The organism is Flaviaesturariibacter aridisoli (assembly GCF_004343705.1).
Taxonomy (GTDB): Bacteria; Bacteroidota; Bacteroidia; order Chitinophagales; family Chitinophagaceae; genus Flavisolibacter; species Flavisolibacter aridisoli.
Window position 1 is genome coordinate 1 of the sequence record NZ_SKFH01000016.1, and the last position, 56151, is coordinate 56151.

Consider the following 56151-nt stretch of genomic DNA (forward strand, 5'->3'; position numbering starts at 1 on the left):
AGCAGATCTTTTACAAGAGGCGCCGTCCGCACGCGTGCGGGCGCTTCCTTTTACACAAAAGCCGGCTGCGCCGGCCCGTGGCTGTGCCATTGTTTCAGGGCGGGCGTTAGCGTAACTTCCTCATATGCTTATCGTAACCGACGCGGAGTTGACAGGGTATGTGCAGAAAAAGGAGCTCGTGACGCTGTTCCGCAGTTTCGACGAGCCCGACCTGTATGTAAGCGGGTACCTGCTCGTCTTCTCCACCGACCTGCTGCTGCTGCAACGGGAAGATGAGTTTCTCCTCAACGGCTATTCGGTCCTGCGGCGCCGCGACCTGGAGGGCATCCGCTGCGGTCCCTACGAAAAAACGCTGCACAAGATCCTGCGCGCAGAAGGGGTGCTGGAAGGAACCTTCGGCATCGAGCCGCCGCTCCCGCCCGACAGCTGGCCCGACCTTTTCCGCGCACTGAAGCGCCGCGATCTGCACGTCATCGTTGAATGCGAGGAAGAAGAAGAGCCCGGTTTTTTTATCGGGCCTGTGGAGCTGGTGAGCCTCCACAGCGTGGGGGTGCAGACCTACGATCCGGATGGACAGCTCGCGGGGCAATGGAGCATCATCCCCTTCGAAAACATCACGAAGGTGACCTTCGGCGACCGCTACACGACGGTGTTCCGGAAGTACCTGAAGCCGCCGCGTAAGAAAAAATCCTGATCTTCCGTTTTCCACACATTCCCAACGCTATGAACCCTACCGAACGCATCGAAATTCCGCACAGCAAAGGAAAGCTTGTAAAACTGTTGCTGCTATCGTTGGCCTTTGTGGCCGCGGGCGCCTGGCTGCTGCTGTCCCGCCCCGAAAGCGACCGCTCCATTTTCAACGACCCGGCAGCCCGCTCCGTCGCCGGGGGCCTGTCGATCCTCTTTTTCGGGTGGAGCGGTTTCTTCTTCGCGCGGAAGCTGTCCGACAAGCGGCCGGCCTTTATCATCGACCGCAACGGCATCGAAGACAACAGCAGCGCCTTTCCCAACGGCTTCGTGCCCTGGACCGACATCGCGGGCTATTCCACGGTGCGGGTGATGAACCAGCAGTTCCTGATCATCAGCGTACATAACCCCGAACAATACCTGGCGCGGCAAACGAGTTTTTTGGGGAAGCAGGGCGCCCGCCAAAACTACAAGCGCTATGGCTCCCCGCTGGCGCTGTCGTCCAACGCGCTTCCGTACAACCTGCACGAGCTGGAAAGCTTATTGCGGTTGAAGCGCGCGGAATACACCAATAACCGGGTAACCGGTTAATTTATTCCGGTGCGTTTCCTTTGACCCACTCCAGCAGCTCGTCGTGGATGACGCTGTTGGTGGCCACGATGCCGGGCTGGTAGCAATCGAAGGGATCGCCGTTGAGGCGGGTAACGCGGCCGCCGGCTTCTTCCACGATGATCCATCCGGCGGCGCTGTCCCAGGCCTGGAGCTTGTGCTCGTAGAAGCCGTCGAAGCGGCCGGCGGCTACCCAGCACAGGTCGATGGCGGCCGAGCCGAGGCGGCGCACGGGGATGCCGCGGCGGATAAAGCGCTCGAACACCTGCAGCGGCCCGTTGGGCTCGTCGAGGTAGGTGTAAGGAAAGCCGGTGACCATGCAGGCGTTGATCACCTTGTCTTTTTTAGAAACGTGGATCGGCTTGCCGTTGAGGGTGGCGCCCTTGCCGCGCTCGGCTAGGTACAATTCGTCCATGAACGGGTTGTACACCCCGCCGAGCACCATTTTGCCTTCGTGCTCGAGGCCAATGGAAATGGCGCAGATGGGAATGTGGTGGGCGAAGTTGACAGTACCGTCGATGGGGTCGATGATCCACTTCCAGGGCGACGATTGCTCGTTGGCGCCCGACTCTTCGCTGAGGATGGCGTGGTCGGGGTGGGCGGCGCGGATGACATCCATAATCGCCTTCTCCGAGGCATGGTCCACCTCGGTCACGAGGTTGTTGATCCCCTCCTTGTTGCTCACTTCAAAGGCACGGTCGGAAAAGCTGCGGATGGCAGCGGCGCCTGCATCGATCGCCGCACGTAGGGTGGTCATTGACATGGGGCAAAGATAGGTTTAGGGGGTTTAGGGTTTAGAGGGGTTTAGGAGGTTTAGGAGGTTTAGGGGGCTGGCGCCAGCGACGCCTGCCGGGCGGCGTTGAGAGAAAGTTTCGTAGAAGAGCAGAAGCGTTTTGAACCGCGAAGAAGAGAATAAGCTGTTACGCGAAGGGCTACGAAAATGTCCCGCAAGCGGGACATGTTTATTGAAACAAAAACTTAGCGGAATAACTTCTTTCCTTTTTTTCTTCGCGGTTCCGACCCTTATTGCCCTTCGCCTCCTTAACCTGCTGCACTTACGAATAACATTCCGTTCACGTTTCCCGGACTAACTTGCCCTCATCGTGAACCTCCGGCTACTGCTCCTGTTTTCTTTTACCCTTTTGGGCGCCCTGGGCGCCTCGGCCCAGTATACGCTGAAGGGCACGGTCTACGATTCTTCCCGCAATTATGCGCTTTCCGCCGTCATCGTATCCAGCACCGCCGGCAACAGCGTGGTCACGGGTGCCGAAGGCGCGTACAGCCTGCCGGTGTCGGACAAAGATTCGGTGTGGTTTACCTTCCTCGGCAAGCCCACGCTGAAGTATGCCGTCAAAACGATCCCCGATCTCAGCCAGTTCGACATCGCCCTGCGCGTGCCGGCCACGGGCAGCCGCTACAAGGTGCTGAAAGAAGTGGTGGTGTATGGCCGCAACTACCGCATCGACTCGGCGCGCAACCGCCAGGAATATGCGCGGGCCTTCGACTTCCAGCGGCCCAACCTGGGCACCATGACCTCCGTGGGCGCCGGGGGCGCGGGCATCGACGTCAACGAGCTCATCCGCCTTTTCCAGTTCCGCAAAAACAAAAGCTCCGCCCGCTTCCAGGCCCGCCTGCTGGCCGAAGAGGAGCAGAAATATATCGACAACCGCTTCAGCAAGCCCCTCATCCGCCGCCTCACCGGCCTCACCGGCCCCGACCTCGACGCCTTCCAGGAGCGCTTCCGCCCCTCGGTGGAATTCACCCGCGGCGCCTCCGACTACGACTTCCAGACCTATATCAAACTCTGTTACGATGCCTGGATGGGAAAAACACCCGCGCCACCGGAGCAGCAATGAGTGACCGGTTAACCGGGTAATTAATTAACCGGTCAATCGATTAACCGGTTACCTGATTGATTATCTTTCTCCCATGAGTGACCATCTGCAACACGAGCTGAAAAAGGAATTCCAGCTGGAGCGCATGATCCTGTTCAGCGACGCGGTTTTTGCCATCGCCATCACCCTGCTGGCCATCGAGCTGAAGGTGCCGAAGTTTGACCGGCACGCCGTCACCGACGCGCAGCTGCGGCACCAGTTAGGGGAGATGATCCCCGAATTCATCGGCTTCCTTGTTTCCTTCATCATCATCGGCGTGTATTGGACCGTGCACCACCGGATCTTCAGCTTCGTGGTCAACTACGACCGGCGCCTGCTCTGGATGAACCTGTATTTCCTGCTCGGCGTGGTGCTGATGCCTTTCAGCTCGGGCTTCTACAGCGAATATGTACTCAGTGGCGTCAGCACGCCGGTGATCGTTTACTGCGCCAATATCATCCTGCTGGGCGGCATGAACCTCGCCATCTGGCTGTACGTCAAAAACCCCAAGCGCGGCCTGGCCGAAGGCATCGACGCTACCGAAGGCCGGTACTTTATCTTCCGTGCCCTCACGCCGCCGCTGATGTTTGTGCTGATGGCTATCGTGTATGCCAATGCCCCGCGCACGGCTTTCTGGATCCCGATGTGCATCCCGATCGTGCTGCGCGTAGCCAAACCGCTGTTCCTTAAGAAGCGCTGATGTCGGATGCCTGATGTCTCATATGAAAAGGATTGCTACGCGATCCTTTTTTGCTTTGCGGACGACATTGAAAAACAAATCAAACATCCGAGATCCGACATCAGACATTTCTCTAAATTGCCTTCATGGAACCAGACCAACTTACCCTCGGCATCGGCACGCGCCTGCAGCATACGCAGTTCGGGCCCGGCGTCGTTACCGGCGTGCGCTTCGCCAGCTACCTCATCACGTTCATCTACCACGGCACCAAGGAGATCGACAAGAACGACAGCGCCCTCGAAGAGATCATTCCCGACAACGTATCGCCGGAGATCGAAACGCACAGCGACGTGGAGCGTTCCCTCGTGAAGATCCTGCGCCTCTGGGGCGGCATCACCGAGCCCGCTCCGCTTGGCGACCGCTGGCAAAAGGGAATGCTGCTGCTGCAGCCCGCCGACAAATCACTCAAGGCCAAGGAAGTGCCCATCGAAGACTTCTTTCACAAGATCGTGATGCTCCGCGACCGCCTGCGCGTGCTCGAGCAGCAGATCAACGCGCACAAGGTGCTCACCGACGAAGACAAGGTGAACCTGCAGCAATACATCACCCGCATCTACGGGTCGCTCACCACGTTCAACGTCCTCTTCCGCGATAGGGATCATTGGTTTGTGGGAGAGAAAGGAAAAGAATAAAGAAGGCAGCGCAAATGATTACATGAGTACATGAGGTAAGAGGGGAAGGCCCATTTCCTTCCCCATGTAATCTTCCCTCAATACGCCAGCAGGCGCTCTACGTATTCCCCCAGTCTCGACTTCGCCATAAAATTCTTTTCCAGTTCCATATTGAAGGGCACCGGCGTATCCAGCGAAGCGCAGCGCAGCACGGGGCCGTCGAGCCATTCGAAGCAGTTTTCCGCGATCCAGGCCGCGAGCTCGCCGCCGATGCCCCCAATGAGCGTGTCTTCGTGCAGCAGCAGCACCTTACCGGTTTTGCGCACCGCCGCGCGGATGGCGTCGTAGTCGAGCGGAAGCAGCGTGCGCAGGTCGAGTATCTCGATGGCGTACTCGGGGTGCGCGGCGGCGTAGTCTTCGGCCCAGTGCACGCCGGCGCCGTAGGTGATGATGCTGATGTCGTCGCCGGTGCGTACGGTGCGGGCTTTCCCGATGGGCGTTTCGTAATAGCCCTCGGGCACGGCGCCGCTCACACTGCGGTAAAGGCCCTTGTGCTCAAAGTAGATCACGGGGTTGGGGTCGTTGAAGGCCGCGATGAGCAGGCCTTTGGCGTCTTCGGGCGAGGAAGGATAAACGACTTTCAGCCCCGGTGTTTTTACAAACCAGGCTTCGTTGCTCTGGCTGTGGAACGGGCCGGCGCCCACGCCGCCGCCGGTAGGCATGCGGATCACTACGTCGGCATTCTGGCCCCAGCGGTAGTGGATCTTGGCGAGGTTGTTCACGATCTGGTTGAAGCCTACGGTGGCGAAGTCGGCAAACTGCATTTCCATCATCGCCTTGAACCCTTCGAGCGAAAGGCCGAGGGCCGCACCTACGATGGCGCTTTCGCAGAGCGGCGTGTTGCGCACGCGCTCCTTGCCGAACGTTTCCACAAACCCCTCGGTGATCTTGAAGGCGCCGCCGTATTCGGCGATGTCCTGTCCCATCAGCACGAGGTTGCTGTGGCGCTCCATGGATTGGTGGAGGCCTTCCTTCAAAGCATCAATAAACCGAAGCTCGCGTCCCCCTTCCCCCCGCGATGGGGCCAGGGAATGGGCCGGGTGGGGCGCATACACGTCGTTCACTTCCTTTTTCGTATCCACCACGATCGGTGCCGAGTCGAAGCCGATCTTCAGCTCGCTTTCGATCTTCAGCTTGTATTCGTTCCGTATTTCTTCAATGCTGCTGTAATCGAGAATACCTTCTTCGTGCAGCCAGCGTTCGTAGTTGGTGATGGGGTCTTTCTCCGCCCATTCGTCGAAGAGCTCCTTGGGTACGTATTTCGTTCCCGAGGCTTCTTCGTGGCCCCGCATGCGGAAGGTCATGCACTCTACGAGGAAGGGCTTCTGCTCGCGGAGGCAATAGTCGCGCACCCCCTTGATGGTGTCGTAGACCGTAAGAATGTTATTGCCGTCGATCACCACGCTTTCCATACCGTAGCCTTTGGCGCGGTCGGAAAGCTGGGCGCAGCGGTACTGCTCGCGCACGGGAGTAGAAAGGCCGTAGCCGTTGTTTTCGATAATGAAAATGACCGGCAGGTCCCACACGGCGGCGGTGTTGAGGGCCTCGTGAAAGTCGCCTTCGGAGGTGCCGCCGTCGCCGGTAAAGGCGAGTGACACTTTTTGTTCCTTCCGAAGCTTGTGCGCCAGGGCCACGCCGTCGGCGATGGCGAGCTGGGGGCCAAGGTGGGAGATCATGCCGCAGATATGGTGCTCGCGGGTGCCGAAGTGAAAGGAGCGCTCGCGGCCGAGCGAATAGCCGTCCTGTGCGCCCTGCCATTGCTTGAAGAGGCGGCTCAGCGGCATATTGCGGGTGGTGAACACACCGAGGTTGCGGTGCAGGGGCATCACCCACTCGTCGGGCTGCAGCGCCATGGTGGCGCCAACGGCGATGGCCTCCTGCCCGATGCCGCTGAACCACTTCGAAATGCGGCCCTGCCGCAGCAGCACGAGCATCTTCTCCTCGATGAGGCGCGGCCAGAGCAGCTTCTTATAGATATCGGTCAGCTGGCCGGCATCGAGGCCGCGGCGTTGAAACTCCATATAGCGCTATTTTGGGGCCCAAAAGTATCAATCCCCCTTCACAATACGGTCGATGAGCAGGGAAAGTGCCGCAACGGCGAAACCTACCGCCAACGGGCGGGCCCAGCCAATGATGTCGAAACCGGGAATGTAGCGGTCGCTGACCCTGATCAGCAGCACGTTGGCAGCGGTGAGTACAAGGATCAGCGTATACACCGTGACGGGGAAGCGCTTCGTCACCTGCCCGGGCTTGACGAAGCTGTCGAGCAGGGCGATCACAACGGCCGCCAGCAGCGTGCCCGCCGGGTCGCGAAGCTGGCTGCCGGGCATGTACCAGAAAAGAAAATAAGCCAGCGCCGCCGGTATGAAAAAACGAAGCAGAAAGTTCATGGGGGCGGAAGATAGAGATACCGAATGAATAATGTTTAATATTTAATGACTAATAGGTAAGGAAGGGAAAGCCCATTAAACATTCGCAATTATTGATTAAACATTATTCAATGCCCGCTCCAGGCGGGCTTCCAGGTCATCGTAGTGTGTATAACCACTGGCGAGCAGGTAAAACCTGAGGTCGTCTACCTGTAGTAATACGGCCGGGAAGCCGGTTACCTGCAGCTGTTGCACGAGCGAGAATTCGTACAGCGCCTGGTCGCGGTATTCTTCGGAAGAAAGCCTGGTATAGAAATCGTCTTCGCTGATGCCGTACTTCGGCAGCAGGTGGCGATAGGCCTCGGGGTCGGTGAGGTCGCGGCCCTCGAAGTTGAGCGCATACTGCAGGTCAGACGCGATCTCCACCTGCCGCTCCGGCGCGGCTTCCTTCAGGATGCATAGCGCAATGGCCGGCATCGTGGAGTCGGGAAACCAATCCGTGTCGTCGGGGTGAAACACGTGCCACAGGAAGTCTTCACCGAACCTGACGCCGGTAAGCTCCTCCACGCGCGTATACGCCGTCTGGATGTATTTTGCAATGGGCCCGAAATGCTGCGGCGTCTCCGGCCGGATCATGCCGCCCGACAGCACCTCAAAACGAAGCTTGTCCTTGTACTCTTCGGCCAGTCGCTTGATGACCGGCGAAAAGCCGTAGCACCAACCACACCAAGCATCGTAACAGTAATAAACGGCCCCCTGTCCCCCGAAGGGGGCACTCAGGTTTGATGCGTCTTCCTTGTTTTCCACGTTCATTTTACAATAACTCCAAAAATACAGATGGGTCGCTGCGCGAACCATTTGTCAACTTTAAGAATAGCCCAGATCAATTAAGCAACTTCGGCCTAAGTGTCCCCTTCGGGGGACAGGGGGCTAGTGTGCTTCCAGCCAGTTCGTTCCGCTGCCTACTTCGGCAATCACGGGGATGTCGTTCGGCAGCACCATCGCGCTTTGCATCGCTTCCAGGATCACCGGCTGCACGAGCTCGAGCTCTTCCCTGACGACGTCGAACACGAGTTCGTCGTGCACCTGCAGGATCATGCGGCTCCGGAAGCCGTGCTTTTTAAAGGCGTTGTGCACGTTCACCATCGCGAGCTTGATCATGTCGGCCGCGGTGCCCTGAATAGGCGAGTTGATGGCGTTGCGCTCGGCGAGCGCGCGCACGGTGAAGTTGGCGCTGTTGATGTCGCGGAGCCAGCGCTTGCGGCCCAGCACCGTCTGCACGTAGCCGTGCTCGCGGCAGAAGTTGATGGTGCCATCCATATACGCGGTGATGCCGGCAAACTCCTGGCGGTAGTTGTCGATGATCTCTTTTGCTTCGGCGCGGGGGATACGCAGGTTCTCGGCAAGGCCAAAGGCGCCTTGCCCGTAGATGATGCCGAAGTTGACACTCTTTGCTTTCGAGCGCTGCACCTTCGTCACTTCCTCTTCACCCACGTTATACACCTTGGCGGCCGTAGCGGTGTGTACGTCCTTACCCTGGCGGAAAGCGTCGCACATGGCGGGGTCGCCGGAGAGGGCGGCCACGATGCGCAGCTCGATCTGCGAGTAGTCGGCCGAAACGAGGATATGGTTTTCGTCGCGGGGAATGAAGGCCTTGCGGATCTCTTTGCCCCGCTCGGTGCGGATGGGAATGTTCTGGAGGTTGGGGTTGTTGCTCGACAGGCGGCCGGTGACGGCCACGGCCTGCGCGAAGTTGGTGTGGATGCGGCCCGTGCGCGGGTTGATCAGCTCGGGCAGCGCGTCTACATAAGTCGAGCGCAGCTTCGTGAATTCGCGGTAGGCGAGGATGTGGTCGCAGAGCGGGTGCTCTTTGGCCAGTTTGCTCAGCACGTCTTCGCCGGTGGCGTATTGGCCGGTCTTCGTCTTCTTCGCTTTGGGGTCGAGCTTCATCTGCTCAAACAGCACCTCGCCGAGCTGCTTGGGCGAACCCAGGTTGAAGCGCTGGCCGGCGAGCTCGTATACCTGCTCTTCATGGGTACGCGCTTCTTCTTCGAGCTGGCGCGAATAGGCGCGGAGAAAGTCCACGTCCACGCGCACGCCTTCGAACTCAATGTCGCGCAGCACCTTCACCAGCGGCATCTCCACGTCGTCGAACACGCGGCGCACGTCCGACGCGGTCATCTGCGGCTCAAACACGGGCTTGAACTGCAGCGTGATGTCGGCATCTTCCACCGCGTATTCCTTCACCTTCTGCAACTCCACGTCGCGCATGGTGCCCTGGTTCTTTCCTTTCTTGCCAATGAGCTCCTCGATGTGAATGGGTTCGTAGCCGAGGTACTTGGCGGCGAGCCAGTCCATGTTGCGCTTGCCGTCGGGCTCTATGAGGTAGTGGGCCAGCATCGTGTCGAAGAGGCGGCCTTCGATCTCGAAGCCATACCACTTCAGCATCAGCAGGTCGTACTTGGTGTTGTGGCCGACCCACAGCTTGTCGGGCCGCGCAAACACGGGCGCGAAGCGCTTCAGTATTTCTACAACTTCTTCTTTTTTCACGGGCAGCGGCACATACCAGCCTTTGCCGGTCTCCACGGAGAAGCTCATGCCCACCAGGTCGGCGGTGTTGGCGTCGATGCCGGTGGTTTCGGTGTCGAAGGAGATCTCGGGCGAGCGGTCGAGAGCGGCGAGCAGCTCGGTCCATTCGCCTTCACTTTCCACCAGCGTATAGTCGTGCGGCGTGTTGCCGATGTTCTTTCCGGGCGTTACCACGTTGTTGGACGGTTCTTCGCCGGGCACAGCGTCGAAGAGGCCGGGCTGCTGGCCGGCGGACTTGCGGGCGGGCGCGTCGGGCAGGTTGTCGCCGAGGAGGCGGTTGATGAAGGTGCGGAATTCGAGCTCCAGGAATACCTCGCGGAGGGCGTCTTTGTTCCATTCCTTGAGGCGGAAGTCTTCTTCGTGGAATTCCACGGGCACGTCGGTGATGATGGTGGCGAGGCGCTTGCTCATGAGGGCCTGCTCCTTGCCTTTGCGCACCTTTTCACCGATGGCGCCCTTGATGCTATCTGCGTTTTCGAGCACGTTTTCGAGGGTGCCGAATTCGGTGAGCAGCTTGCAGGCGGTCTTCTCGCCCACGCCGGCGATGCCGGGGATGTTGTCTACCGCGTCGCCCATGAGACCGAGCATGTCGATCACCTGGCTCACGTCTTTGATGCACCACTTGTTGCACACCTCTTCGGGGCCCATGATCTCCACTTCGCCGCCCTGGTAGCCGGGCTTGTAGATCTTCACCTTGTCGCTCACGAGCTGGCCGTAGTCTTTGTCGGGCGTCACCATGTACACTTCGTAGCCCAGTTTTTCGGCCTGCTTCGACAGGGTGCCGATCACGTCGTCGGCTTCGAAGCCTTCGCTTTCGAGGATGGGAATATTAAAGGCCCGCAGCATCCGCTTGATGTCGGGGATGGAAGCGGAGATGTCTTCGGGTGCTTCCTGGCGGTTGGCTTTATAATCGGCGAAGTCGGCCATGCGGCCGGCGGGCGCGCCGCCTTCGAAGCACACGGCCATGTGCGTGGGCTTCTGGTTGTTGATCAGATCGATGAGCGTATTGGTGAAGCCGAACTGGGCATTGGTATTTCTTCCTTTCGACGTCACGCGCGGGTTGCGGAGCAGCGCGTAATACGCCCGGAAAATGAGCGCCATGGCGTCGAGGAGGAATAATTTCTTTTCGGGAGATTCCATCGTACGAAGGTAGAGGCCGGGAAGGAAAAAAGGATGGCAGATTACATGAGTACATGATTAAATCACTACATGAGTGGATAGGTGGTTTTCGCTGATGAAAAAAACAGGAATGCGGGGGTAAAAGCCCATGGCCGGACAAAACAGGCGATTCATTTTCGCACAAAATAGAAGGTCAATGAATCAGAAGGTGGTAGATCTCGAAACGCGGCTCATTGCTTTTGCGGCACGGATGGTGATTGTCTCTGCAAACTTGCCCAAAACGGCAGCGGCAAAACACTTTTCCGACCAGTTGGTTCGCAGCGGCACGGCACCGGCGTTGCTGTACGGAGAAGCACAAGGTGCGGAAAGCCGTGCCGATTTTGTACATAAGATGAAAGTCGCGCTCAAAGAATTGAAGGAGACTTTTATCAACCTGAGGATTATCCGTGTGTGCCGATGGATACCGGAAGAGGAGCTGGCGGCAGATATCATCGAAAACAATGAGCTCATTTCCATTTTCGTCAGCAGTATCAAAACAGCGGTCGGCAAGCCCACAAATGCGTAGTCCCTCAACCTCATGTAATCATGTACTCATGTACTCATTTGATCTGCCCTTCCCGCGCGATCCTGCTGTTTCTTCCGACCGAGAGCTGAATAATGGTAAAAGGGCCAAAATCAAAACCCCGCCAAAGCGAGGTTCTGATTTACCTAAAAACGAATAAAAACATGAACCCTTACCGGGCAGAGAGGGAACCGGTTGCATCCGCCGGCGGCGCCTGCAGCGTTTGGGTCTTGTAGTACTCCTGCAGATCTTCGTCGCTATACGAGAAGTTCAGGTAAAGGGCTACGACAAGGGCCAGTAACAAAACAGCATTCAGCCAGCGGTTGGAAGTTTCGGTTCTCATAAGATTGGATTTGGATATTGGATGACACAAACCTAATCTCCTTCTAATGTCGCGGCAAGTTTGGAAAAGGCTTTTTTGAAAAATCGGGCGTTTCTGCGCAGGGGCGTATCGTAGATCTACGAACGCGCGATCGTAAGTCCCCGCTATCTTTGATTATGACCCGGACCTTCCGTACCCGCGCGGGCGCCTATGAAGAGATGCGCCGGCGCTTTTTCAGCCGTGTACTTCCCATTTTACTTATTGCCGGCGGCGTTGTGGGCGGCATCCAGCTTTGGGCGCGCCCGCCGCGCGATGGGCTTTGGGGGCTCGCCTTCCCGGTGCTGCTGTTCGGCGGCATCATCACCTTCGCCTGCTTGCGGGTGCTGGGGCGCTACCGGCGCTTCTTCCGCTCCTTCCGCCTGGAGGTTTCCGACCGCGAGCTCACCCGCCACGCGGAAGGCGCCGAACCACTGACGCTGCATGCGTACGATATCTCGTCCATCGAAGAAGATAAAAGCGGCGCCCTGGTCATCCGGGGCCGTGAGCCGCGGCATACGATCGTGGTGCCCGCGCAGGTGGAAGAGCGCGCCGAGCTGCTGGACCGGCTCAACAGCCTGCAGCCCGTCACCATCGGCGTGGTGGCCACGGCTTTTGAAAAAGGCCGGGCGCTGCGGGGCGTCCTCCGCCTGGTGGGCGTGGTGCTGGTATCGACGGTCCAGAACGACCTCCTTTTCGTGCCGGCTGTTGCCCTTACCCTTGTGCTGCTGGCCTGGGACAGCTACGATGTGCAGCGCATCGGCCGGCCCGCATCCCGCCGGGCGCCGCGGCTGGCGGCCAACGCTTTCTTTGCGTTGCTGGTGCTGTTCCTCGCCTGGAGCCACTGGTATCTTCGCTGACCGGCAACCCCGTTAGCGGCGAAGACGCCTAAAGCCGGCAACAACGTTTTTCCAACCTTAAACGGCTGCTATCTTCCTCCGCTTACTTCTTGGTACCTCGCTTGCCGTTGGGGCTACCGCGGCTTCCGCCCAACTCACCGACCGCGCCATCCACGACCTCAAGACCGGCCGCCGGCGCGATGATACGAGCTTCGTGTACACGCTGCCTTACGCCGCCGGCGCGCGCTACCTCTTTGTGCAGGGCGCCAACAGCAAGATGTGCCACCGGGCCGAGTTGTCGTATGATTTCAAAATGAAAAAGGGCAGCACCGTCTGCGCTGCGCGCGGCGGCGTGGTGGAAAGCGCCCGTGCCGACTCCGACAAAGGCGGCCTGCAGCCCGAAAACCTGGCCGACGGCAACTTCGTCATCGTGCGGCACGCCGACGGCGGTAAAGCCTGCTACTGGCACCTGCAGCAAGGCGGCGTGCTGGTGGCCGTGGGCGACAGCGTCCGCGCGGGGCAGCCCATCGGGCGCTCGGGCAATACGGGCTACACGGCCTTTCCGCACCTGCACTTCCAGGTATACGACGGGCAGGACCGCGAGATCCTCGTGCGCTTCGCCACCCGCAAGGGCGTGCGCTACCTTCGCCCCGGGCGCTCGTACCGAAGCGTGGCGCGCTGATTGCCCCGGCGTACCTTTAGCCAACGAAAGTTCCCGATGCCCCTCGTATCCTGTCACCATCGCCCCGACCGCTCCTTTTATTGGAAAGGCAAGCCCTTCCCGGTCTGTGCCCGCTGCACGGGGCTTTACCCTGGTCTGGCGGCGTTCCCGCTGTTCCTTTTTGGAGTGCTGCAGCTGCCGTCGCTGGCAGCCGCGGCGCTGCTGCTGCCGATGCTGATCGACGCGGGTACGCAGGCCGGCGGCTGGCGCGAAAGCCGCAACTGGCTCCGCTTCGTTACGGGCCTCGCCGCCGGCGTGGGTGCGGCCGCCCTGGCGGTTAACGGAGCGGGGTTCCTCGACCGAGTTCTTTTCTAAACCAATCGTTCCAACGCATGTTTGCAAGACGCCTGTTGCCGCTCCTGGCCCTTCTGCAACTTTCCACCGTGGCCGTTGGCCAAGCCACCCACCGCCTCCGCGACCGCAGGACCGGCGCGCCCGTGCCCTGGGCAACGATCAAAGTGCTGAACCGCCCGCAGGGTGCCGTGGCGAACGGGGAAGGGTTTTTCGAACTTACCCTCAATGGGGGCGATACCGCCCTGATCAGCAGCGTGGGCTATGCGCCAAAGCACTTGACGCAGCTCCCCGACGTGATCGACCTGGAGCCCGTGGCCAGGCCGCTCGATACGGTGCGGGTGCGGCAGACCGTACCCGTCCGCACGTTGCTCCTCGGAAACGGCGTGCCTTTCCTGGATATCAAATTGAGTTGCTCCATTTCCGGGAATTCTCCTGCAGGTATCTGTTTTCCCTGGGGAGTGGGGAACGATGAGGGAAAAGCGGAGTTTGCCGAGCGCATGGAGCTGCCCGACAGCACCCGCGCCTACCGGCTGCTGCGGCTGTGGCTGCCTACGCGCAAGACCGACTGCTATGGAAAGCTGCTCGTGCACCTCTATGCCGAAGACCCCCTCACGGGTGGCCCCGGCGAGGAACTCTGGGTAAAGCTCATCGAGGTAGACGCAGCCTCGGTGCGGCGCAACCGGCTAAAGATCCTCGTGGACCTGACGGCCGAAGCAGTACAGCTGCCGCCGGGACAGGCGTTTTTCGTCAGCACCGGCTGGCCCCCGGGTACGCCGCATACCTGCTTTTCCATCATCCCCCTTTTCCGCGGCACGCAATCCAACACCTGGCGCCGTTATGTGCGCAGTAATGGATTTTCGTTCTTTCCCTCGGAAATGAACTGGGTGGACGAGCCGGGCGGTCACGCGGCCAATACGGTGTACGCCGCCGAGCTCGAAGAGCGCGTCTACAAATAATTCCGGATGTACCTAAAACCCGCCCAGGCCTTTCCCGCTGCCTGAGTTTTTGCGTTTACCACCGCTTGCCCGGCCGCCGCTGCTCTTGCGGCCGCCGTTTCCGCCCCGGAAGTAATACGAAAAGTTGAGGCTCCAGGTGCGCATCTTCAGCGCCGGCTGGTTGCTGCTGGCGTTGACGTTTTTCAGCCCGAGGTCGTACAGCACGTGGAAGCCGAGGCGGCTGCCCATAACGAATCCGGTGCCGAACTGCAGGCCCGCGTCGAAGGGGGTGAAGTCGGCCGCGTCTTTGCCGCCCACCCGGAAGGAAACGTCGGCCTCGCTGCCGTCGTAGCGCTTCTGCGTTTGCTTCGCCTGCACCAGGTAGCCCACGTAGGGGCCGGCGCCGATGTCGAAGCGGAAGCCGTCGCCGAGGGAGGAGCCGCCGTAAAACGGCGCGGCCAGCTGCACGAAGCCGAGGCGGTTGAGGTACTTCTCGTTGGGGTTGGTGCTGCCGATGGGAATGGCGGGATACACCGTGGCGCCCTTGACCGACCAGGTGAGCGCCGGCTGCCAGACCATCGTGCCGCGCAGGGCCTTGCGGTAAACGAGGCCCGCATTGAACGACATCAGGGGCCCGCGGTCGGACACGTACGAATACTTTGCGATGTTCAGTCCGCCGCTGAGGCCCACCTGCGCGCCGGCGCCGCCGGCGAGGAGGAGCGGCAGAAAGGCTGCAATTGCTTTTTTCATGTGTGCGTGGTTGTGATGCCGTCAAATGTAGCGGCGCCGGTGACGCGCCGAAATACCCTCCAGACGGTAAATCCGGCGGCGCGGCCGCGCTTTGGGAAACGGCACGGCGGCGTACCTTCACCCCGCATTTTCGCCCAACCCTAAACCCGCCCTCATGACCCACGCCGAACTCCTGCGCCGGGTAGAATGGAAAGACCTCCGCCGCCTCACGCTGCGCGAGCTCCTCATCGAGAACAACCTCACCATTCCCTGGTTCCTCGCCTCTATGGCCCTCGCTTATTTTCACTACTACCTCCTCGCCCTTCCGTTCTCCGCTTTCTTCTTTCTTACGGCCTTACGCCAGGTACACAACGGCTTCCACAACTCCCTCGGCACGAACCGCTTTCTTACCTGGTTCACCCTCTACAGCAACAGCATCCTGATGATGGTGTCCATCCACGCCGTAAAGTTCAACCACCTGCGGCACCACAAGTATTGTCTCGCCGAGGAAGACTACGAGGGTAAGTCGGCGGGCATGAGCTGCTGGGGCGCCATCCTTTACGGGCCGGTCCACATCTTTCTCATTCACAAAGTGACGCTGCAGCTGGGCAACGCGCGCTACCGCCGCAACCTGCTGCTGGAGCTGGCGTCCATCGCCCTGTTTGCGGGGCTCGTGTGCTACTTCCAGCTGCACTTCCTTATCTACCATATCATCGTGATGATCGTTGGTGAATTCCTCATGGCCTTCTTCGCCGTATGGACCGTGCACCACGACACCCACGACGCACCGGAGCTCGCACGCACGCAGCGCAGCGGCTGGAAGAACAGGATCACCTTCAGCATGTTCTACCACCTCGAGCACCACCTGTTTCCCGCCGTGCCCACCATCAAGCTTCCCGAGCTCGCCCGCCGCATCGACGCCGCCGTTCCGGAGATCGAAAAGCGGAGTACGTTCTGATGAGACGCCTGCTTCCGGTACTCCTGCTCCTGCTGGCCTGTGGCCACCAACGGGAGCCCGACGCCATTCGCAAACCCGATGGCACAAAACCTGCGGCTGTAGCCGCGCCGGCCGCCGAAGTGCGCGCCTTCGACAGCAGCAGCGCCCGCTGGAACGCCTATGCCCAACGGGTGGCCCTGCGCCCGCAGGAGGAGCGAACCCGCCAGGTGCATGCCGACAGCGTGTTCACGATCGGCCGCCACCGCGTGGAATGCCACGACACCGACAGGGAGACCTGGCTGAAGATCGACGGACGCGTGATTCGCCTTGCCGGCAAGGTGACGCTCAACGGGGTCACCGACCGGTCGCCCGACAGCGTCGACTTCGCCAACAACAGGCTTTGGGCACGCCTGTACCGCCACGGGGAAAAGGAACTGCTGCTGCTGGCGCTCGGCTCCGAACCCTGCACGGGACTGGGCTGCTCGGTAAAGGAATTCCTGCTGTACGATGTGGCTACCCGCGCGCTGTCCTTCTTCGGCTCCTTCCGTGGCGACGATCACCCGCTCGTGCTCCTGTACCAAAACGAATTCGCCTTTGTAGCCGAAGACTTTTCCGGCGACCCGCAGGGCAGCACCGCGATGACCTTTCGCCAGCACCTGTATGCGCGGGCGGCCAACGGTCGCTTCCGGTCCGTGACCGATGCGCAGGGCCGGCCCTATGAGCGGGTCGTGGTGGAGGAAGCGACCGACGACCGCTACCCGGGCCGCCAGCGCCTGCACTGGTTCGAGCCGGTCCGCTGACTTTTGCCGAAAAGCTGTAAACTGCGCCCCAAATGCTTTTCATGCGCTTCCGACTCCTGCCCCTGCTGTGCCCGCTCCTGCTCCTTTCCTGCGCCGATGCACCCACGCCTGCGCCCGAAGCGGAGGGGATGAAGGCGGTGACGGCGGTGTTCGGCGGGTCGGTGGATACGGCACGCCGCGCACCCCGCAACTTCGTGCTGACACTGGCGCGCTCCGCGGCCGTGGACAACAACTATTTCCCTTCCAACAAGCACGTGGCCTCGGGCGCTGCCTATGCCTTTTACGAAGGCCTCGGCGCCGCCGCCGGCCGCTACGACAGCATCGTGGTGGGCGTGCAGCCCACGGGCCGCCCGTTGGAAGAAGCGACCTTCAGCCACGCCCAGCTGGCCGAGGCCGCCTCGGTGATGCCCTTCGTGCAGGAACTCACGGGTCGCCTGCGCCGCAAGCAATACGAGGGGCTGGCGAACTACTTCGCGTACGACCCGGCGCTCATGACGCGTCCCCTCGACTCCGTGCTGGCTACCCTGCGCGCGCAAACCGAGCGCAACCGCTACGATACCTTTCAGCCCACGGGCTTCCGCCCGATGGAGCGCCCCGGCAGCAACCGACTGATCGTCGTATCCGGACTGCTTTCGCAGGACGGCGGCAAGCCCACGCCTTTCAGCGTGGCCGTAGATCCCGCATCGCAACCCCGGAAGGCGTATTTCGCGCTGTTTGCTTTGTATTAAGAAAGCTGTTCCCACGAGGGCTGCTCCCTTAAAAAGATGCATTTCCCACAGGGCAAGGTTTCTCGCAGAGGGCGCAACGCGTTTTCGCAGAGGGCACGGAGACGTTTGCGCTACCAACAGATACGTGGGCCGTTCAGCAGATCTGAAGCGTTGCTTCGGCCCGGGTGCGGGAGGGCTGCAAGCAGCGAAGGAAAGGCAACATTCTTTCCCGGCGAGGGCGGCCTTCGGCCGCCCTCGCCCTTTATTATCCCTTCCTTGACGGCCGTCATCCCGTTCGCCTGCGAACGGGATCTCTTGCGAAAGAGGAATGCGTATTGCGAACAGGGCCTCGCCTGCCCAATGTTCGCCCTTCCGCTGCTTGCAGCCCTCTTGCACCCCTAATGATAATCGACCTGCACAACCGGAAGTCCTGTCCAAGTGTCCTGTTGGTGAAGTACCAGCCTCGGTGCCCTCTGCGAGAAACCTTGCCTTGAGGGGAATGCCGATCTACCCGTCCCGTTGCTACCTTGAAGCCCCATGGCGTCCTTCCTGCTTTCCCTGGCCTACCGTGTGTTCCGGAATCCCTTCGGCGCCTGGGCCCTGCTGGCCCTCACCCTGGCGCTGGGCATCACGGCGCTGCTCAAAGCCCTGTGCTGGCTGCTGGCGCCGGTGCTGCTGCGCCCCGACACGCTGCGCAGCTTTTTCCAGCTGGCGCCCTTCGGCTTCATCCCGCTGGCGCTCTACCTGGGCCTTGCCGAATACCGCTGGAAAACGATGCAGCAGGGCCGCCACCCCGTGGCCCGCTGGAGCACCCGCAACGCGCTGCTCGCCGTTACGCTCTGGCTGCTGGCGCTGCTGGGGCTGCTGCTGTTCAATGTAAAGGCGTTTCCCGCCGCCCCGGTTTCCTGATTACCGCCTGCTCCGTGGCCACAAGCACCGCCACCGTGCCCGCGCAACCCGTTGAAGAAATACCTACCTTACCGGTACAACCAGCCTACTACCGCCATGAACGTACGCAGCACTTACGCCCTGCCCAGCCTCCTTTTGCCGGCCCTGCTCCTGGGCGCGTGCGAAAAGAAAAGCACCGTGCCGCCGCCGGCTACGCCCTACAACGGCCCGCGCGACACACTCACAACCGGCTGGTCGGCCTACAACACGGGCCTGCCCGGGAGCATCTACGACATCTACTTCACCGACAACCAGCGTGGCTACGCCTGCGGCACGGCGGGCATCTACCGCTCCACCAACGGGGGCACTTCGTGGGTGGACTATGCCTCGCCCTATAACCCGGGTAATATCGCGGCCTTCGGCAGCAGCGCCGCCGTGTTTACCGGCACCGACAACAAGATCATCAAGACCATCGACGGCAGCAGCTTCTTCTCGTATATCTATAACACGCGCGATGTGTTCACGAACTTCCACGACGTATACATGCCTGCGGCCGGCACCTGCTACGCCACCAGCGCCCGCTATTTCTGGAAGATTAATCCCAGCTCGCAAGCGGCCGATACGCTGTACAATTTCGGCTCCTTTGCCAACACCCGCACAACGCTCCACTTCATCGACGCGTCCAACGGCTGGGTGAATCGGGAGGGGCGCCTCTACCGCACGGCCGACGGCGGCACGAGTTGGACCGCCGGCTTCAGCGCCAGCGGCAACGCCGGGGGTATCGAATTCCTGAATGCCCAGACGGGCTACTTCGCGGCGGGCCGCACCGTGTACAAGACCGTCGACGGCGGCGCCACGGCCACGCCCGTGCTGACGGCCTATACCGGCACGACGGGTTATATGGACGTGGACTTCCTCGACAGCGCCAACGGCTACGTGAGCGACGGCAGGCGGGTGTATAAAACCACCGACGGCGGCGCCCGCTGGAACGTGGTGCTCGTGTTCCTGAACCTCACCATCAACGAGATCCACTTCAGCGCGGCCAACCGCGGCTGGGCCGCCTGCAACTACGGCTACGTGGCCCGCTTCGTACAATAACGGCGCTCCTGCCTGCCATGACCGGTCACCCCTCCATGAATGTTGCGGGAGGGGTCTGCAACATTCATTCTGGTAAAATGAACATTGCGGGAGGGGCTTGCAACGTTCATTTTACCATCCGCAACATTCATTTTGTCATCGGAAACGTTCGTTTCGCCAACCGCAATGTTCCTTCCGGCATCCGCAACGTTGCTTTTGCGGCCGTGAACATTCCGGTTGCCATCCGCAACATGAAGTGGGGCGGCGCCAACGTTCCCTTCCGGACCCGCAACCTTCGGGGCCGGTGCCGCAACCTTGCAGGCGGGGTACCGTATTTTCCGACCGTATTTCTACGTTGGCCGGAATGGCCGGGCTTACTAGATTCGGTTTCTAAATTCTTATTTCATGGCAAACACAAACCCCAGGATCCGCATTCCGCAGGATCCCAAAGGACTGCTGGCGCTGGCCGGCGACGTGAGCGCCCAACATGTGCTGCTGGGCGCGGCATCTCCCCTCAACGCGATGGAAGACAACAACTGGACGCAGGTACTCCCCGACCTGCAAAAAGCGACGTCCCTCCAGGAAAAGATCACCGCCATGGAGCGCCAGCTCGAAGAGCTGTACGGCGAGCGCAACCGCTACCTCCCCGCCATCAAGGGCGCCGTTACCGCCAGCCGCGACGCGCTGAAAGGCACCTATGCAAAGAATTTGAAGAAACTGGGTGAGTTCGGCTTTACGGTCGATCACACGCCGAAGGCGAAGAAAGTTACGGGTTAGGAAGAAGGAGCCGGGCGCTCGCCCGGCTTTTTTTTAAAAGCAATAAGAGGCTGTCTAAAATTAATTCTTTGGAAATGCGTCGGTAACGAACTGCCCCGGAGGGGCAGCCTGTCGGTAGCCCCGGGTGCAACCCGGGGTTAATGCGGGTAGGAACAAAGCGCATCCGCCAGCTGGCGGGGTGCCACCGCATAGAATGGGCCTTCCCCGGGGGCTTAAGCCCCAGGGATAAAATGGCGCCCCTACAGGGCGCGCCTTCGCGGCCGGGCGTATCCTACCCCGGGCGTGCCGCCCGGGGCTAACGATATTCCGCCCCCTTCGGGGCGGGTACCTACCGCGCTTGTTTGGTGTTGCCATGCGATGACGCGTTTCGTGCCTATACGGACATGGTAACAAGACGCACATAGTGCGTCTCTACGGAACCCCGACTTAACTACTTCCTTCCCGAATGCCGTACCTTACCCGTATGTCGCAATACATCATCGCCGGCGGCGCCTCGGGCAAAGAGCGCCTGGCGCTCCTCGGCCGCATCCTCAACGGCGGCACGCTCGACCTGCTGCGCCGCCTCGAGCCCGGCCCCGTACACCGCTTCCTCGACCTGGGCTGCGGGGGCGGATCGTTGTCAATAGCCGCCGCAAAGACCGGCTATGCCCAGCAGGTGACGGGCATCGACTTCGACGAAAAACTGATCGGGCTGGCGCGGAAAGATGCGGCCGAAGAGGGCGTTCCGAATGTCACCTTCACCCAGGGCGATGCGACTTCGTTCGACAGCACGGATACCTACGATGTCGCTTATGCGCGCTTCCTCTTTTCCCATATGACCGACGCCGGAGCCGTGCTCCGCAACCTCGCCAGGGCCGCCCGCCCCGGCGGGCTCGTGCTGCTGGAGGACGTCGATTTTGCCGGCCACTTCTGCTACCCGGCCAGCGCCGCCTTTGACCGCTACGTAGACTGGTACGAGCGCGCCGCGCGGCACAACGGCCAGGACCCGCACGTTGGCCGCCGCCTGTTTGAACTCCTCGGCACCGCCGGCCTTCAAGAGGCCGGCTTCGACCTGCTGCAGCCCGTCTTTCACAAAGGCGCCGGCAAATGGATGGCGGTCTATACCCTCGAAAAGATCGGCCCGGCGCTGCTGCAGCAGGGGCTGGCAACGGAAGAAGAATGGCAGGTGACCGTGGATGAACTGAAAGCCTTTACCGCCGACCCGCGCACGATCATCAGCATGCCGCGGATCTTCCGGGCCTGGGCCCGCCTTCGCTGACGCTACGGCGGGCGGCCGCAAGCGGCCTTGTTCGCTACGGCACAACGGCGCGGCGGCGCCACGACACGCTACTGCTGGTTAAACGTATCGTAGCGCCGTTGTGTCGTAGCGACGTTGCGACGCGCCGCAGGCGCAACCGCCGCTTGCGGCGCCCCCGACCCTGGTTTCGGTGGAGGGGTCTGGAAAAAGACTTGGCCCTTGCCGGGTTTCTGCGGAACTTGATCGCAAATCGCTTCCATGAGCTTCCGTCGCTTCCTGCTCCTGCTGCTTTGTGCCTGCGGACTCCATGCCGCGCAAGCGCAGCCCCCGCGCTTCAGCCGCCAATCCTTTGTGTCCGACAAGGGCGACACCCTGCGTTACCGCCTGCTGGAGCCCGACTACAATAAGGGCCGCCGCTACCCGCTGGTGATCTTCCTGCACGGCTCCGGGGAGCGCGGCAACGACAACGAGTCCCAATTGAAGTGGGGCGTCGGCGCCTTTGCCAGCGACGAGAACATGAGCCAGTACCCCGCCTACGTCCTCGCGCCGCAATGCCCGGCCGGCCAGCAGTGGGGCCACTTCAACAACTTCGGCGACGTGCAGGGCGCGCGCCTGGACGCTGCCCCCAGCAAACCGATGGAGCTGGTGCTGGCGCTCGTGCGCAAGCTGTGCGCGCAGGGCCTCATCGACACGACCCGCATCTACCTCACCGGCCTTTCGATGGGCGGCATCGGCACCTTCGACGCGCTGCAGCGTTACCCGAAGCTGTTTGCAGCCGCCGTGCCCGTGTGCGGCGGCGGCGACCTCAGCGGGGCGCCCGTATTCGCCGGCGTGCCGATCTGGATCTACCACGGCGCCGAAGACCCGGCGGTGCTCCCCGACTATTCGATCCAGATGGTGCAGGCGCTGACCAAAGCCGGCGCCCACCCGGGCTTTACACTGCTTCCCGAGGTAGGCCACTTTTCCTGGATCGCGGCGTATAACGACAAGATGCTGCTGCAGTGGTTGTTCCGGCAGCATAAGTGAAGAAAGGTTTAGTGAGGTTTAGAAGGGTTAAGAAAGGTTGGAGCACTTTGTACATTTTTGAAAAATCGTGACGCGATGAAACAAGCCGTACTCGGATTCGGCAACAGCAGCAAGCCCGTGCTGGAAAGCCGGGAAGCGCTTTTCCCGGGGTGGACCTTCGGCGTGCTCGACAGCTGGTCGGTAGTGCAAACGCTGCAGGTGCCGGAAGTAGACGAAGACGGTGCGGAGACGGTGTTCTTTTCCGACTACAGCCAGTTTATCGAGGAGCCTTCGGTGGGCCTGCGCTTCGGCGGGGACAAATACCGCCCGTCCGACACGGAGAAAATGCTCCGTTTTCTGCCGCACTACGAAGACTTCCTGGAAGCGGAGAAAACCGGCTTGCCGGCCATCACGGAAAGCCTGCGCCCATTCGGCCGCATCGTGGCGACGGCCGACTTGTCGGCGGCGCTCGCCACTTGCTGGCTGGCGGACTTACTGCGCGTGTTGGCACCCTACGGACCCGAACTGATCGTACTTTCTGTTTACCCGGCGCCGTTCCAGGGCGAGCGCACCCGGCGCTTCGCACAGGGAGTGAGCGAAGCCCTCATGGACCTGCCGGTGAAGCATTTTACGCTGTTCAGCGCCGACGTTGGCCGCGACTGCGGCCACATGACCCTGCCGCAGTATTTCAACGTGCTGCAAAGTCTCCACGGCGATGCGCTCAGCGCTTGCCTCAGGGGTGAAGCGCCCGATCCCGAATGGTTTCAGGCGATCTGAAAACGGATCTGATACCTGCGCACGTCGTCTAGGTGAAAGCTTCTTATTGTAACTTTCAACAGCATGCTCCTCCGGTTTCTTTTCCTTATTTCTTCATTCAATCCTTTGTTGCCGGCGGCCCAAACCTGCCGCCACACGAAGCTGTCGCGGCAGTTCGACCTGCGGGTGCAGCTGCAGCGCCGGGAAGGTGACGACGAGCATTCGGGCATCATCCACATCCGTATTTATTCGAAAGGAAAAGCGACGCCGCGGCAACGGCTGGAGCTTCCATCGGCGCTGCTCTATTCCTCCGAATACGCCGGCTGCAGCAACGTGCGCTCCTACAGCACAGGATGGGGCAACCAGCGCGAAGTGGTGGACCAGGACTTTGGCGACATCGTGGTGGCCGACCTCAATTTCGACGGCCGCGACGACCTGGCCGTGAAGCACGACTCGGGCGGCAACTCGGGCGCCTATTATACATTTTACCTGCAGCAGCCCGACGGCACTTTTGCGCTCCATGCTTTTCTCACCCGCGAGGTACAGGTGTTTCCCGAAAAGCGCGACCGGCGGCGCCGTGAGCTTACGGCTGCCTGGCCGCACTACTGCGGCGTGGGGCTGCATACCTACCGTTGTGCCACCGACGGGAACACCTATCGCTTTGTGCGGCGAAAGATGCTGGGCAATTGCGAGTATTGAATGGCTTTGCAGGAAAAACGGTTGTCCGTATACGTTTATCGGTTCTGGAGCGTTGAAGCGATATGCGCGCTCAATTCCTTGCCTTCTTTCTGCTATGTGCGGCAGGGGCAGCTGCCCAGGCGGATGCTTCGTTGACTTCAGCGCAACGGTTCGTGCAAGAGCATGGCATTCGCCTGAACACCGTCACGCCCCTGCCGGGCTTCCGTCTATATTACAACTGCGACTCCTTCCTGTTCCTACGTGGTGATTTTGGCGACACCATTCGCATCTTGACACCGGGCCTATCATCCCGTACCTCTCAGGCCGAAATGCTGGAGCTGTTGCGATCGCCGGACTATGGCCGGACTGTTTTCGTGGAAAGCATCATGGACGATTCGGACCTCTATGTGAGCTATTACCGCGAAACGATGTTTTTGCGCCGGCATGATTCCTTGTTTGAATTTGTCGATACCTTGTCCTACCCGCCGCTGTATCAGGAAGTGCTGACGCGCTTGTTTTCCGACAGTACCAGCGATGCAGAACAGGCCCGGCTTCAGGCCCGGCTCGACAGTATCCAAAAGGATCACGAGACGCGAAGCCGCCTTACCACCAAGTTGATCTTCGCGCCCAAAGCTTTTGCGAGAAGCCGGCGCCGGCGCTTTCCCCGGCGCCTCAACCCAGTGGGGGATTGGATCCTTCTCGAAGACAAGAGTCGTGTCATGGGCCGCTGGGTATATACCATCCGGATCAACAACAACGAAAAAAAAGGCGAAGAAACGAGTTATGCTTATGCGATTGATGAGCACTTCCGGTTCTTCTGGTGGGAGTTTTGCCCGGGACGCTGATCATAGCGCATCGCGGAACTCCAAACTACAAACCCCAAACTACAAACTACTTCACCTTCATCCCTTCCAGTTTCTTCTGTAGGGCAAACATTTCATCCCGCAACCTGGCCGCTTCCATGAAGTCCATGTCGCGGGCGGCTTTTTCCATTTCCTTTTTTGTTTTGTTGATGGCTTTTTCAATGAGCGGGATGGTAGCGTACTCTTCGGCGTCTTCGGCGGCGGAAGCAGTACGGCTAGCGATCTCCGGCATCGCGAGGGGCGAGTCGGCATCGTAACCCTTGATGTCGAGCACGGAGGTCTGGGCCATCACCTGCTCGATGGACTTGCGCACCGTGGTGGGGGTGATGCCGTGCAGCGTATTGTAGGCGAGCTGCTTCTCGCGGCGGCGCGTCGTTTCGTCGATCGTGCGTTGCATCGATTCGGTGATGCTGTCGGCGTAAAAGATCACCAGGCCTTCCGAGTTCCGCGCCGCGCGGCCCGCGGTTTGGGTCAGCGAGCGTTCGTTGCGGAGGAATCCTTCCTTGTCGGCGTCGAGGATGGCCACCAGCGACACTTCGGGCAGGTCGAGACCTTCGCGGAGCAGGTTCACGCCCACCAGCACGTCGATGGTGCCGAGGCGCAGCTGGCGCAGGATCTCGATGCGCTCGAGGGTGTCCACATCGGAGTGTATGTAGCGACTCTTGATATCGATCCTGGCGAGGTATTTATCCATCTCTTCGGCCATGCGCTTCGTGAGCGTCGTCACCAGCACGCGATCACCTTTCTTCACCCGCTTGTCGATCTCGTCGAGCAGGTCGTCAATTTGGTTTACCGAGGGGCGGATCTCGATGGGCGGCTCCAGCAGTCCCGTGGGACGCACCACCTGCTCTACCACCACGCCGCCGGTCTGTTCCAGCTCGTAGTCGCCGGGGGTGGCGCTTACGTATACCACCTGGTTGATCAGGTTTTCGAATTCGTGGAAGTTGAGGGGGCGGTTGTCGAGCGCCGACGGCAGGCGGAAGCCGAAGTCCACGAGCGTGAGCTTGCGGCTGCGGTCGCCGCCGTACATGCCCGACACCTGGGGGATCGTCTGGTGGCTTTCGTCGATCATGCACACGAAATCTTTGGGAAAGTAGTCGAGCAGGCAGAACGGGCGTGTACCCGGCTTGCGGCGGTCGAAGAAGCGCGAGTAGTTTTCGATGCCATTGCAGAAGCCCAGCTCGCGGATCATCTCGAGGTCGTATTCCACGCGTTCCTTGATGCGCTGGGCTTCGATGAACTTGCCCACGCTCTTGAAGTATTCCACCTGCGCGGCGAGCTCGTCCTGGATCTCGTAGATGACGTCGCGCATGATGTCTTTCGGCGCCACGTAGAGGTTGGCGGGAAAGATGGCGCAGTTGTCGAAGGAGCCGATGCGCTTGGAGCTTTGCACGTCGATGGATTCGATGCTCTCGATCTCGTCGCCGAAGAAGGTAATGCGGTAGCCCACGTCGAGGTAGGGCAGGTTGATGTCCACGGTGTCGCCCTTCACGCGGAAGGTGCCGCGGGTAAAGTCGACGGTGGTGCGGGTATACAGCGAGGACACGAGGTCGTGGAGAAAGCTTTGCCGGCTTTTGCGTTCGCCCTTGGCGATGCGGATGATGCCGCTCTCGTAGTCGGTGGGGTTACCCATACCGTAGATGCAGCTCACGGAGGCCACCACGATGATGTCGCGGCGCCCGGAGAGGAGGGAGGTGGTGGCGCGGAGGCGCAGCTTGTCGAGCTCCTCGTTGATGTTGAGGTCCTTCTCGATATAGGTGTCCGTTGTGGGCAGGTAGGCCTCGGGCTGGTAGTAGTCGTAGTAGCTCACGAAGTACTCCACGGCATTGTCGGGGAAGAACTGCTTGAACTCGCCATAGAGCTGGGCCACGAGGGTCTTGTTGTGGGTGAGCACGAGGGTCGGCCGCTGCACGTTCTGGATCACGTTGGCCATCGTGAAGGTCTTGCCCGAGCCGGTCACACCGAGGAGCACCTGGTGGCGCTCGCCGCCGTTGATGGCTTCGGTGAGCTGTTGAATGGCCGTGGGCTGGTCGCCAGCGGGCTGGTAAGGGGATTGGAGTTGGAAGGGCATAATCGGCCCCCTGTCCCCCAAAGGGGGCACTTAGGGCGAAGTGTTTTTTAGTTAAACGAACATTTACTCAAATCTACGTTCAAGACAAAGGCCGGAAGCGCAAACGCTTCCGGCCTTTTATTGCTTTAGGAATGACTGCTACCGTAAGACGGCGCCACTTAAGTTCCCCCTTTGGGGGACAGGGGGCGGGGGTTTACGCATTCTGCAGTTCCTTGATCTTCTCGCGGATCTTGCCTTCGATCTCGTCGGCAAGGGCAGGGTTGTCCTTCAGGAGGCCCTTCACGCCTTCGCGGCCCTGACCGAGCTTGTCGCTGTTGTAGGAGAACCAGGAGCCGCTCTTCTGAACGATGCCCATTTCCACGCCCATGTCGAGGATCTCACCGATCTTGGAGATGCCTTCGCCAAACACGAGGTCGAACTCGGCGGTGCGGAACGGGGGGGCGACCTTGTTCTTCACCACTTTCACTTTCACGCGGTTACCGATGGCCTCTTCGCCGTCCTTGATCTGGGTCATGCGGCGGATATCGAGGCGTACGGAGGCGTAGAACTTGAGGGCGTTACCGCCGGTGGTGGTTTCGGGGTTGCCGAACATTACGCCGATCTTCTCGCGGAGCTGGTTGATGAAGATGCAGATGGTGTTCGTCTTGGAGATGGTAGCGGTGAGCTTCCGCAGGGCCTGCGACATGAGTCGGGCCTGCAGACCCATCTTGGAATCACCCATTTCGCCTTCCAGTTCGCCTTTGGGCACGAGGGCGGCAACGGAGTCGATCACCACCACGTCGAGGGCGCCGGAGAGGATGAGTCGGTCGGCGATTTCGAGGGCCTGCTCGCCGTAGTCGGGTTGGGAGATAAGTAGGTTGTCGATGTCCACACCCAGTTTCTGGGCATAAGCGGAGTCGAAGGCGTGTTCGGCGTCAATGATGGCGCACATGCCGCCCTTCTTCTGGGCTTCTGCGATGACGTGGGTGGCGACGGTGGTCTTACCCGAGGATTCCGGACCGTAAATTTCGATCACCCGGCCCTTCGGGAGGCCGCCGATACCGAGGGCCGCGTCGAGGCCGATGGAACCGGTAGAGATAACCTCCTGGGTCTGCTCACCACGCTCATTCATCATCATCACGCTGCCCTTACCAAAATCCTTGTCGATCTTGTCCATGGTAAGTTTCAGCGCCTTTAATTTTTCAGCATTTGACATTGTCGTACGTATTTGTAGTGTTAGTGAAACAGGCCTTTGAAGGTACACTTTCGGAGCCGGTTCCGGGATTGATTAATTGCATGTAAAGCTAATGATTTTAGCAAAATAATCCGTGTTTTTTTTCCCCGTCTTTTACCCAAAAAAAGGTGAAAGAAACGGGGGTGAAAAACACTACTTTCCGGTGCGAAAAACAACGTATGCCCGACGCCGTAAAACCTGCCACAGCAAAGGTCCTTGCCTACCTCGAAAGGCTTCCCGCCTGGAGCCGCGCCCTCGGCGCCGAACTGCGCCGCATCGCCCTGGCCGCCGACCCCTCCATCGAAGAGGAGTGGAAGTGGGGGCCCAATTACGGCAGCCACGGAATGGTCTGCGGCTGGAGCGCCTTTAAGGGGCATGTGAAACTCACCTTCTTCAACGGGTCGGCCATGAGCGACCGGCTGCGGCTTTTCAACCACTGCGTGGATAATGACTTCAACCGCTCCATTAAATTTACCCGGCCCGAGGAGATCAACGCCACGCAGTTGACGGAGTATATCCGCGAGTCGGTCGCAGTGAACCGCGCCGGGTTCAAGCGGGTGGCCAAAAACGAAAAGGCCGAAACCCCGCCCGGACTGCGGGCGGCGCTGGAAAAGAACAGGAAAGCCCTGGACTTTTTCGAGGCCCTTACCCCGGGCTACCGCAACGACTATATCGAACAGGTGGTCTCCGCCAAACAGGAAAAGACCCGCGCGGCCCGCATTGAGAAGATTGTGGCCGCCTGCGCCCAAGGGCGGAAGCCGAATGAAGCGTACAAAAAATAACCGGATCAACCGGTTAATGAATGAACCGGTTAATGAATTAATGGGAAGCCGTCCCCGGCCTCCCGCCCCCGACTTCCGACTTTAAGACTTTAAGTACTATCTTTACTTTCGTAATAACTGCAATATGAAAAAATACTTCTTTGTACTCTTTCTCGCCACTGGTATCGCCGCCGGCGCACAGGAATCCAACGCACCGGTAGCCGCCGCCAAGGGAATCAGCTACGGATCGGCCGTACCGACCGGCGTCAACATCCTCTCCACGGAAAAGGTCAACTACGAAGTGAAGGAAGGCCAGCCCTACACCGGCGTGGTGGAAGGCAAGGTGAAGGAAGTGTGCCAGACTATGGGTTGCTGGATGAAGCTCGAAACGCCCGACGGCACCATCATGGTGAAAATGAAGGATCACTCCTTCTTCCTCCCCAAAAACATCGTAGGCCACACCGTGCAGGTGGCCGGCACCGCCGAGGTGAAAGAAGAAACCGAAGCCAAGCGCAAGCACTACGCCGAGGACGCCGGCAAGCCGAAAGCCGAGGTAGCCAAGATCAAAGGCACCGCCAAGGAAGTACAGATCCAGGCTACGGGCGTGACCGTGATCGACTAAGCCTATCGCGAACAAATGCTTTATAAATGGACCCGCCCCGGCGGGTCTTTTTCTTTTCTTGCAAGGGCTCCGCTTCTTTAGTCCCGTTAGTTTTTGTACATTGGTAGTATGGCCGCGCTGACCACCATAACCCGCCCCGCGATCGGCTTTGCCGTGCAGGCCGACGCCCTCGAGGAGCGCAGCACGGTGGTACACTGCCGCCTCACCATCGCCTGCCTGCTCCGCATCGCGCCGCAAACCTGGCTGGTGCAGGACGACGGCCGCCGCCGCGCGCTCGTGGGCGCCTACCGCATCGTGCAGGCACCCGCCTGGGCGTTCGTCGCCCCCGACCACTGCTTTACCCTTGTTTTCGAAGGCCTTTCCGCCGGCTGCCGCCGCTTCGACCTGATCGAAGACATCGAGGAATTATATCCCTTCCGCTTTACCGGCATCCTGCGCAACGGCACCGACGTGTACCACCTGGAGTACCCGAACTTTCCGCTCGATTGAAGGCGTGAGGCGTGAGGCGTGAGTTGCTGTCGCCCGATTACGAAGAACGGATGCCCAGGGCATCCGTTCTTTATTGCCGCGCCTTACGGCTCACGGCTCACGCCTCACGCCTCACGCTTCACGTACCTTCGCCGCATGCCCTCCCAGCCCAACTATCGCATCCGCCTGCTTTTTCTCATCCTCGTCGCCTCAGGCCTCCGACTGTTGCTGGCCGGCCTGTTCGAGCTGGGCAACGACGAAGTGTATTACTGGACCTACGCGCAGCACCTGCAGTGGAATTATTTCGATCACCCGCCGCTGGTGGCGCTGTGGATCCGCCTCTTTACCGGCAACCTGCTGTTGCAGTACAACGAGATCTTCGTGCGCCTCGGCTCCATCGTGAGCTGCGCGCTGGCTTCTTCCCTGCTGTTTCATGCGGTGCGGCGGCTCCATTCGGCGCGGGCCGGCTGGATCGCCGCGGTGCTGTACCACTGCTCCGTCTACGCGGGCATCATCGCCGGCCTGTTCATCCTCCCCGACTCGCCGCAGATGCTGTTCTGGTGCGCAGCCCTCTACGCCACCGTCCGCATACACGAGAACGACCGCCGCTGGGGTCCCTGGCTCGCCTTCGGTCTGCTGGCCGGGCTGTCGGTGTTGGGTAAAGTGCACGGCATCTTCCTCTGGTTCGGCATGGGCCTGTACCTCCTCTTCCGCCAACGCGCCTGGCTGAAGCGCCCGCAGCTGTATGTATCGGGCCTGCTTACGGCCGCCGTTATCAGCCCCATCCTGCTCTGGAACCTGGAGAACGACTTTATCACCTACCGCTTTCACAGCGAGCGCGTAACAGTGCGGGAATGGGCGCTCAACGGCAGCGGCTTCGCCCGCGAGCTGGGCGGCCAGGTGCTTTATAACAACCCTGTAATCGTGTTGCTTCTGGTAATGGCCCTGCTGGCGCTCCGCAAGCGCCGCTTTCCGTTGCCGCCCGCCGCGCGCCTTTTTCTCTGGATCGGGCTGCCGATGATCGGCGTGCTGCTGCTGCTGTCGCTGCTGCGCGACACGCTGCCCCACTGGAGCGGCCCCGGCTATGTTACGCTGCTGCCCATAGCGGCCGTCTACCTCGCTGAAGGCGCCCCCCGCCGAACCGCCCGCTACCTGGCCGGCGCCCGCGGCTTTATCCTCACGCTCTGTATCCTTGCACTCGGCCTCACCTGGGCCTGGCCGGGCACGATGGGCTCGAAAGACCGGCAGGACTACGGCTTCGGCGACTTCACCCTCGACCTGCACGGCTGGGGCGAGGTGGCACCGCGGTTTGCGGAGCTCTATTACCGCGAAAAGGGCAACGACATGCCCTACGGTGCGCCGCTGGTAGCCTACAAATGGTTTCCCGCTGCCCACGAAGACTACTACTGGTGCGCGCCGAACGACATCCCGGTGCTCGGCCTCGGCGACCTGCACGACTTGCACCACTATGCCTGGGTAAACCGCTGGCGCCTGCACAACATCGATCCCAGCAAGGCCTGGTGCGTGGTGCCCTCCAACGAATACTTCGACGCCCGCACACAGTTTGCCCGCTGGTACCACCGCGCCGACTCGGTGACCACCTTCGTGCAGGAGCGCGGCGGAACGCCCGCCCGGTATTTTACCGTTTGGAAACTGAGTGGCTGGAAGAAAGCGGCGGTGATCCCGGTGCAGCGGCATTGACCCATCCCCGGCCCTTCCCGAGGCGAAGGGTGCCTGTGTGAAGCAGGTCTTATTGCCATTTTCTGTACCCAGGTCATAGTCTCTGACTGCAAAGCCCCGATGCCTACAGCATCGGGGCTTTGCGTTCCCCGCTCCTTTGGAGCGGGGTCAGGGGTGAGGTTTGTTCCCCTTCCCTTCGGGAAGGGGTCAGGGGATGGGTCGGAACGTAAAAAACGCATTCGCCCCGTAATTCCAGAAAAAGACGATCACGATGGCAATGGCCTTGCTGAGGTAGAAATTGAGCTTGCGGTGGTTGAGGAAATAGATGATCGCGGTATTGAGACCGAGGCCCACCAGCGACACGGCCACGAAGCGAACCAACTGCCCTTGCACGTTCGGCGTGTGCGAACCGAAGGTCCAGGCGCGGTTGAGGAGGAAGTTGAGCACCACGGCGCAGCTGAAGCCGAGGGCGTTGGCCACGTAGCGGTTGATGCGCACCTTTTCCTTGAACAGCCAGGTAATCCCGAAATCGACTACCATGCCCAGCAGGCCCACAAGGCCGAATTTCAGGAGTCGGAGCAGGTGCTGAAGGATCATGTTGGCGCAAAAATACGCCCTGGCCCTGCTGCGCTTCCGGATTTCAGCAGCAGAAATATCGGATTGCACTTAGCCGGACTACGGTCAATTCCGGATTATCTGAAACTTGCGCAGCACCGAAAAAACTTGCGCTTAACTTTAGCGGAGCCAAACATACTTCCTATGAGATTGCTTGCGATGAACGGACTTGAGTCGGCCACTGTGCTGCTGTTCGTATTCAACCTGTCCTTTCTGCTGTTGCTGGCGCTGGTGCACGAACGGCCGCTCCGAAACAACGAAAATGCATGAAAAAGCCCCTCGCTGAAACGAGGGGCTTTTTTTATTCAGTAGGCGGATCAGGCGGGAATGGCCTTGCCGTACATCTCGGCGCGCAGTTCTTTCACACGCTTGTCTTCCATGTATTCGTCGAAGGTCATGAGGCGGTCGATGATGCCGTTGGGCGTCAGCTCGATCACGCGGTTGGCCACCGTTTGCAGGAAAGTGTGGTCATGCGAGGTGAGGAGCACGATGCCGGGGTAGGCCTGGCAACCTTCGTTGAAGCTCTGGATGCTTTCGAGGTCGAGGTGGTTGGTAGGCTGGTCGAGCATGATGAGGTTGGGGTTCTGCAACATCATGCGCGAGATCATGCAGCGCACTTTCTCACCACCCGACAGCACGTTGGTCTTCTTCTGGATGTCGTCGCCGTTGAACAGCATCTTGCCCAGGAAGCCGCGGAGGAAGGGCTCATCGGCGTCGGTCACGTGCGGGGGCACGTACTGGCGCAGCCATTCCAGCAGGGTCAATCCTTCGGTAAAGAACTCGTTGTTCTCCACCGGCAGGTAGGCCTTGGTGATGGTGGTGCCCCATTCGAATTTGCCGCCTTCGGCGTCGCGGAGGCCGTTGATGATCTCGTAGAACACGGTTACGGCCGAGGGGTCGCGGCTGAGGATGGCGATTTTTTCGCCTTTATTGACCGAGAAGTTCACTTTGTCGAACAGCTTGCGTCCGTCCATTGAAGCCCTCAGGCCTTCCACGTTGAGGATCTGGTTGCCTACTTCGCGCAGGGGCTGGAAGATGATGCCCGGGTAGCGGCGGTTGGAGGGCTCGATCTCTTCGATGTTGAGTTTTTCGAGGGCCTTCTTCCGCGAGGTGGCCTGCTTCGACTTGGAGGCGTTGGCCGAGAAGCGGGCGATGAACTCGATGAGCGCGGCGCGCTTGTCTTCGGTCTTCTTGTTCTTGTCGGAAAGCTGGCGGGCCATCAGCTGCGAGCTTTCGTACCAGAAGGTATAGTTACCGGTGAATACCTTGATCTTGGAGCGGTCTACGTCGGCCACGTGCGTACACACGGCGTCGAGGAAGTGACGGTCGTGGGAAACCACGAGCACCACGTTCTGGTAGTCGGCGAGGAAGTTTTCGAGCCAGCCGATCGTTTCGATGTCGAGGCCGTTGGTCGGTTCGTCGAGCAGCAGGATATCGGGGTTGCCGAAGAGGGCCTGCGCCAGCAGCACGCGCACCTTCATGTTGGAGGGAATGTCCTTCATGAGGCTGTGGTGGAAGTTGCCGTTCACACCCAGCTCGTTGAGGAAGGTGGCGGCATCGCTTTCGGCGGTGTAGCCGCCCATTTCGCCAAATTCGGCTTCGAGCTCGGAGGCTTTCATGTAGTCGTCTTCGGTGGCTTCGGGGTCGGCGTAGATGGCGTCTTTCTCGTGCATCACCTTCCACATTTTCTCGTGGCCCATGAGCACGGTGTTGAGCACCGTCACCTCGTCGAAAGCGAACTGGTTCTGCTTCAGCACGGCCATGCGCTCGCCGGGGGTGATATCGATCTTGCCTTTGTTGGGCTCAATCTCGCCGGAGAGGATCTTGAGGAAGGTCGACTTGCCGGCACCGTTGGCACCGATCACGCCGTAGCAGTTGCCCTTGGTAAACGTGATGTTGACTTCGTCGAACAACACGCGCTTGCCAAAGGAGAGGGAAACGTTATTGACACTGATCATAGTAAGTTGGGAGCGAAGCGGTTTATTGGTTTATTGGTTAAGTAGTTAATTAGTGGGGCGCTTCAAAAAGACCACGCTGACTGGTTATGAAAAGCGCGAACGGTGCCGCGAACAGTACCAATAAACCAATAAACTAATTGACCAATAAACGCGCCCTCAGGCGCCGCTCCGGGCGCGCAAAGGTACGTTTTTCACACCCTTTTCCACAGCCGTGTTTCGTTAAGGATTCCCCTTTTTTCGGCCGAATGGCAAAGTACTTGTATTAGACAGGTCGACTAAAGATGCTAATCATGAAATATACCTTTCCCAAGGTGCTGCTGGGCTGTCTCCTGCTCGCCGCCTGCAGCAAGTCCGGTACCCTCAACGAGCTGAGCGCCGAGCGCGCCCCCGCCCGCCTCGGCGTCGTCCGGCAGCTCGACAACGTGGAGCTGCCCCCGGCGCCCATCCCGGCCGATACCCTGGAGATCGACTCGCTCCGGCACCCGGGAACGAACTAGTTCGCCAGGCGTCAGGCGTGAACAACGAGCCCTTGGTTTAACGTCTCACGCTTGACGGTTCACGCCTCACGTTGTACCTTACGCTTCATGTGGCAAGCGATACTCGACCATTTCAGCAACCTGGAGCAACGACCCCTGGAGCGCCTCGCCTTCCTCGTGGGCGGCCTGCTCCTGTTCTGGATCATCGAAGGCGCCATCCCGCTGCTGGAGCCGCATTACAAGCGAACGAAATTGCGGCACGCGGGCGTCAACTTCGGTTTTACGCTCATGCACCTCGCCATCCACACCGGGCTGGCCGTAGTGATCGTACTGCTGAGCGACTGGTGCCGCCGGCAAGGCTTCGGCCTCGTCTACTGGACCGGCGCCGGGGTATTGGGTACGATCCTGATCTCGTTCCTCGTGCTGGACTTTTTCGGTGGCTGGCTGGTGCACATCACCGAACATAAGCTGGCGCTCCTGTGGCGCTTTCACGTGGTGCATCATGCCGACAACAACGTGGACGTCACCACGGGCCTGCGCCACCACCCCGTGGAAAGCGTGCTCCGCGGCCTTTTCTTTATCGCCGGCATCGGGCTGTCGGGCGCGCCGATGTACGCCGTGATGATCTTCCAGACGGCACTCGTGCTGGCCACCGCCTTTACCCACGCCAACATCTCGCTGCCCCGCTGGCTCGACCGCGGCCTCAGCTACGTGTTCGTTTCGCCCAACATGCACAAGGTGCACCACCACTGGCAGCAACCCTTCACCGACTCCAACTACGGCGCCGTGCTCTCCATCTGGGACCGCCTCCTGGGCACCTACCGCCGCCTCGACCCGAAAGACATCCGCTACGGCCTCGACCGCTATTACCCGAATGAAGAAGACGAGAATTTCGGCATGCTGCTAAAGAAGCCGTTCCAACCTTTAGAGAAAGATTTTAAAGAAGAAAAAGCGTTTTTAACCGCGAAGGAAACAAGAGAATAAGCGTTTCGCGAAGAGGATAATAAAGCCTCGCCTATGGCGAGGCTTTATTAACGATTCAACTTCGCGTACCAACTTCTTTTCTTCTTTTCTTCGCGGTGAGAAACCTTGTTTCTCCCCTCACTTTCCCTCCATGCAACACCCGTCCGTCCGCCGCCTTCATATCCTGGGCTATGCCGAAGCCGTTTCCTGGCTGCTGTTATTGTTCATCGCCATGCCGCTCAAATACATCTGGGGCCAGCCCCTGATGGTGAAGTACGTGGGCTGGATCCACGGTGTGCTGTTCATCCTGTACTGCGCGCACCTGCTGATCGTGAAAAGCCTCCTGAAGTGGCCGTTCAGCAAGCTCGCAACGGGTGGCATCGCCGCCTTCCTGCCCTTCGGCACGCTTTGGTTCGACAAGCGAATAGAGCGGGTTGAATAGCTTTACCGGTTGTAAACGATCCTGTTTCGAAAAGGGCGCATCTTTGGGAATATTCAAAACGAATAACGTATGTCCGAACTAAGTGCCCCCTTGGGGGGACAGGGGACCGTAATAGCCGTCCTTCCCGCCCGCTACGCGGCCACCCGCTTCCCCGGCAAGCTCCTGCAGCTGCTGGGCGATAAGACCGTGATCCGCCGTACCTACGAGGCGGCGCAGGCCTCGGGGCTTTTCGATGAAGTGCTGGTAGCCACCGACTCGCCCGAGATCCGCGCCGAGGTGGAAGGTTTCGGCGGCCAGGTGGCCATGACCCGCGCCGACCACGAAAGCGGTACCGACCGCATCGCCGAAGCCGTGGCCGACCGCGATGTGGACATCGTGGTCAACGTGCAGGGCGACACACCCTTTATCAACACAAAAGCCCTGCGGCAGCTGATCGACCTGTTTGAAGACGAATCCGTGCACGTGGCCTCGCTCATGGACCGCATCACCGACCCCGCCGACCTGGCCAATCCCAACGTGGTGAAGGTGTGTACCGACCTAAGGGGCAACTCCCTCTTTTTCAGCCGCAGCCCGGTGCCTTTTCCGCGCGCGCAGGACATCGACATCCCGCACTACCGCCACATCGGCGTCTATGCCTTCCGAAAGGCCGCACTGCTGCAGTTCACGCAGTGGCCGATGACGCCCCTGGAGGCCGCCGAAAAGATCGAGTGCCTCCGTTTTCTCGAACACGGCGTGCCGCTGCGCATGGCGCTCACAGAACCCATCGGTGTGGATATCAACACGCCCGAGGATCTTGAAAAAGCAAAGTCGCAGTTGTAACTTACCCACTCAACCCGGTTGCCCAATGAAAATAGTCATCCTGCTCTTTCAATCCCTGGCCCTGCTGGCCTGTTCGGGCAACGACCCTGTTGCCACCCCTAAGGAAGCTGACGGCAACACCGCCGCAACAACAGAAACACTGGCCACCGCATCTTCCGACGCCGGACGCGGTCACTACGAAGGCGTATTCAGCAACGGTATGAAAGAAACGTTCCTTTCCTTCGATGTGTCGAAAGACGGCAATGAGGTACGCAACCTCACGTTCAAAGGCTGGTGGTACTGCGACAGGCGCCTCACCCAGGAGCGGGGCATCGGCCCCCAAAAAGGGTTCGCCATCCGTGCAAACAAGGTGGACGGCGTGGTATCGGAGCCCGAAAACGGCGGCGCATCGGCGGTGCGCTTCGAGTTGCACGGCACCTTCAGCGGCAACAAGGCCAGCGGCACGTTCCGGATGAATATCAACGGCCTCGGTTGCGACACCTACGTGCTCAACTGGACCGCCAACCGTAAATAGGGCGCAATATTTATTGAATAATCAATATTGAATATTGCATAAGTACTTTGTCGACCGACCAGACCCTATTCAATAAACATTATTCAATAGATATTATTCAATAGCATTTCCCATGGCGTCCCGCAACTACCTCCGCTTCCTGCTTCCCGACGTGCTTTTCGGACCGAAGCGCACGAAGGAAATCCTGCACGTGAACCCCACCGTGGAGCGCCTGCCCACGCCCGTGACCGCCATCAGTGTTTACGTGTACAACTACGATGGGCAGGCCATGCACGAACATCGCTTTGAAAAGGTGGATGACATCTTTTCGTGCAAGAACAACGGGCTCATTTCCTGGATCAATATCGACGGCATCCGCAAAGAAGATGTGGAAAAAGTATGCGCCCATTTCGACATCCACCCGCTGCTGGCCGAAGACATCCAGAGCCGCGGGCAGCGCCCCAAGATGGACGAGGTGGACGGCATTCTCTACTGCCTGCTCAACATGCTTTATTTCGACCCCAAGGAATCCAGCGTGGACCATGAGCAGGTAAGCATCGTGCTCGGCCGCGACTTCGTGATCACCTTCCAGGAAGACCCCGCGCGCGACGTGTTTACGCCCGTGCGCGAACGCCTCAAGATGGTCAACTCCAAGCTGCGCCAGCGCGGCGCCGACTACCTCTGCTACTCGCTGCTCGACGTTATTGTGGACAACTACTTCCTGGTGATGGAAAAGCTCGGCGAACGCATCGAGGAGCTCGAGGAGGAAGTGGTGCGCAACAACAGCAACATCACCATGGCGCGGATCAACAACCTGCGCAAGGAGCTGATCGTGCTCAAGCGCAACATCATGCCCGTGCGCGACCTCGTGAGCAACATCATCCGCAGCGAAAGCGGCCTGCTGGAAGAAAGCACCAACAAGTATTTCAAAGACGTATACGACCATATCGTACAGGCCGCGGACCTCTCCGAAAACTACCGCGATATCATGATGTCGATGCAGGATCTCTACATCAACAACGTCAACCTGCGCATGAACGAAGTGATGAAGGTGATGGCGGTGGTTACCTGCCTGCTGGCGCCCGCCACCGTTATCGGCGGCATCTTCGGAATGAACTTCGAGCAGATCCCGCTGCTGCACAACAAATGGGGCTTCCTCATTTCTGTTTGCCTGATGCTCCTCATCCCGGTATGGATGATCGGTGTGTTCCGCAGAAGGGGCTGGTTTTAATCCCGGGGGATGGGTGGCGGCACTATGGGTGCGTTTTTATAAAAGAGACGCATATGATGCGTCTCTACGTGGGGAAAAAAACGGGAATTCCTGTTGGTTTTCACATGGCTGCCACCTACGTCGTTTTGAATTTTGGTGCTACAAACGGCGTATCATGGAAGAACGTTTTCGCAATAAATACCGAATCGGAAGCGCCCGGCTGAAGGGATACGATTATAGCCGGGGTGGATATTATTTCGTCACCATTTGCACAAAGAACCGGGAGCGGTTTTTCGGAACGCTGACCAACGGGAAAATGCAGCCATCCCCTGTAGGACGTATCGCTGAAGATTATTGGATGCGTATACCGGAACATTTCCCGTTTGCACAGGTGGAGGCCTTTGTGTTGATGCCGGATCACGTGCACGGTATTCTTTTTTTCAAGAACCAATCTATTCTTCAGCAGGACACATTTCCGGCCGACGATGCGTCGGAAGTGACGGTTCCGAAAGAAAAAGGAGCATCGGCCGGAGGTATTTTCGGCCCACAGTCAAACAACCTCGCTTCGGTAATCCGCAATTACAAAGGTGCCGTGAGCTCTTATGCCAAACACAACGGCATTCCCTTTCAATGGCACGCACGTTTTCATGATCGGATCATCCGTTCGCCGAAAGGCCTGGAGGCCGTGCGCCGGTATATTGAAAACAATCCGGCGAAGGGATGATTTCATCACCCGTAGAGACGCACCATGTGCGTCTCCTTGATTCCGTGTCGGCAATGAAGAGACGCACATGGTGCGTCTGTACGGATGCGGTGTTGCCGGATAAAAGAGACGCACATGGTGCGTCTCTTCAAATTATTTTTCAAAATCCTTTTGCACCAGGTCGGCGGGATTGCCGGTGAGCAGGGTCGGATAGGTGCTCGTCCAGCGGCGGCCGCTGGCCAGGTCGTATTTGTGCAGGAGCACGCGGTAGCGGTAGGTACGGTCCTGCCCGCGCCCTTCGAGCTGCGCCTGCGCCAGCAAAACGGTGTGCGGATCGCTCCACACCGCGTCGAGGCTGAGGGCGCCGGGGCCGGCAAAGAGCAGCTGGCGGCGCGTGCCTTTGGGGAAATCGAGCGCGGCGATCTGCATATCCGGACCGGCGCCTTCGAGCACGGCGCGTCCGCCGCGGCGTTCGATGGTATAATTGTACGATACGAGGTCGATGGCGCGGCTGCTGTCGGCATTGTACAGGAGCCAGGGCTTCCAGTTCTCGAATTCCCGCCGGTCGAAGCGGAGTGTGTCGGGCGCCAGCGACCCATCATCCGCGAAAGCGGAAAAATTTTTTGGATCGAAGCCCGCATCCACGCCTTTCATCACGGAAAAGAGCGCGGTCAGCGCCGTGGCCTGCGTCTCCACAGGCTGCTCGTCGTGCGCCTTCGTAACCAGCGTGTCGGACGACGCGGGTGCGTCGCTGTTGTCGGAGGCATTGCAGGCGGCGAGTACGATCAGTATCGGTAAGACAGGGATTATTCTTTTCATGACGCTTGCGACCCCCCTCCTTCGGAGGGGTTTGGGGAGGCTTTCTTTTTATACACCGGCACCGTGCTGCAGGGCTCACCGTACATCACGCTTTTGGCCAACGGCAACAGCTTTTGCGTGATGGCCGCATAAGCGTAGGGCTCGATGGCCACGTCGCCGCAGCCCTTCACCACCACGCGCTGGTCCTCATAGTCGGCGGCGTTGACGGCCTGGATATTATTCAGCACGATGTGTTTATACAGCTCGGTCTCGCTGCCCACGAACACCTCGCGGGCTACGGGCTGCAGGTAGCTCGCTACCAGCATATAGGCCCACACGGGAATGATGGCGTCCACGCTGCAACCCACGGCCACGTACTTGCCGGCCCATTCGTTCCAGTCTTTCGCCTTGAGGGCTTCGCGGAAATCCTTTTCCTTCAGGATGAGGCCCATAAACAGGTGGTCCTTCAGGTCGAAGAAGGCGATGGGTGCTTTCGGGAGAAAGGTTTCGAGGTCGAGGGTCAGCAGGCCGGCGGCCGCGACTTTATTGACGAAGGGGGTGTTTTCGGTCATGTGCGGGGCATTGAATAATGTCTATTGAATAATAGCTATTGAATATCGGAGGGAAAGTCAAACCGTTATTCCATATCCAATAATGATTATTCGATCTTCAATAGAAAAGGCCCTCCAAAGTTACTGGAGGGCCTTTTCGATACCGAAACATTTAACGCTTAATAGAACTTGGCGCGGTAGTCTTTGATGCTGGCGGCTTTTTTCAGGGCCTCGATGGGGCTGGCCTGGCCGGCGCGCTGGCGGGCGTCCTGCATCAGCAGGGCGCGTTGCTGCTCGATGCCGGCGGCTTCGGCGGCGGCGGCGCTCACGTTGTCTACACGGAGCACGTATACGGCACCCTGGCCTTCGATGGCTTCATTCACCACCTTGCCTTTGTTGGCGGGGTTGAAGGAAGCACCGATCACTTTGTACTCGAAGCCGAGCACGTTGTTGTTGCCATTGAAGTGCAGGCTGTCGGCGGTGGCGATGGGCTGGTTCACCTTGGAGGCTACCGCTTCGAGGGTGCTGATCGTACCGATATTCTTCTTGATCTGCTCGGCTTTTTTCTTGTTGCGCAGCACGGGCTCGAGGGCAGCGCGGGCCTGGGCAACGCTCTGCACACCGGCGGGGTTGATGGCGGTAACCACGGCCACAATGTACCCACCCGAGGTGAGGCGTTGAACGGGGAGCACCTCGCCTTTGCTGGCGGTGAATACTTCTTTCACCAGCGGGCGCGAGGTACCGGCACCCGGGATGTTGAAGTCCAGTTCGCGCAGGTCGGCCGTCTGCTTGTTGATGCCTTTGGCGCGGAGGTTCTTGTCGTAATTCTGGTTGAACGATTCGAGGCTGCGGCTGTCGGCGGCAAACTGCGAAGCGGCGGTGTTGGCGTCGTTCTCGGTCTGGTCGCCGGTTACGATGGGGCGGGCCATGTAAGCGATCTTGTACGCCATGTCGGAGCCGCGGGCGCCGAGCACTTCGATGATGTGGTAGCCGAAGTCGGTCTTTACCACGCCGCGCTGGCCGGGGCTGTGGGTAAAGATGAAGTCGTTGAACTGGGGCACCATGCGGCCGAAGCCGATGCTGTCGTATACGCCGCCCTTGTCTTTCGAACCCGGGTCGTCGGAATATTTCGTTACGAGGCTGTCGAAGCGGGCGCCGCTGTTGATGGCGTTGAGGATCGAGTCGGCGAGCGTCTTGGCGGCGGCGTCTTCACGGCCGGGCACCTGCTGGCCCGACTGCGGGTCTACGCGGGCTACGCTGAGCAGGATGTGCCGCACCTTCACGGTGTCGGCGATGTTCTTGGCTTCCACGATGCGCGACAGCACCAGGTACGACTGGTTGTTCTGCTGGTTGCGGTCGAGGTAAGGACCGTAGGTCACGCCCACGCCGGCGGCGAGGATGGAGTCTTTGTTGGGCTGCTGCATCTGCTTCTTGCTCACGAGGCCGTCGTAGTAAGGCATCGTGCTGCTGTTGACGGCAGTGAACTGTGCATAATTGGTCGTGGTGTCGAAGCCGGCGCGGAGCTTTTCGAGCTCGCTGCGCGTAGCGGCGGTGTCGGCGGCGGTGGGCAGGGTGGGGAAGAGCACGTAGGAAATGCTGCGGGTCTCTTCTTTCTGCTCGTACTCGGTGCGGTGCTTCTTGATGTACTGGTCGATCTCGGCGTCGGTCACCTTCACGGCGGAGTCGGAGACCGTGGTGTACGGAATCGCTACATAAGAGGCGCGGGCCACGAGGGCGTTGTCGGCGGTCTGCTTTTCCACCAGCCACTTGGGCATATAGATGGTGTTGCTCAGCAGGGCGCTGTATTTTTCGGAAGCGCGTTGCTTGCGCAGGCTTTCAAAGTAGTTGGCGAGTTGCTCCTTGTCTTCGGGCTTGCCTTGCTTCTTGATCTGGTTCACGGCCTGCACGGCGAGGGCGCCGTTGTACTGACCGGTGGAGTCGGTAAAGCGCTGGCGCAGGTCGGCGGGCGGGTTGGCGCCGAACAGGTAGTCATTCATTTCCTTGGTGGTCACGGTGATGCCCAGCTTTTCGTACTGGTCGGCCAGCAGGTTCTCGGCGATCTCCTGGTTCCAGGTCTGCTCAATGAGGCCCTGGCGGCCGGCGTCGCCCACGTTGTAGCCCTGGGCCTTCTGCATGTCCTCCATGTTCTTCAGCTTGGCCTCGAACTCGGTAAGCTCAACTTTCTTTCCGTTGATCTTACCCACGGTGGTCGTGTTGCCGCTGAAGAGGTTGCTGCGGCTCGAAAAGGCGTCCATCAAAATGAAGCCCAGGAGGGACACGGCAATGAGCACAACCATCAAACGTGCGTACTTGTCCCTGATGTTCTGAATAACTGACATAGGTGGAGTTTCGGTATTTATTTTATTACAGAGTGGGCAAATTTAGGGGTTTCGGGGTTATCAACAAATTGTGGAAAACCGCAATACGGGCCGTTTTTTAGGGCTTTTCGCCGGGTCGTGAGGCGTCGGGCGTGAGGCGTGAGGCGTGAGCCGTCAGTGGTCTGGTTCCTTTATGCAAAGGATCCTCTTTCCGCGGCCTACAGGGTGGGGGACGGACAAAAAAGATCTTTTTTGGGGAAATAACAGGGGGGAGAAGGGCAGAAAAGATCTTTTTTCCCCAACCTACAGGGGGGTGGAAGCCCGAAAAAGATCTTTTTTCCCCAACCTACAGGGGGGTGGAAGCCCAAAAAAGATCTTTTTTCGGCAAACTACAGGGGGGCAGGCCCAAAAACCTTTTTCGGACTTCTGCCCGGGGGAAAGGCCTGCCGGGAAAATTTTGGGGGCTGTCGATCTTATTATATGGTGCAGGGAAATGCATTTCGGATATTCATCGGGAGACGCACGTGTATAGCGAGACGCACATGGTGCGTCTCTACGGGGACCGTTTTTCCCTGTGGATAACGGTGGAAAACCGGGGCATAACCCCCGTGGAACGGGTGGGTGAAACGTGCACGCGGGTGGAACAACCGCGTCGCCGGCGGTCGGGGTTCGAAAGCACGTGGGTTATCCGCAACTTATCCCGGTCTCATTCACAACCCGAAAAAAGACCATATGTCCGGAACGGTTTTCACAGGGCTCTATCCACAGGGTGGTGAAAAAGAGGAGGAATGAAGCGTCACCCGGTACCTTTGCTGGGGATAAACGGTGGATAGCGGTGTATAACTGCACCCTTTTTGTAAACTCCCGAATGGGCGGAACCGTTATCCCCAAATCCACAGCCCTAATAGTAATAGGTCTCTTTTAAATAAATAAGGAATACTATAAGTTATTATATGCCCGAAGAAATGTTGATAGCGCAGGAAAACGAGTTGCTCGAGAAGGGATTCATCGATGCGCCGATCGACCCGTCGCTCGACCTGTTTGCCGAGATCGAACGGCTGAAGAAAGAAAAGAACGCCGTCATCCTGGCGCACCTGTACCAGGAGCCCGATATCCAGGACATCGCTGATTTCATCGGCGACTCCCTCGGCCTCGCCCAGGCGGCGGTGAAGACCGACGCCGACATGATCGTGTTCGCCGGCGTGCACTTCATGGCCGAGACGGCCAAGATCCTCAACCCTTCGCGCAAGGTGGTCATCCCCGACCTGAAGGCCGGCTGCTCGCTCAGCGAAGGCTGCCCGCCGCCGCTGTTCCGCAAGTTCCGCGAGCAGCACCCCGACCACATCGTCATTTCGTATATCAACTGCTCGGCAGGCATCAAGGCGCTCACCGACGTCATCTGCACCTCCTCCAACGCCAAGGCCATCGTGGAGTCGTTCCCGAAGGACCAGAAGATCATCTTCGCCCCCGACAAAAACCTCGGCGGCTGGATCAACCGGACCACGGGCCGCGACATGCTGCTGTGGAACGGCGCCTGCATGGTGCACGAGATCTTTTCGCTCGAAAAGATCACCCGACTGAAGGTGCGCCACCCCGAAGCCAAGGTCATCGCCCACCCCGAGTGCGAGGAGCCCATCCTGCGGGTGGCTGATTTTATCGGCTCTACGACGCAATTATTGGCCTATGTGAAGCAATCCGGGTATCAGAGCTTCATTGTGGCCACGGAGGCCGGCATTCTGCACCAAATGGCCAAACAGGCCCCTTCCAAGACGCTCATCCCCGCGCCGCCCGACAACCACTGCGCCTGCAACGATTGTCCGCACATGAAGCGCAACACCCTGGAGAAGATCTACCTCTGCATGAAATACGAGCAGCCCGAGATCCTCATGGACGAAGAGCTGCGCCTTGCCGCCAAGCGTCCGCTGGACCGGATGCTGGAGATTTCGGCGGCGGCGGGGCTGCTCTGAGCGTGAGCCGTGAAGCGTGAGGCGTGAGGCGTGAGCCGTCACTGACGCCTGATAACGGAAGAACGTCCCGCAAAGCGGGACGTTCTTAATTTCTGCACATCGGCCTGCGCGCGGTTGACGCCTCACGCCTCCCGCCTCACGTTTTGGCTTTTCCCCAACAGCAGTGCGGCAAGAAAATTTTTAGATTCCCTGTTTTCGCTGTAAAATTGCAGCGGAATCCCGTTCGGAACCCTTCCTGCACCAATCCCCCTTTACCGGTTATTTCTCAGGTATTCCGTTCAAAACCATTCAAAAAAGATCATTCACGCCATCGGTTCTTTTAGCCGTGTGACTAAAACTCAAGCACTCGTATGTACGATATTTTGCAGTTGAACGACATGCTCGTTCCTGAATTGCTGGACGTTGCTGAACGTCTTCAGATCGACAACGCCCGGAAATTAAGCAAGCAGGATCTGATCTACAAAATCCTCGACAAACAGGCACTCACCGCCAGCCCCGCCGCCAAGCAGGACGACGGCAAGGGCGCGCGCAACCGCCGTACCCGCATTGTAAAAGCATCTACCGCCAACTCCACCGAAGAAGCCATCGTGGAAGATACATCCGAAGAAACCGAAGAAGCGCCCGTAGCCGAAGAGCCCAAGAAGGGCGGACGCCGCGGCGCCGGCCGCAACGAAGGCGAGCGGAAAGCCGCTCCCGAGCGTGCCGCCCGCGCTGAAGCCGCTCCCGAACGCACGGCAGCAGCCCCTCAGGCCTCCGCCGCTCCCAAAAAAGAAGAGCAGCGTCCCGCGCAAAACGAGCGCGGCGCACAGGGCGACCGCACGGCAAACGCCGAGCGCCCCAAGCGTGGCCGCCCGCGTAAGAACGAGACCCAGCCTTCGCAATCGGAGCTCCCCATGGAAACCGACGCCGCCATCGCCGAAGCGCAGGCGCCCTCGGCCGAGAGCAAAAGCAATAGCCAGCAGCAGCCGGCACAGCCGCAGGGGCCCCAGCCCCAGCAGGGTCAGCCCGGTCAGCCTGGCGATGTGCAGATACCCGAGCGCATGATCTCCGCGCCCAACATCAACAAGTTTTTCCAGAAAGCGGAAGGGGCTTCCCGCGGCAATAGCAACCGCAACGAAAATCCCTTCAATGTGGAGTTCGACGGCCAGGTGATCGGTGAAGGCGTGCTCGAGATGATGCCCGACGGCTACGGGTTCCTGCGCTCTTCCGACTACAATTACCTCTCCTCGCCCGACGACGTTTATGTATCGCCTTCGCAGATCAAACTGTTCGGCATCAAGCCGGGCGATACCGTGTTCGGCAGCGTGCGTCCGCCGAAAGAAGGAGAGAAATATTTCGCGCTGCTGAAGGTGGAAACCATCAACGGCAAAACGCCCGAAGCCGTGCGCGACCGCGTGCCCTTCGAATACCTTACACCGCTGTTCCCCTTCGAAAAGCTCAACCTGTTCATGGCGCCCAATGGCTACAGCACGCGCATCATGGATCTCTTTACCCCCATCGGTAAAGGCCAGCGCGGACTCATCGTGGCCCAGCCGAAAGTAGGTAAGACCGTACTGCTGAAAGAAGTGGCCAATGCTATTGCAGCCAACCACCCCGAAGTATACCTGATGGTGGTGCTCATCGACGAGCGCCCCGAGGAAGTGACCGACATGGAGCGCTCCGTGCGCGCCGAGGTGATCGCCTCTACGTTCGACGAGCCCGCAGAAAAGCACGTGAAGGTGTCTACTGTTGCCCTCAACAAGGCCAAGCGCCTCGTAGAGTGCGGCCACGATGTGGTGATCCTGCTCGATTCGATTACCCGCCTGGCCCGCGCCCACAACACGGTTGCGCCCTCTTCGGGTAAAGTGCTTTCCGGCGGTGTGGAAGCCAACGCGATGCAGAAGCCCAAGCAGTTCTTCGGTGCAGCCCGTAAGATTGAAAACGGCGGCTCGCTCACCATCCTGGCCACCGCGCTGATCGACACCGGCTCCAAGATGGACGAAGTGATCTTTGAAGAATTCAAAGGCACCGGCAACATGGAGCTGTCGCTCGACCGCCGCCTGGCCAACAAGCGCATTTTCCCCGCCATCGACCTCGTGGGTTCCTCTACCCGCCGCGACGACCTGCTGCTGGAGCGCGACGTGCTGCAGCGCATGAACCTGCTGCGGGTATACCTCAACGACATGAATCCCGAAGAGGCGATGAACGAGTTGCTCCGCCGCATGCGCGGTACGAAAAGCAACGAAGAGTTCCTCGCTTCGATGAACGGTTGAAGCCCTGGTGCTTCGTCGGCTTCAAAGGGAAAAAGAAGATAATTCCCCAGCGTAAACAATATTCTAAAGTCCCCTCCAAGGGGACTTTTTCATTTCTTACTCAGCCATTCACGCATGTTTGTCAGCCTGAGCGCAGCCGAAGGCTGTGGTATCTCCGCCCCAGCCCGGCCGATAGGAACCATTTTTGCAGGCTGAGTAACGAAACAAACTCAACGCAAGATGAAACAAGCAAAATGGCTGAGCATTGCTGCCTTCGCAGCTACGCTGGCCGCCTGCAATGGCAATGGCACCAATAACGGCACAGCCGATACCACCGCCACCACCACCACTACCACTACAACGGAATCGACCGGCGCCACGGCCAGCACCGGCAACTACGCCGCTATGGCCGACTCCTTCCGCGTCAACAGCCAGGCGGGTAATTACCTCGACGCAAAAACGGGTAAGCCCATCCGCATTAAGTATGATGCTACCACGCGCCGCGCAGTCAACGAAGAAACCAATCAGCCGGTATGGCGCTATGTAGACCGCCGCACCTGGTGGGTATACGGTGCCGACAACGACAACTGGAACCAGGTGGGTGAAGCCCGCATGGATGGCTCTACCCTGAAATACAAGAGCTCGTCCAACGACAACTGGCTGAGCTACGATGAGCGCTGGAGCGAAGACGACCAGCGGTATATGAACTCGATGAACGATACGACCACGGTAGCCGGCAGCACCGAGGATGCCGCAACGGGTTCCAATGGCGAAGTAAAGGTGAAAGACAACGGCAATAAAGTGAAAGACAAGGATGTGAAGGTCAAGACGAGCAATGAAGGCGACATCAAGATCAAAGACAAGCAGACCGGTGAAAAAGTGAAATACAATGCCGACAATGGCAAGGTGAAATCCGGCCATTAACCAGTGCTTCACCCTTAACCAACGAGAGCCCCTCCTGTGAGGGGCTTTTTCGTGAGTGAAAGAACGGATACGCAGATTTGTTATGATTTATTATGATCTGATTCGCGGTAATACAATCCGCGTAAATCTTAATCATCATAAAAGATCTGCGTTCTTTCTCTCCAGCGCGCGTGCGCGCCACGAATCCCGATCTTTGCCCCCGTGCCCATTCAACGCCACCCCATAGAGGAATTCCTCACCCTTTGCAAAGACGCACTGCTCTTCGACGTACGCTCGCCGGGCGAGTATGAGCACGCGCAGCTGCCGGGTGCGGTGAGCCTGCCGCTGTTCACCAACGAGGAGCGCGCGCTGGTGGGCACCGCCTACAAGCAGGTGAGCCGCGAGCACGCCATCAAGATCGGCCTCGACGCCTTCGGCCCCAAGATGCGCAACATGGTGGAAACCGTGGAGCGCGCGGCTAAGAGCAGGGGGCTCGACAGCACCGCGCCGGTATATCTCTACTGCTGGCGCGGCGGTATGCGCAGCGGCGCCGTGGCCTGGTTGCTCGGGCTTTACGGCTTCGACGTACACGTGCTCGACGGCGGCTACAAAGCTTTCCGCAACTGGGTGCTCGAACAGTTTACCCTCGCCTATCCCTTCCGGGTGCTTGGTGGCTATACCGGCAGCGGCAAGACCGAATTACTGCACCTCCTCAAAGCAGCCGGTGAACTCGTGATTGATCTGGAAGGATTGGCCGGCCACAAGGGCTCCGCCTTCGGCAACATCGGAATGCCGGCGCAACCGTCGCAGGAGCTATTCGAAAACCTGCTGGCACTTCAACTCGACGCCGCCCGCTCACGGCTCACGGCTGACGGCTCACGATTGTGGCTCGAAGACGAAAGCCAGCGCATCGGCCAACGGCACATACCCCATGCACTCTGGCCGCAGTTGCTGGCCGCCCCGATCTCTTTCGTCGACATTCCCTTTGAAGCGCGGCTCCGGCATATCGTGGAAGAGTACGGCGTACTGGACCGGGAACGTCTCCGCGACGCCATCGGCCGTATCAGCAAACGCCTTGGGGGCCTCGAAACAAAAATGGCCCTGCAGCACCTTGATGCCGGCGACCTCACAGCCTGCTTCGCCATCCTGCTGCGTTACTACGATAAATTGTACCTTAAAGGACTGCACGGCCGCCAGGATCTCGAAGGGCGCCTGCAAACCATTTCCGTAACCGATGTGACACCCGAAAATGTGCACGCTATCCTGTCTGCCCTATGAAACGAATTTTTTTCTTTTGGATGACCCTTCTTTCTTTCGCCGCCGGTGCGCAGGAAGTAACCGGCCTTTATACCGGTACGCTGCGCAACGACAGCACCGGGCTGGTGCAGCAATACGAGCTGTCGCTGCAGCAACGCGGTGAAAAGGTGGAAGGCTACGCTTACACGAGCTTCTTGCTGAATGACCGCTTTCACTTCGGCTTCCGCAAGGTGCGGGGCGATGTGAAGGAAGGACTGATCCTGCGCCTGCACGAAGACGAAATGCTCGAGAACAATTTTCCAGCCCCGCCGCCGAAAGGTATCCGCCGCATGCTGGTGGTAGAGCTGATCAACGGTATCGATTCGCTGAAGGGCAAATGGTCCACCAACCGCACCCGGCAATGGGCGCCGGCAACCGGCACCTTCGCATTGAAGCGCAAGCGCGACAGCACATCCTCGGCCCTCGTGGCCAAGCTGCGCGAGCACTACCCGCCGCCGGCAGCGAAGGCCGAACCGCCGCGCCCGCTGGCTTTCACGGAGCGGCAGGTGCAAACCATCCAGAACGTAACTCTCCGTGCCGACAGTGTGGAGATCGCGCTTTACGATAACGGTCTTGTAGACGGCGACAGCGTGAGCGTGTATCTCAACGGGCAACCGTTGGTGCAGCATGTGCGCCTCAGCGAGCATGCCTTCCGCTATACCGTGCGCCTGAAACCGGGCGTAGTGAACGAGCTGTCGCTCATGGCCGAAAACCTGGGATCACTGCCGCCTAATACGGGACTGCTGGTGCTGCAAAGCGGCAGCGCCCGCTACCAGGTTTATTTCAGCGCCGACCTCAAAACCAACGCACGCATACTGATCCAAAAACCGAATTGATGGAACCCACGAACGAACTGAAGCTTACCCAGTTTTCCAAAGGCGGCGGCTGCGGCTGCAAGATCGCACCCTCCGTACTGCAGGAGATTTTACAGGGCGGCAGCAGCGGCTCTTTTCCCAACCTGCTCGTAGGCCACGGCAGCAACGATGACGCGGCCGCCTGGCGCCTGCAGGGCGAGGACGTGGTGATCTCCACCACCGACTTCTTTGTGCCCATCGTCGACGATCCCTACGACTTCGGACGCATCGCCTCGGCGAATGCTATCAGCGACGTGTATGCCATGGGCGGAAGGCCGCTGCTGGCCATCGCCATCCTGGGCTGGCCGGTGGAAAAATTGCCGGTAGCCGCCGCACAACAAGTGCTGGCCGGCGCCCGCGCCATCTGCGCCGAAGCGGGCATCCCGTTGGCCGGTGGCCACAGCATCGACACATCGGAACCGATCTTCGGACTTGCCGTTACCGGCCTGGTAAAGGAACCCGACCTGAAACGTAACAACACGGCGCAGGAAGGCGACCTGCTCTTTCTCAGCAAACCGGTAGGTGTCGGCGTATTCGCTACCGCGCTGAAGCGTGGCCTCCTGGCTGAAGAACACTATGCACCGCTCCTAACACAAATGACGGCACTCAACAAAGTGGGCGCAGCGCTGGGTGCGGTCGAAGGTGTGCACGCGCTCACCGACGTTACGGGCTTTGGACTGCTGGGGCACCTGCTCGAGATGGCCGAAGGCTCTGGATTAAGTGCGGAGCTGCAATACGGCAAACTGCCCAAGCTGGATGGCCTCGATACCTACCTGCAGCAGCGTACCATTCCCGATGCTACTTTCCGTAACTGGAACAGCTACAACAAGGAAGTGCAGTTTGAAAAAGGCGTGAACGTGATGGAAGCGTTCAATGTGCTGCCCGACCCGCAGACCAATGGTGGTCTGCTGATCGCCGTAGCTCCTGAAGCTGCGGAGGAAGTTCAGGAACTGTTGCGGAAGGAAGGCTGTTATGCCGAGCCGGTCGGCCGCTTTATTGCGAAAGGGGAGAAGCGCCTGCTGGTGCTGCCTTAGGTGTCAGAAAGATCTCGCACAACATACAACGCACGCTGCCGCCATTTACGCGCTCGATGGTGGGCACGGCAATGGGCAGCAAGGTGCCGTATTGCTCGAGCTTATTTTTTGTGGCCGGTCGAAAAACATCGAAAGCAGTTTGGCTGAGCGCAATGACCCGCTCGCCTTTCCGGTTTTGCAGCTGCAGCAGGTTGGCGCCAAACGCTTCGAGTTCGGCGAAGTCCAGGTCGATCCATTCGTGGCCGCTCTCGGCCAGGCGGCGCTGCACCTGCATTTGTTCTTCTTCGTTTACTAACGCGGCACTACAGCCGAGGGCAAAGCCGTCGCCGATGCTGAGCAGCACGTTGGTATGGTAGATGGGCCGGCCTTGTGCGTCCTGCGCATCAAAAGAAACCGGGGCATAGCCGTGAGCGCCGGCCAGCAGCATCAGTGCCTCGCGGCTCGTGCGCGGCGACAGTGCCGCATAAGCTGTTTTCCCGCTGTGGTCAAACACGATGCTGCCCGTTCCTTCGAGGAACAATCCATTCTCTTCAAGAAAAGACCAGTCGTTTACACGCTCCACGTTGAACAGCCGTTGCAATAAGGTAACGATGCCGCTGCGTCGTTCGGCGCGCCGGTTGGGTGCAAACAGCGGGTAGAGGTGCACCCGTCCATCGGCGGTTGTGCTGAGCCAGTTGTTGGGAAACACGGCATCGGGCTTCACGGGTTGCGGTGAGTCTTCAATCACCAGCACTTCCACGCCTGCGCGCTGCAGTTGCTGCACCATCCCATCAAACTCCTGCCGGGCAAGGGTTTGCAACTCCTCCGTAGAAATACGGGAGGGCTGCTGAAAGTAATTGTTCACCGCTGTCTCTTCGTTGTAGCGAAAGGCTGCAGGTCGGATCATCAGCACGGTGCCGGCGCAGGAGTTCATACCAGCGCGTTGATCGATTGGGAAAGGCGGCGGTCTTTATCGGTCACCACGTCGCCGGCATCGTGCGTAGACAACCATAGCTCTACCGTGTTCCAGGTGTTGGTCCATTTGGGATGATGATTCTGCGCTTCGGCAATCAAAGCCACACGCGTCATGAATGCAAACGCTTCACTGAAGTCTTTAAATGTAAATTTTCGGTAGAGGCTGTTGTTGGTTTCTTCCCACATAACGTACAAGTTTTAAGCCTGAAGTGCGCTCGGAATTTGCGTGTTGAATTCCGACTTCCCATTTCCGACTTGGTTACTTAAAACACGAGGTGTTCTTTATTCTTGATCTGTTCGTTGGTCATTTCCACCACCAGCTGCACGCCCTTGATGCTGCGTATGGTTTGCAGCACCGAATCCATTTCGGTATCGCTCACGGGATCACCTTTGAACAACCAGAGAAAATCCAGGTGACGGAATTCCGGCAGCAGGTACTCGCCATCGTATTGGTTGTTGTAGAGGTAATGCGTGAGGCTGGTGTTTGGCTGCAGATATTCAAAAACGGTAAAGAAGTAGTCGCGGTTTTTGCGCTTCAGCTGGATCTCGATCTCGTTGTTGATCCGGAAGTCGATACCCATCACCTGGTTGATGTGCCAGCAGAAGGTATAGTCGCGCAGGGGCGCCATGATGCCCAGGAGGCGGGTGTCCTCAAAAAAGCTGTCCGTCATCTCCCTATGGTCCAACACGAGTTTCATCTGCGCCATTGCTGCTTGCTTTTTTAAAATTGTACGGTTGTCGTGGCTTCCTGGCCGCCACGCTGGTAAGTTACCGTCGTGCTGTCGCCCTTCTTGAATTTCCCCAGGGCTTCCATGTAATTCTCCACCGAGGTTACCTTGTGCGGACCGAGGGCCGTGATGATGTCACCTGCTTGCAGGCCGGCCTTTTGTGCCGGGCGGCCGTCGCTGACACCGTCCACTTTTACACCCGCACCGGCGAAAGTGTAATCGGGCATAATGCCGAGCGTAACGCTGAATCGGGCCGAGCCCATTTGTACTTCGCGGGTTTTGCTGAAGGCGAGGCGGCCGGCGCCATCGGTGTGCTGCACGAGGCTCAGGATGTGGCGCAGCACCTGCACCTCTCCATTGATATTGAGTTTGTCGGCCACATCGCTCGGCTTGTGGTAGTCGCTGTGCAGGCCGGTGAAGTAAAACAGCACGGGAATGTCTTTGCGATAAAAGGACGTATGATCGCTGGGGCCGGTGCCGCTGCTGTCGAAGCGGTACACCAGGTCGCCGGCGGTGAGCGCTTTTTTTCCTGTAAGGCCATAGAGTTGCCCCCAGGATGGCGAGGTGCCGTAGCCGCCGATGGTGAGTACATGCGTCGAGTCGTTGAGACGACCGAGCATGTCGAGGTTCACCATGTAGTTGATGCTCTTCAGGTCGATGGTAGGATGCTCCACGTAATACTTCGAGCCGTAGAGCCCGAGCTCCTCGCCCGAGAAGGCGATGAACAGGTAGTTGTTGTGCTTGTATTTCGATGCCTTCAGCAGGCGCGCCAGCTCCATCAGTGCCGCCGTGCCACTCGCGTTGTCGTCGGCACCATAATGAATTTGCTTATCGGTACCACGGTACATGGAGTTGCCGTCCTCGCCGTGGCCGAGGTGATCGAAGTGCGCACCAAACACAATGGTTGTCGGCGCGCCATTGTCGATATAGCCCACCACGTTGTGGCCCTCGCGGGTTTGCGGGCTTACCTGCGACACGAGCGTTACATCGTGCGAGGCGCTTTCGTCGGAAAAGTATTTTTTAAAAGCTTCCTTGCGGAGATAGAGTACCGGGATCTCCACGCGCGGGCGGTGGTCTTTGGGCTCAAAGGCCAGGCCGTCATCAATGGAGGAACTATTATACAGCAGCAGGGCTGTGCCGCCGCGCTTTTTTACGCTGGCCGCCATTTTCTGGAGGGCTTCCTCGAGGTCGAAGTGGGGGTTCTGCTTGTTTTCTTCGAGCAGCTCCTTCATGTCGCGAAACCAGGGACTGCCCTGCTCCTCGAGCGCGAGCGCCGGGCTTCCTTTCACCTGGGCGTTGCCGCTCCAGGCCAGCGGGAAATAATCCTGGTTCAGCCGGAGCTCGTTTCCGTTCACCAGCAGCTTGGTTCCTTCCACCTTTAATCCGTCGTTTACTTCGAAAGCCTGGAGAAATCCGTCGCTGCCTTTTTGGGCGAGGCCGGCCTTTCCAAACTGAAGCATGATGTATTCGGCGGCGAGGCGCTCGCCTTCGGTGCCGGTGCGGCGGCCTTCGAGTTCCCGCGAAGTAAGGAACGTGACGTGGCTACGCAGGTTGGCCGCCAGTTCGGCGTCTTCCTTGCGGGATTTCTGAGCCAATGAAGAAGCCGACAAAAGGACCAACAGAGGCAGCAGGTACAAGCGCATTCGATAAGGTTTATGGGAGTGAAACAAAAGTAAGGATAGGTTCTTTGGGATCTCCCGGTTTTTAAGGTTTGGAGGCTATTCGTTTACCGGTGTTTCGCTAATAGGACGCATCCTGGAAGAATAAGGTTGGTAGCGGGCTGGTTACCAGGTAACTAAGGGACCCATTCCACCAATAAACCTTTGGTAAAACTCCTGAATTCGTAACCCCAGCCGCGACGGGCAGTTTAACTTTGCGCCACTCGTGGCGAAACGGACCATACATATCGCTTTAGTGGGCAACCCGAACAGCGGCAAAAGCTCGCTTTTCAACAGCCTCACCGGCCTCAACCAAAAGGTGGGCAACTTCCCGGGGGTGACCATGGAGAAGAAGACGGGCACGCTGCGTCTTTCCGAGCAATTCAGCGCCAACCTGGTAGACCTTCCCGGCACCTACAGCCTTTACCCGAAGCGCCTCGACGAATGGGTAAGCTACCGCGTACTGATCGGGCAGGATCCCGAAGTGCATCCCGATGTGTTCGTGGTGGTGGTCGACGCTTCCAACCTGAAACGCAATCTCCTGTTCTGCACCCAGATCATCGACCTGAAAAAGCCGGTGGTGCTGGCCCTCACGATGGTGGATCTCGCCCGCCGCAAAGGCATCGAGATCAACCTGGCCGAAATGGAGCGGGAACTCGGCGTACCCATCATTGCCGTTAACCCGCGCAAGGGCAAAGGCATCCCGCAGCTGAAGAAAGCGATGGAGCTGACAGCCACGCAGGTGTATAAAGTTCCCGCCCGCGATTTCATCGACCACCGCGAGCTGGCCGGCGCCGCCATCAGCGACGTGCAGGCCCTGCTGCCCGAGGTGAGTGATTATTCGGCCATCCATTACCTGATTAACCACGAGCATTTCGACCTGCCGCAGCCGATCCAGGACAACATCGAAAGCATCGAGGAGCGGCACCAGTTCAACCACACCCGTACGCAGGCCAGCGAGATCATGCAGCGCTACACACGTATCAAGCATGTGATGCAGGCCTCCGTATCCGAGCCCGACCCGAAGCAGCAAACGCTGTTCACCGACCGGCTTGATAACCTGTTGCTGCACCGCAAGTGGGGCTACCTCATTTTGCTGGCGGTACTCTTCTTGTTATTTCAATCTGTATTTCTACTGGCCCAGTACCCGATGGACTGGATCGATTCCGGCTTTGCGGCCGCCAGCGGCTGGTTGTCGAACGTGCTGCCCGACGGCTGGTTCAGCGACCTGCTGATCAACGGTGTGGTGGCGGGCCTCGGGGGCATCCTGGTGTTCGTACCGCAGATCATGATCCTCTTCGGGCTCATCACGCTATTGGAAGACACGGGTTATATGGCGCGCATTTCTTTTCTTACCGACCGCCTCATGCGCAGTGTTGGCCTGAATGGTAAAAGTGTAATGCCGCTGATCTCCGGCTTTGCCTGCGCCGTGCCCGCGATCATGAGTGCCCGCGCCATTGAGAACCGGAAGGAACGCCTGCTCACCATTCTGGTCACCCCGCTGATCTCCTGCTCCGCGCGCCTTCCGGTGTACGTGATCCTTAT

58 protein-coding genes (1 of these 58 only partly in view) are annotated in these 56151 nt (G+C 59.3%); 40 read left to right on the forward strand and 18 right to left on the reverse strand.

All coding sequences use genetic code 11. From position 1 onward, the window contains the following. Positions 1-124: 124 nt before the first annotated feature. On the forward strand, positions 125-694 hold the full coding sequence (locus E0486_RS10820; RefSeq protein WP_131852194.1) for a hypothetical protein: 570 nt from the start codon (positions 125-127) through the stop codon (positions 692-694). A gap of 29 nt (positions 695-723) precedes the next feature. Further along, complete coding sequence (locus tag E0486_RS10825) at positions 724-1278, forward strand: STM3941 family protein (protein WP_131852195.1); 555 nt, start codon at positions 724-726, stop codon at positions 1276-1278. A gap of 1 nt (position 1279) precedes the next feature. Here the strand turns inward: E0486_RS10825 and E0486_RS10830 are convergent, their stop codons facing one another. Next, a complete protein-coding gene (locus E0486_RS10830) occupies positions 1280-2053 on the reverse strand; it encodes an inositol monophosphatase family protein (RefSeq protein ID WP_243697424.1) in 774 nt (257 codons plus the stop codon). Between the two features lie 346 nt (positions 2054-2399). Here E0486_RS10830 and E0486_RS10835 point away from each other — a divergent pair, with 346 nt between their 5' ends. The 3 genes from E0486_RS10835 (at position 2400) to E0486_RS10845 (ending at position 4541) form a co-directional block, all read left to right on the forward strand. Then, positions 2400-3152, forward strand: a complete 753-nt coding sequence (locus E0486_RS10835) for a hypothetical protein (RefSeq protein ID WP_131852197.1) — start codon at positions 2400-2402, stop codon at positions 3150-3152. Positions 3153-3225: 73 nt separating this feature from the next. Further along, a complete protein-coding gene (locus tag E0486_RS10840; protein ID WP_131852198.1) occupies positions 3226-3870 on the forward strand; it encodes a TMEM175 family protein in 645 nt (214 codons plus the stop codon). Between the two features lie 125 nt (positions 3871-3995). Continuing rightward, positions 3996-4541 carry a hypothetical protein gene (locus tag E0486_RS10845; RefSeq protein ID WP_131852199.1) on the forward strand — a complete coding sequence of 182 codons (546 nt, stop codon included), beginning with the start codon at positions 3996-3998 and terminating at the stop codon, positions 4539-4541. A gap of 77 nt (positions 4542-4618) precedes the next feature. Here the strand turns inward: E0486_RS10845 and E0486_RS10850 are convergent, their stop codons facing one another. From E0486_RS10850 to polA, 4 genes are all read right to left on the reverse strand, one after another. After that, on the reverse strand, positions 4619-6601 hold the full coding sequence (locus E0486_RS10850; protein ID WP_131852200.1) for an alpha-ketoacid dehydrogenase subunit alpha/beta: 1983 nt from the start codon (positions 6599-6601) through the stop codon (positions 4619-4621). A gap of 27 nt (positions 6602-6628) precedes the next feature. Continuing rightward, positions 6629-6970 carry a phage holin family protein gene (locus tag E0486_RS10855; protein WP_131852201.1) on the reverse strand — a complete coding sequence of 114 codons (342 nt, stop codon included), beginning with the start codon at positions 6968-6970 and terminating at the stop codon, positions 6629-6631. Positions 6971-7066: 96 nt separating this feature from the next. Further along, entirely contained in the window at positions 7067-7756 is a 690-nt protein-coding gene (locus E0486_RS10860; RefSeq protein WP_243697425.1) for a DsbA family protein, read from the reverse strand. A 123-nt stretch (positions 7757-7879) separates the two neighbouring features. Beyond that, positions 7880-10678, reverse strand: coding sequence for a DNA polymerase I (gene polA, locus E0486_RS10865; RefSeq protein WP_131852203.1), 2799 nt, complete (start codon positions 10676-10678; stop codon positions 7880-7882). A 175-nt stretch (positions 10679-10853) separates the two neighbouring features. On the opposite strand from polA, the gene E0486_RS10870 reads away from it, so the two are divergent. After that, the gene (locus E0486_RS10870) at positions 10854-11222 is read left to right on the forward strand and encodes a four helix bundle protein (protein ID WP_131852204.1); all 369 of its coding nucleotides are present in this window, start codon (positions 10854-10856) and stop codon (positions 11220-11222) included. 169 nt (positions 11223-11391) lie between these two features. On the opposite strand, the gene E0486_RS18880 is transcribed toward E0486_RS10870, so the two are convergent. Further along, on the reverse strand, positions 11392-11562 hold the full coding sequence (locus E0486_RS18880; protein ID WP_165917289.1) for a hypothetical protein: 171 nt from the start codon (positions 11560-11562) through the stop codon (positions 11392-11394). A 155-nt stretch (positions 11563-11717) separates the two neighbouring features. On the opposite strand from E0486_RS18880, the gene E0486_RS10875 reads away from it, so the two are divergent. From E0486_RS10875 to E0486_RS10890, 4 genes are all read left to right on the forward strand, one after another. After that, entirely contained in the window at positions 11718-12437 is a 720-nt protein-coding gene (locus tag E0486_RS10875; RefSeq protein ID WP_131852205.1) for a hypothetical protein, read from the forward strand. 193 nt (positions 12438-12630) lie between these two features. Further along, positions 12631-13098, forward strand: coding sequence for a M23 family metallopeptidase (locus E0486_RS19330; protein WP_131852206.1), 468 nt, complete (start codon positions 12631-12633; stop codon positions 13096-13098). A 36-nt stretch (positions 13099-13134) separates the two neighbouring features. Beyond that, positions 13135-13452 carry a DUF2085 domain-containing protein gene (locus E0486_RS10885; protein ID WP_131852207.1) on the forward strand — a complete coding sequence of 106 codons (318 nt, stop codon included), beginning with the start codon at positions 13135-13137 and terminating at the stop codon, positions 13450-13452. 17 nt (positions 13453-13469) lie between these two features. Continuing rightward, positions 13470-14387, forward strand: a complete 918-nt coding sequence (locus E0486_RS10890) for a peptidase associated/transthyretin-like domain-containing protein (RefSeq protein ID WP_131852208.1) — start codon at positions 13470-13472, stop codon at positions 14385-14387. 12 nt (positions 14388-14399) lie between these two features. On the opposite strand, the gene E0486_RS10895 is transcribed toward E0486_RS10890, so the two are convergent. Continuing rightward, entirely contained in the window at positions 14400-15116 is a 717-nt protein-coding gene (locus E0486_RS10895) for an outer membrane beta-barrel protein (RefSeq protein WP_131852209.1), read from the reverse strand. 154 nt (positions 15117-15270) lie between these two features. Between E0486_RS10895 and E0486_RS10900 the strand changes: the two genes are divergently transcribed. From E0486_RS10900 to E0486_RS10950, 11 genes are all read left to right on the forward strand, one after another. Further along, positions 15271-16053 carry a fatty acid desaturase gene (locus tag E0486_RS10900; protein ID WP_131852210.1) on the forward strand — a complete coding sequence of 261 codons (783 nt, stop codon included), beginning with the start codon at positions 15271-15273 and terminating at the stop codon, positions 16051-16053. After that, positions 16053-16832, forward strand: coding sequence for a hypothetical protein (locus E0486_RS10905; protein WP_131852211.1), 780 nt, complete (start codon positions 16053-16055; stop codon positions 16830-16832). The genes E0486_RS10900 and E0486_RS10905 overlap by 1 nt, the downstream gene beginning before the upstream one ends. A gap of 41 nt (positions 16833-16873) precedes the next feature. Next, complete coding sequence (locus E0486_RS10910) at positions 16874-17560, forward strand: hypothetical protein (protein WP_131852212.1); 687 nt, start codon at positions 16874-16876, stop codon at positions 17558-17560. Between the two features lie 516 nt (positions 17561-18076). Continuing rightward, a complete protein-coding gene (locus E0486_RS10915) occupies positions 18077-18448 on the forward strand; it encodes a hypothetical protein (RefSeq protein ID WP_131852213.1) in 372 nt (123 codons plus the stop codon). A gap of 51 nt (positions 18449-18499) precedes the next feature. Further along, positions 18500-19525 carry a WD40/YVTN/BNR-like repeat-containing protein gene (locus E0486_RS10920; protein ID WP_131852214.1) on the forward strand — a complete coding sequence of 342 codons (1026 nt, stop codon included), beginning with the start codon at positions 18500-18502 and terminating at the stop codon, positions 19523-19525. Positions 19526-19909: 384 nt separating this feature from the next. After that, positions 19910-20281 carry a hypothetical protein gene (locus E0486_RS10925; RefSeq protein ID WP_131852215.1) on the forward strand — a complete coding sequence of 124 codons (372 nt, stop codon included), beginning with the start codon at positions 19910-19912 and terminating at the stop codon, positions 20279-20281. Positions 20282-20744: 463 nt separating this feature from the next. Beyond that, complete coding sequence (locus E0486_RS10930) at positions 20745-21539, forward strand: class I SAM-dependent methyltransferase (RefSeq protein WP_165917290.1); 795 nt, start codon at positions 20745-20747, stop codon at positions 21537-21539. Positions 21540-21776: 237 nt separating this feature from the next. Continuing rightward, positions 21777-22544, forward strand: a complete 768-nt coding sequence (locus tag E0486_RS10935) for a carboxylesterase family protein (protein ID WP_131852217.1) — start codon at positions 21777-21779, stop codon at positions 22542-22544. Positions 22545-22619: 75 nt separating this feature from the next. Next, positions 22620-23300 (forward strand): hypothetical protein, encoded by a 681-nt coding sequence (locus E0486_RS10940; protein ID WP_131852218.1) that lies wholly within the window; start codon positions 22620-22622, stop codon positions 23298-23300. Positions 23301-23363: 63 nt separating this feature from the next. Continuing rightward, a complete protein-coding gene (locus E0486_RS10945) occupies positions 23364-23978 on the forward strand; it encodes an XAC2610-related protein (RefSeq protein WP_131852219.1) in 615 nt (204 codons plus the stop codon). Positions 23979-24040: 62 nt separating this feature from the next. Then, positions 24041-24802: a hypothetical protein gene (locus E0486_RS10950; protein WP_131852220.1), complete on the forward strand. Its 762-nt coding sequence runs from the start codon at positions 24041-24043 to the stop codon at positions 24800-24802. A gap of 46 nt (positions 24803-24848) precedes the next feature. Here E0486_RS10950 and uvrB read toward each other — a convergent pair whose 3' ends face one another. Together uvrB and recA are read right to left on the reverse strand one after the other, a co-directional pair. Next, on the reverse strand, positions 24849-26891 hold the full coding sequence (uvrB, locus tag E0486_RS10955) for an excinuclease ABC subunit UvrB (protein WP_131852221.1): 2043 nt from the start codon (positions 26889-26891) through the stop codon (positions 24849-24851). A 193-nt stretch (positions 26892-27084) separates the two neighbouring features. Further along, positions 27085-28086 (reverse strand): recombinase RecA, encoded by a 1002-nt coding sequence (gene recA, locus E0486_RS10960; RefSeq protein ID WP_131852222.1) that lies wholly within the window; start codon positions 28084-28086, stop codon positions 27085-27087. A 197-nt stretch (positions 28087-28283) separates the two neighbouring features. Here recA and E0486_RS10965 point away from each other — a divergent pair, with 197 nt between their 5' ends. From E0486_RS10965 to E0486_RS10980, 4 genes are all read left to right on the forward strand, one after another. Beyond that, positions 28284-28886, forward strand: coding sequence for a YdeI/OmpD-associated family protein (locus E0486_RS10965; protein WP_131852223.1), 603 nt, complete (start codon positions 28284-28286; stop codon positions 28884-28886). 124 nt (positions 28887-29010) lie between these two features. Beyond that, positions 29011-29487, forward strand: a complete 477-nt coding sequence (locus E0486_RS10970; protein WP_131852224.1) for a DUF4920 domain-containing protein — start codon at positions 29011-29013, stop codon at positions 29485-29487. A 108-nt stretch (positions 29488-29595) separates the two neighbouring features. Continuing rightward, positions 29596-29976: a hypothetical protein gene (locus tag E0486_RS10975; protein ID WP_131852225.1), complete on the forward strand. Its 381-nt coding sequence runs from the start codon at positions 29596-29598 to the stop codon at positions 29974-29976. Positions 29977-30111: 135 nt separating this feature from the next. After that, positions 30112-31656, forward strand: coding sequence for an ArnT family glycosyltransferase (locus E0486_RS10980; protein WP_131852226.1), 1545 nt, complete (start codon positions 30112-30114; stop codon positions 31654-31656). A gap of 186 nt (positions 31657-31842) precedes the next feature. Here E0486_RS10980 and E0486_RS10985 read toward each other — a convergent pair whose 3' ends face one another. Continuing rightward, complete coding sequence (locus tag E0486_RS10985) at positions 31843-32232, reverse strand: GtrA family protein (protein WP_131852227.1); 390 nt, start codon at positions 32230-32232, stop codon at positions 31843-31845. A gap of 162 nt (positions 32233-32394) precedes the next feature. Between E0486_RS10985 and E0486_RS19295 the strand changes: the two genes are divergently transcribed. Further along, on the forward strand, positions 32395-32520 hold the full coding sequence (locus E0486_RS19295; protein ID WP_262709630.1) for a hypothetical protein: 126 nt from the start codon (positions 32395-32397) through the stop codon (positions 32518-32520). Positions 32521-32567: 47 nt separating this feature from the next. On the opposite strand, the gene E0486_RS10990 is transcribed toward E0486_RS19295, so the two are convergent. Continuing rightward, positions 32568-34208, reverse strand: a complete 1641-nt coding sequence (locus E0486_RS10990; protein ID WP_131852228.1) for an ABC-F family ATP-binding cassette domain-containing protein — start codon at positions 34206-34208, stop codon at positions 32568-32570. 290 nt (positions 34209-34498) lie between these two features. Between E0486_RS10990 and E0486_RS10995 the strand changes: the two genes are divergently transcribed. The 7 genes from E0486_RS10995 to E0486_RS11025 all read left to right on the forward strand — a co-directional run bounded on the left by E0486_RS10995 (position 34499) and on the right by E0486_RS11025 (position 39335). Beyond that, positions 34499-34705 (forward strand): hypothetical protein, encoded by a 207-nt coding sequence (locus tag E0486_RS10995; protein WP_131852229.1) that lies wholly within the window; start codon positions 34499-34501, stop codon positions 34703-34705. Between the two features lie 87 nt (positions 34706-34792). Further along, positions 34793-35668: a sterol desaturase family protein gene (locus E0486_RS11000; RefSeq protein WP_131852230.1), complete on the forward strand. Its 876-nt coding sequence runs from the start codon at positions 34793-34795 to the stop codon at positions 35666-35668. 130 nt (positions 35669-35798) lie between these two features. Beyond that, positions 35799-36089 (forward strand): DUF3817 domain-containing protein, encoded by a 291-nt coding sequence (locus tag E0486_RS11005; RefSeq protein WP_131852231.1) that lies wholly within the window; start codon positions 35799-35801, stop codon positions 36087-36089. Positions 36090-36158: 69 nt separating this feature from the next. Then, the gene (kdsB, locus tag E0486_RS11010) at positions 36159-36908 is read left to right on the forward strand and encodes a 3-deoxy-manno-octulosonate cytidylyltransferase (protein WP_131852232.1); all 750 of its coding nucleotides are present in this window, start codon (positions 36159-36161) and stop codon (positions 36906-36908) included. A gap of 25 nt (positions 36909-36933) precedes the next feature. Further along, on the forward strand, positions 36934-37422 hold the full coding sequence (locus tag E0486_RS11015) for a hypothetical protein (RefSeq protein WP_131852233.1): 489 nt from the start codon (positions 36934-36936) through the stop codon (positions 37420-37422). 112 nt (positions 37423-37534) lie between these two features. After that, positions 37535-38632 (forward strand): magnesium/cobalt transporter CorA, encoded by a 1098-nt coding sequence (gene corA / locus E0486_RS11020; protein ID WP_131852234.1) that lies wholly within the window; start codon positions 37535-37537, stop codon positions 38630-38632. Positions 38633-38786: 154 nt separating this feature from the next. Next, on the forward strand, positions 38787-39335 hold the full coding sequence (locus E0486_RS11025) for a transposase (RefSeq protein WP_131852235.1): 549 nt from the start codon (positions 38787-38789) through the stop codon (positions 39333-39335). Between the two features lie 132 nt (positions 39336-39467). Here the strand turns inward: E0486_RS11025 and E0486_RS11030 are convergent, their stop codons facing one another. The 3 genes from E0486_RS11030 to E0486_RS11040 form a co-directional block, all read right to left on the reverse strand. Next, entirely contained in the window at positions 39468-40133 is a 666-nt protein-coding gene (locus tag E0486_RS11030; RefSeq protein ID WP_131852236.1) for a hypothetical protein, read from the reverse strand. Further along, positions 40130-40684: a DUF2480 family protein gene (locus E0486_RS11035; protein ID WP_131852237.1), complete on the reverse strand. Its 555-nt coding sequence runs from the start codon at positions 40682-40684 to the stop codon at positions 40130-40132. Before E0486_RS11035 ends, E0486_RS11030 begins: the two co-directional genes overlap by 4 nt. Before the next feature lie 158 nt (positions 40685-40842). Continuing rightward, a complete protein-coding gene (locus tag E0486_RS11040) occupies positions 40843-43002 on the reverse strand; it encodes a peptidylprolyl isomerase (RefSeq protein ID WP_131852238.1) in 2160 nt (719 codons plus the stop codon). A 932-nt stretch (positions 43003-43934) separates the two neighbouring features. On the opposite strand from E0486_RS11040, the gene nadA reads away from it, so the two are divergent. The 6 genes from nadA (at position 43935) to selD (ending at position 51266) form a co-directional block, all read left to right on the forward strand. After that, positions 43935-44948, forward strand: coding sequence for a quinolinate synthase NadA (nadA, locus tag E0486_RS11045; protein ID WP_243697426.1), 1014 nt, complete (start codon positions 43935-43937; stop codon positions 44946-44948). Between the two features lie 350 nt (positions 44949-45298). Continuing rightward, positions 45299-47200 (forward strand): transcription termination factor Rho, encoded by a 1902-nt coding sequence (gene rho, locus E0486_RS11050; RefSeq protein ID WP_131852239.1) that lies wholly within the window; start codon positions 45299-45301, stop codon positions 47198-47200. Between the two features lie 219 nt (positions 47201-47419). Further along, positions 47420-48103 carry a hypothetical protein gene (locus tag E0486_RS11055; protein WP_131852240.1) on the forward strand — a complete coding sequence of 228 codons (684 nt, stop codon included), beginning with the start codon at positions 47420-47422 and terminating at the stop codon, positions 48101-48103. A gap of 201 nt (positions 48104-48304) precedes the next feature. After that, a complete protein-coding gene (gene mnmH / locus E0486_RS11060; protein WP_165917291.1) occupies positions 48305-49360 on the forward strand; it encodes a tRNA 2-selenouridine(34) synthase MnmH in 1056 nt (351 codons plus the stop codon). Then, positions 49357-50214: a hypothetical protein gene (locus E0486_RS11065; RefSeq protein WP_131852242.1), complete on the forward strand. Its 858-nt coding sequence runs from the start codon at positions 49357-49359 to the stop codon at positions 50212-50214. Before mnmH ends, E0486_RS11065 begins: the two co-directional genes overlap by 4 nt. Continuing rightward, positions 50214-51266, forward strand: a complete 1053-nt coding sequence (gene selD / locus E0486_RS11070; protein ID WP_131852243.1) for a selenide, water dikinase SelD — start codon at positions 50214-50216, stop codon at positions 51264-51266. The genes E0486_RS11065 and selD overlap by 1 nt, the downstream gene beginning before the upstream one ends. On the opposite strand, the gene ctlX is transcribed toward selD, so the two are convergent. The 4 genes from ctlX to E0486_RS11090 form a co-directional block, all read right to left on the reverse strand. Then, complete coding sequence (gene ctlX, locus E0486_RS11075; RefSeq protein ID WP_131852244.1) at positions 51226-52179, reverse strand: citrulline utilization hydrolase CtlX; 954 nt, start codon at positions 52177-52179, stop codon at positions 51226-51228. The genes selD and ctlX overlap by 41 nt on opposite strands. Beyond that, positions 52176-52406, reverse strand: a complete 231-nt coding sequence (locus E0486_RS11080) for a 4a-hydroxytetrahydrobiopterin dehydratase (protein WP_131852245.1) — start codon at positions 52404-52406, stop codon at positions 52176-52178. The genes ctlX and E0486_RS11080 overlap by 4 nt, the downstream gene beginning before the upstream one ends. A 77-nt stretch (positions 52407-52483) precedes the next feature. Further along, positions 52484-52927 carry an IPExxxVDY family protein gene (locus E0486_RS11085; protein WP_131852246.1) on the reverse strand — a complete coding sequence of 148 codons (444 nt, stop codon included), beginning with the start codon at positions 52925-52927 and terminating at the stop codon, positions 52484-52486. A 14-nt stretch (positions 52928-52941) separates the two neighbouring features. Continuing rightward, the gene (locus tag E0486_RS11090) at positions 52942-54591 is read right to left on the reverse strand and encodes a M20/M25/M40 family metallo-hydrolase (RefSeq protein ID WP_131852247.1); all 1650 of its coding nucleotides are present in this window, start codon (positions 54589-54591) and stop codon (positions 52942-52944) included. Positions 54592-54832: 241 nt separating this feature from the next. Here E0486_RS11090 and feoB point away from each other — a divergent pair, with 241 nt between their 5' ends. Then, positions 54833-56151: the 5' portion of a ferrous iron transport protein B gene (gene feoB, locus E0486_RS11095; protein ID WP_131852248.1), read on the forward strand. 799 nt of this gene lie beyond the right edge of the window; 1319 of the gene's 2118 nt are visible here — the first part of the coding sequence; its start codon is at positions 54833-54835; the stop codon falls past the right edge of the window.

Coding starts and splice junctions, on each gene's coding strand:
- E0486_RS10820 (WP_131852194.1), top strand. CDS start 125: ATGCTTATCGTAACCGACGCGGAGTTGACAGGGTATGTGCAGAAAAAG.
- E0486_RS10825 (WP_131852195.1), top strand. CDS start 724: ATGAACCCTACCGAACGCATCGAAATTCCGCACAGCAAAGGAAAGCTT.
- E0486_RS10830 (WP_243697424.1), bottom strand. CDS start 2,053: ATGACCACCCTACGTGCGGCGATCGATGCAGGCGCCGCTGCCATCCGC.
- E0486_RS10840 (WP_131852198.1), top strand. CDS start 3,226: ATGAGTGACCATCTGCAACACGAGCTGAAAAAGGAATTCCAGCTGGAG.
- E0486_RS10845 (WP_131852199.1), top strand. CDS start 3,996: ATGGAACCAGACCAACTTACCCTCGGCATCGGCACGCGCCTGCAGCAT.
- E0486_RS10850 (WP_131852200.1), bottom strand. CDS start 6,601: ATGGAGTTTCAACGCCGCGGCCTCGATGCCGGCCAGCTGACCGATATC.
- E0486_RS10855 (WP_131852201.1), bottom strand. CDS start 6,970: ATGAACTTTCTGCTTCGTTTTTTCATACCGGCGGCGCTGGCTTATTTT.
- polA (WP_131852203.1), bottom strand. CDS start 10,678: ATGGAATCTCCCGAAAAGAAATTATTCCTCCTCGACGCCATGGCGCTC.
- E0486_RS10870 (WP_131852204.1), top strand. CDS start 10,854: ATGAATCAGAAGGTGGTAGATCTCGAAACGCGGCTCATTGCTTTTGCG.
- E0486_RS18880 (WP_165917289.1), bottom strand. CDS start 11,562: ATGAGAACCGAAACTTCCAACCGCTGGCTGAATGCTGTTTTGTTACTG.
- E0486_RS10875 (WP_131852205.1), top strand. CDS start 11,718: ATGACCCGGACCTTCCGTACCCGCGCGGGCGCCTATGAAGAGATGCGC.
- E0486_RS10885 (WP_131852207.1), top strand. CDS start 13,135: ATGCCCCTCGTATCCTGTCACCATCGCCCCGACCGCTCCTTTTATTGG.
- E0486_RS10890 (WP_131852208.1), top strand. CDS start 13,470: ATGTTTGCAAGACGCCTGTTGCCGCTCCTGGCCCTTCTGCAACTTTCC.
- E0486_RS10895 (WP_131852209.1), bottom strand. CDS start 15,116: ATGAAAAAAGCAATTGCAGCCTTTCTGCCGCTCCTCCTCGCCGGCGGC.
- E0486_RS10900 (WP_131852210.1), top strand. CDS start 15,271: ATGACCCACGCCGAACTCCTGCGCCGGGTAGAATGGAAAGACCTCCGC.
- E0486_RS10905 (WP_131852211.1), top strand. CDS start 16,053: ATGAGACGCCTGCTTCCGGTACTCCTGCTCCTGCTGGCCTGTGGCCAC.
- E0486_RS10910 (WP_131852212.1), top strand. CDS start 16,874: ATGCGCTTCCGACTCCTGCCCCTGCTGTGCCCGCTCCTGCTCCTTTCC.
- E0486_RS10915 (WP_131852213.1), top strand. CDS start 18,077: ATGGCGTCCTTCCTGCTTTCCCTGGCCTACCGTGTGTTCCGGAATCCC.
- E0486_RS10925 (WP_131852215.1), top strand. CDS start 19,910: ATGGCAAACACAAACCCCAGGATCCGCATTCCGCAGGATCCCAAAGGA.
- E0486_RS10930 (WP_165917290.1), top strand. CDS start 20,745: ATGTCGCAATACATCATCGCCGGCGGCGCCTCGGGCAAAGAGCGCCTG.
- E0486_RS10935 (WP_131852217.1), top strand. CDS start 21,777: ATGAGCTTCCGTCGCTTCCTGCTCCTGCTGCTTTGTGCCTGCGGACTC.
- E0486_RS10940 (WP_131852218.1), top strand. CDS start 22,620: ATGAAACAAGCCGTACTCGGATTCGGCAACAGCAGCAAGCCCGTGCTG.
- E0486_RS10945 (WP_131852219.1), top strand. CDS start 23,364: ATGCTCCTCCGGTTTCTTTTCCTTATTTCTTCATTCAATCCTTTGTTG.
- E0486_RS10950 (WP_131852220.1), top strand. CDS start 24,041: ATGCGCGCTCAATTCCTTGCCTTCTTTCTGCTATGTGCGGCAGGGGCA.
- uvrB (WP_131852221.1), bottom strand. CDS start 26,891: ATGCCCTTCCAACTCCAATCCCCTTACCAGCCCGCTGGCGACCAGCCC.
- recA (WP_131852222.1), bottom strand. CDS start 28,086: ATGTCAAATGCTGAAAAATTAAAGGCGCTGAAACTTACCATGGACAAG.
- E0486_RS10965 (WP_131852223.1), top strand. CDS start 28,284: ATGCCCGACGCCGTAAAACCTGCCACAGCAAAGGTCCTTGCCTACCTC.
- E0486_RS10970 (WP_131852224.1), top strand. CDS start 29,011: ATGAAAAAATACTTCTTTGTACTCTTTCTCGCCACTGGTATCGCCGCC.
- E0486_RS10975 (WP_131852225.1), top strand. CDS start 29,596: ATGGCCGCGCTGACCACCATAACCCGCCCCGCGATCGGCTTTGCCGTG.
- E0486_RS10980 (WP_131852226.1), top strand. CDS start 30,112: ATGCCCTCCCAGCCCAACTATCGCATCCGCCTGCTTTTTCTCATCCTC.
- E0486_RS10985 (WP_131852227.1), bottom strand. CDS start 32,232: ATGATCCTTCAGCACCTGCTCCGACTCCTGAAATTCGGCCTTGTGGGC.
- E0486_RS19295 (WP_262709630.1), top strand. CDS start 32,395: ATGAGATTGCTTGCGATGAACGGACTTGAGTCGGCCACTGTGCTGCTG.
- E0486_RS10990 (WP_131852228.1), bottom strand. CDS start 34,208: ATGATCAGTGTCAATAACGTTTCCCTCTCCTTTGGCAAGCGCGTGTTG.
- E0486_RS10995 (WP_131852229.1), top strand. CDS start 34,499: ATGAAATATACCTTTCCCAAGGTGCTGCTGGGCTGTCTCCTGCTCGCC.
- E0486_RS11000 (WP_131852230.1), top strand. CDS start 34,793: ATGTGGCAAGCGATACTCGACCATTTCAGCAACCTGGAGCAACGACCC.
- E0486_RS11005 (WP_131852231.1), top strand. CDS start 35,799: ATGCAACACCCGTCCGTCCGCCGCCTTCATATCCTGGGCTATGCCGAA.
- kdsB (WP_131852232.1), top strand. CDS start 36,159: ATGTCCGAACTAAGTGCCCCCTTGGGGGGACAGGGGACCGTAATAGCC.
- E0486_RS11015 (WP_131852233.1), top strand. CDS start 36,934: ATGAAAATAGTCATCCTGCTCTTTCAATCCCTGGCCCTGCTGGCCTGT.
- corA (WP_131852234.1), top strand. CDS start 37,535: ATGGCGTCCCGCAACTACCTCCGCTTCCTGCTTCCCGACGTGCTTTTC.
- E0486_RS11025 (WP_131852235.1), top strand. CDS start 38,787: ATGGAAGAACGTTTTCGCAATAAATACCGAATCGGAAGCGCCCGGCTG.
- E0486_RS11030 (WP_131852236.1), bottom strand. CDS start 40,133: ATGAAAAGAATAATCCCTGTCTTACCGATACTGATCGTACTCGCCGCC.
- E0486_RS11035 (WP_131852237.1), bottom strand. CDS start 40,684: ATGACCGAAAACACCCCCTTCGTCAATAAAGTCGCGGCCGCCGGCCTG.
- E0486_RS11040 (WP_131852238.1), bottom strand. CDS start 43,002: ATGTCAGTTATTCAGAACATCAGGGACAAGTACGCACGTTTGATGGTT.
- nadA (WP_243697426.1), top strand. CDS start 43,935: ATGCCCGAAGAAATGTTGATAGCGCAGGAAAACGAGTTGCTCGAGAAG.
- rho (WP_131852239.1), top strand. CDS start 45,299: ATGTACGATATTTTGCAGTTGAACGACATGCTCGTTCCTGAATTGCTG.
- E0486_RS11055 (WP_131852240.1), top strand. CDS start 47,420: ATGAAACAAGCAAAATGGCTGAGCATTGCTGCCTTCGCAGCTACGCTG.
- E0486_RS11065 (WP_131852242.1), top strand. CDS start 49,357: ATGAAACGAATTTTTTTCTTTTGGATGACCCTTCTTTCTTTCGCCGCC.
- selD (WP_131852243.1), top strand. CDS start 50,214: ATGGAACCCACGAACGAACTGAAGCTTACCCAGTTTTCCAAAGGCGGC.
- ctlX (WP_131852244.1), bottom strand. CDS start 52,179: ATGAACTCCTGCGCCGGCACCGTGCTGATGATCCGACCTGCAGCCTTT.
- E0486_RS11080 (WP_131852245.1), bottom strand. CDS start 52,406: ATGTGGGAAGAAACCAACAACAGCCTCTACCGAAAATTTACATTTAAA.
- E0486_RS11085 (WP_131852246.1), bottom strand. CDS start 52,927: ATGGCGCAGATGAAACTCGTGTTGGACCATAGGGAGATGACGGACAGC.
- E0486_RS11090 (WP_131852247.1), bottom strand. CDS start 54,591: ATGCGCTTGTACCTGCTGCCTCTGTTGGTCCTTTTGTCGGCTTCTTCA.